47 protein-coding genes (1 of these 47 cut by a window edge) are annotated in these 49,884 nt (G+C 31.4%); 26 read left to right on the top strand and 21 right to left on the bottom strand.

All coding sequences use genetic code 11. The features are described 5' to 3' along the window. Positions 1–32: 32 nt before the first annotated feature. Positions 33–581: a PAS domain-containing protein gene (locus tag O9267_RS00535; protein WP_298175189.1), complete on the bottom strand. Its 549-nt coding sequence runs from the start codon at positions 579–581 to the stop codon at positions 33–35. 162 nt (positions 582–743) lie between these two features. On the opposite strand from O9267_RS00535, the gene typA reads away from it, so the two are divergent. Further along, positions 744–2,540 carry a translational GTPase TypA gene (typA, locus tag O9267_RS00530; RefSeq protein WP_298175188.1) on the top strand — a complete coding sequence of 599 codons (1,797 nt, stop codon included), beginning with the start codon at positions 744–746 and terminating at the stop codon, positions 2,538–2,540. Positions 2,541–2,678: 138 nt separating this feature from the next. Here the strand turns inward: typA and O9267_RS00525 are convergent, their stop codons facing one another. From O9267_RS00525 to O9267_RS00500, 6 genes are all read right to left on the bottom strand, one after another. Beyond that, positions 2,679–7,211: a T9SS type B sorting domain-containing protein gene (locus O9267_RS00525; protein ID WP_298175187.1), complete on the bottom strand. Its 4,533-nt coding sequence runs from the start codon at positions 7,209–7,211 to the stop codon at positions 2,679–2,681. 31 nt (positions 7,212–7,242) lie between these two features. Beyond that, positions 7,243–9,627, bottom strand: a complete 2,385-nt coding sequence (locus O9267_RS00520) for a T9SS type B sorting domain-containing protein (protein ID WP_298175186.1) — start codon at positions 9,625–9,627, stop codon at positions 7,243–7,245. A 31-nt stretch (positions 9,628–9,658) separates the two neighbouring features. Next, positions 9,659–11,983, bottom strand: a complete 2,325-nt coding sequence (locus O9267_RS00515) for a choice-of-anchor L domain-containing protein (RefSeq protein WP_298175185.1) — start codon at positions 11,981–11,983, stop codon at positions 9,659–9,661. 15 nt (positions 11,984–11,998) lie between these two features. Then, the gene (locus tag O9267_RS00510) at positions 11,999–12,835 is read right to left on the bottom strand and encodes an ABC transporter permease (RefSeq protein WP_298175184.1); all 837 of its coding nucleotides are present in this window, start codon (positions 12,833–12,835) and stop codon (positions 11,999–12,001) included. Positions 12,836–12,891: 56 nt separating this feature from the next. Then, positions 12,892–13,782: an ATP-binding cassette domain-containing protein gene (locus O9267_RS00505; protein ID WP_298175183.1), complete on the bottom strand. Its 891-nt coding sequence runs from the start codon at positions 13,780–13,782 to the stop codon at positions 12,892–12,894. Between the two features lie 107 nt (positions 13,783–13,889). Further along, a complete protein-coding gene (locus O9267_RS00500) occupies positions 13,890–14,726 on the bottom strand; it encodes a DUF2807 domain-containing protein (protein ID WP_298175182.1) in 837 nt (278 codons plus the stop codon). Positions 14,727–14,846: 120 nt separating this feature from the next. On the opposite strand from O9267_RS00500, the gene meaB reads away from it, so the two are divergent. The 9 genes from meaB to O9267_RS00455 all read left to right on the top strand — a co-directional run bounded on the left by meaB (position 14,847) and on the right by O9267_RS00455 (position 23,959). Continuing rightward, positions 14,847–15,932, top strand: coding sequence for a methylmalonyl Co-A mutase-associated GTPase MeaB (gene meaB / locus O9267_RS00495; RefSeq protein WP_298175181.1), 1,086 nt, complete (start codon positions 14,847–14,849; stop codon positions 15,930–15,932). A 66-nt stretch (positions 15,933–15,998) separates the two neighbouring features. Then, entirely contained in the window at positions 15,999–16,844 is an 846-nt protein-coding gene (locus O9267_RS00490; protein WP_298175180.1) for a S1-like domain-containing RNA-binding protein, read from the top strand. Positions 16,845–16,929: 85 nt separating this feature from the next. Continuing rightward, the gene (gene ygiD / locus O9267_RS00485) at positions 16,930–17,808 is read left to right on the top strand and encodes a 4,5-DOPA dioxygenase extradiol (RefSeq protein ID WP_298175179.1); all 879 of its coding nucleotides are present in this window, start codon (positions 16,930–16,932) and stop codon (positions 17,806–17,808) included. 71 nt (positions 17,809–17,879) lie between these two features. Next, complete coding sequence (locus tag O9267_RS00480; protein WP_298175178.1) at positions 17,880–18,713, top strand: 1,4-dihydroxy-2-naphthoyl-CoA synthase; 834 nt, start codon at positions 17,880–17,882, stop codon at positions 18,711–18,713. Positions 18,714–18,805: 92 nt separating this feature from the next. Further along, the gene (gene menA, locus O9267_RS00475; protein WP_298175177.1) at positions 18,806–19,759 is read left to right on the top strand and encodes a 1,4-dihydroxy-2-naphthoate octaprenyltransferase; all 954 of its coding nucleotides are present in this window, start codon (positions 18,806–18,808) and stop codon (positions 19,757–19,759) included. A gap of 49 nt (positions 19,760–19,808) precedes the next feature. After that, on the top strand, positions 19,809–20,486 hold the full coding sequence (locus O9267_RS00470) for a metal-dependent hydrolase (RefSeq protein WP_298175176.1): 678 nt from the start codon (positions 19,809–19,811) through the stop codon (positions 20,484–20,486). 226 nt (positions 20,487–20,712) lie between these two features. Continuing rightward, positions 20,713–21,927, top strand: a complete 1,215-nt coding sequence (locus tag O9267_RS00465; RefSeq protein ID WP_298175175.1) for a hypothetical protein — start codon at positions 20,713–20,715, stop codon at positions 21,925–21,927. A gap of 372 nt (positions 21,928–22,299) precedes the next feature. Further along, entirely contained in the window at positions 22,300–22,848 is a 549-nt protein-coding gene (locus O9267_RS00460) for a transposase (protein ID WP_298175174.1), read from the top strand. Between the two features lie 73 nt (positions 22,849–22,921). Then, entirely contained in the window at positions 22,922–23,959 is a 1,038-nt protein-coding gene (locus O9267_RS00455) for an o-succinylbenzoate synthase (protein WP_298175173.1), read from the top strand. A gap of 137 nt (positions 23,960–24,096) precedes the next feature. Here the strand turns inward: O9267_RS00455 and O9267_RS00450 are convergent, their stop codons facing one another. Beyond that, on the bottom strand, positions 24,097–25,554 hold the full coding sequence (locus O9267_RS00450; RefSeq protein ID WP_298175172.1) for a TonB-dependent receptor: 1,458 nt from the start codon (positions 25,552–25,554) through the stop codon (positions 24,097–24,099). A 92-nt stretch (positions 25,555–25,646) separates the two neighbouring features. Between O9267_RS00450 and O9267_RS00445 the strand changes: the two genes are divergently transcribed. The 14 genes from O9267_RS00445 (at position 25,647) to O9267_RS00380 (ending at position 38,740) form a co-directional block, all read left to right on the top strand. After that, positions 25,647–26,411: an MBL fold metallo-hydrolase gene (locus O9267_RS00445; RefSeq protein WP_298175171.1), complete on the top strand. Its 765-nt coding sequence runs from the start codon at positions 25,647–25,649 to the stop codon at positions 26,409–26,411. 15 nt (positions 26,412–26,426) lie between these two features. After that, a complete protein-coding gene (locus tag O9267_RS00440) occupies positions 26,427–26,915 on the top strand; it encodes a hypothetical protein (protein ID WP_298175170.1) in 489 nt (162 codons plus the stop codon). A gap of 115 nt (positions 26,916–27,030) precedes the next feature. Next, positions 27,031–27,576 (top strand): hypothetical protein, encoded by a 546-nt coding sequence (locus O9267_RS00435; RefSeq protein WP_298175169.1) that lies wholly within the window; start codon positions 27,031–27,033, stop codon positions 27,574–27,576. An 11-nt stretch (positions 27,577–27,587) separates the two neighbouring features. Beyond that, positions 27,588–28,049 (top strand): hypothetical protein, encoded by a 462-nt coding sequence (locus O9267_RS00430; RefSeq protein WP_298175168.1) that lies wholly within the window; start codon positions 27,588–27,590, stop codon positions 28,047–28,049. Positions 28,050–28,060: 11 nt separating this feature from the next. Beyond that, on the top strand, positions 28,061–28,579 hold the full coding sequence (locus tag O9267_RS00425) for a hypothetical protein (protein WP_298175167.1): 519 nt from the start codon (positions 28,061–28,063) through the stop codon (positions 28,577–28,579). Further along, on the top strand, positions 28,576–29,643 hold the full coding sequence (locus tag O9267_RS00420; RefSeq protein WP_298175166.1) for a hypothetical protein: 1,068 nt from the start codon (positions 28,576–28,578) through the stop codon (positions 29,641–29,643). Before O9267_RS00425 ends, O9267_RS00420 begins: the two co-directional genes overlap by 4 nt. A 6-nt stretch (positions 29,644–29,649) precedes the next feature. Then, positions 29,650–30,099 carry a hypothetical protein gene (locus tag O9267_RS00415; RefSeq protein ID WP_298175165.1) on the top strand — a complete coding sequence of 150 codons (450 nt, stop codon included), beginning with the start codon at positions 29,650–29,652 and terminating at the stop codon, positions 30,097–30,099. A gap of 8 nt (positions 30,100–30,107) precedes the next feature. Further along, positions 30,108–30,404 carry a hypothetical protein gene (locus tag O9267_RS00410; RefSeq protein WP_298175164.1) on the top strand — a complete coding sequence of 99 codons (297 nt, stop codon included), beginning with the start codon at positions 30,108–30,110 and terminating at the stop codon, positions 30,402–30,404. Between the two features lie 33 nt (positions 30,405–30,437). Beyond that, positions 30,438–32,240 carry a tetratricopeptide repeat protein gene (locus O9267_RS00405; RefSeq protein WP_298175163.1) on the top strand — a complete coding sequence of 601 codons (1,803 nt, stop codon included), beginning with the start codon at positions 30,438–30,440 and terminating at the stop codon, positions 32,238–32,240. Further along, on the top strand, positions 32,233–32,961 hold the full coding sequence (locus O9267_RS00400; protein WP_298175162.1) for a LytTR family DNA-binding domain-containing protein: 729 nt from the start codon (positions 32,233–32,235) through the stop codon (positions 32,959–32,961). The genes O9267_RS00405 and O9267_RS00400 overlap by 8 nt, the downstream gene beginning before the upstream one ends. A 97-nt stretch (positions 32,962–33,058) precedes the next feature. After that, positions 33,059–33,385, top strand: a complete 327-nt coding sequence (locus O9267_RS00395) for a DUF4870 domain-containing protein (RefSeq protein WP_298175161.1) — start codon at positions 33,059–33,061, stop codon at positions 33,383–33,385. 30 nt (positions 33,386–33,415) lie between these two features. After that, entirely contained in the window at positions 33,416–34,402 is a 987-nt protein-coding gene (locus O9267_RS00390; RefSeq protein ID WP_298175160.1) for a hypothetical protein, read from the top strand. Positions 34,403–34,435: 33 nt separating this feature from the next. Continuing rightward, a complete protein-coding gene (locus tag O9267_RS00385) occupies positions 34,436–38,230 on the top strand; it encodes a hypothetical protein (RefSeq protein ID WP_298175159.1) in 3,795 nt (1,264 codons plus the stop codon). 27 nt (positions 38,231–38,257) lie between these two features. Next, positions 38,258–38,740: a hypothetical protein gene (locus O9267_RS00380; RefSeq protein WP_298175158.1), complete on the top strand. Its 483-nt coding sequence runs from the start codon at positions 38,258–38,260 to the stop codon at positions 38,738–38,740. Between the two features lie 12 nt (positions 38,741–38,752). On the opposite strand, the gene O9267_RS00375 is transcribed toward O9267_RS00380, so the two are convergent. The 9 genes from O9267_RS00375 to O9267_RS00335 form a co-directional block, all read right to left on the bottom strand. Continuing rightward, on the bottom strand, positions 38,753–39,391 hold the full coding sequence (locus O9267_RS00375) for an alpha/beta fold hydrolase (protein ID WP_298175157.1): 639 nt from the start codon (positions 39,389–39,391) through the stop codon (positions 38,753–38,755). Positions 39,392–39,411: 20 nt separating this feature from the next. Continuing rightward, positions 39,412–39,735, bottom strand: coding sequence for a hypothetical protein (locus O9267_RS00370; RefSeq protein ID WP_298175156.1), 324 nt, complete (start codon positions 39,733–39,735; stop codon positions 39,412–39,414). Further along, positions 39,735–40,988 (bottom strand): dihydroorotase, encoded by a 1,254-nt coding sequence (locus O9267_RS00365; protein WP_298175155.1) that lies wholly within the window; start codon positions 40,986–40,988, stop codon positions 39,735–39,737. Before O9267_RS00365 ends, O9267_RS00370 begins: the two co-directional genes overlap by 1 nt. Positions 40,989–41,004: 16 nt before the next feature. Then, positions 41,005–42,945, bottom strand: coding sequence for a BatA and WFA domain-containing protein (locus tag O9267_RS00360; RefSeq protein WP_298175154.1), 1,941 nt, complete (start codon positions 42,943–42,945; stop codon positions 41,005–41,007). 3 nt (positions 42,946–42,948) lie between these two features. Continuing rightward, complete coding sequence (locus O9267_RS00355; RefSeq protein ID WP_298175153.1) at positions 42,949–43,230, bottom strand: type II toxin-antitoxin system RelE/ParE family toxin; 282 nt, start codon at positions 43,228–43,230, stop codon at positions 42,949–42,951. After that, positions 43,227–43,469, bottom strand: coding sequence for a hypothetical protein (locus tag O9267_RS00350; RefSeq protein WP_298175152.1), 243 nt, complete (start codon positions 43,467–43,469; stop codon positions 43,227–43,229). Before O9267_RS00350 ends, O9267_RS00355 begins: the two co-directional genes overlap by 4 nt. A gap of 44 nt (positions 43,470–43,513) precedes the next feature. Continuing rightward, on the bottom strand, positions 43,514–44,863 hold the full coding sequence (locus O9267_RS00345) for a DEAD/DEAH box helicase (protein WP_298175151.1): 1,350 nt from the start codon (positions 44,861–44,863) through the stop codon (positions 43,514–43,516). Between the two features lie 209 nt (positions 44,864–45,072). Beyond that, positions 45,073–45,837, bottom strand: coding sequence for a TIGR02757 family protein (locus tag O9267_RS00340; RefSeq protein ID WP_298175192.1), 765 nt, complete (start codon positions 45,835–45,837; stop codon positions 45,073–45,075). Between the two features lie 21 nt (positions 45,838–45,858). Continuing rightward, positions 45,859–46,521 carry an ABC transporter ATP-binding protein gene (locus tag O9267_RS00335; protein ID WP_298175150.1) on the bottom strand — a complete coding sequence of 221 codons (663 nt, stop codon included), beginning with the start codon at positions 46,519–46,521 and terminating at the stop codon, positions 45,859–45,861. 157 nt (positions 46,522–46,678) lie between these two features. On the opposite strand from O9267_RS00335, the gene folE reads away from it, so the two are divergent. Together folE and O9267_RS00325 are read left to right on the top strand one after the other, a co-directional pair. Then, on the top strand, positions 46,679–47,350 hold the full coding sequence (gene folE / locus O9267_RS00330; protein ID WP_298175149.1) for a GTP cyclohydrolase I FolE: 672 nt from the start codon (positions 46,679–46,681) through the stop codon (positions 47,348–47,350). A 51-nt stretch (positions 47,351–47,401) separates the two neighbouring features. After that, entirely contained in the window at positions 47,402–47,707 is a 306-nt protein-coding gene (locus O9267_RS00325) for a hypothetical protein (protein ID WP_298175148.1), read from the top strand. A gap of 48 nt (positions 47,708–47,755) precedes the next feature. Here O9267_RS00325 and O9267_RS00320 read toward each other — a convergent pair whose 3' ends face one another. The 4 genes from O9267_RS00320 to O9267_RS00305 all read right to left on the bottom strand — a co-directional run. Next, positions 47,756–48,082, bottom strand: a complete 327-nt coding sequence (locus O9267_RS00320) for a DUF6787 family protein (RefSeq protein ID WP_298175147.1) — start codon at positions 48,080–48,082, stop codon at positions 47,756–47,758. Between the two features lie 31 nt (positions 48,083–48,113). Next, on the bottom strand, positions 48,114–48,545 hold the full coding sequence (locus O9267_RS00315) for a DUF6146 family protein (RefSeq protein WP_298175146.1): 432 nt from the start codon (positions 48,543–48,545) through the stop codon (positions 48,114–48,116). 121 nt (positions 48,546–48,666) lie between these two features. Then, positions 48,667–49,227 carry a DUF937 domain-containing protein gene (locus tag O9267_RS00310; protein WP_298175145.1) on the bottom strand — a complete coding sequence of 187 codons (561 nt, stop codon included), beginning with the start codon at positions 49,225–49,227 and terminating at the stop codon, positions 48,667–48,669. A gap of 67 nt (positions 49,228–49,294) precedes the next feature. Continuing rightward, on the bottom strand, positions 49,295–49,884 hold the 3' portion of the coding sequence (locus O9267_RS00305) for a D-2-hydroxyacid dehydrogenase (protein WP_298175144.1). Its footprint extends 364 nt past the window's final position; only the last 590 of its 954 coding nucleotides appear in the window; its start codon lies off the right edge, out of view — the gene reads right to left on this strand; the stop codon is at positions 49,295–49,297.

Genomic DNA, 49,884 nt, shown 5'->3' with positions numbered 1-49,884 from the left:
CCTATTAATCTAATTGGAGTACCATTGGTATCTTAGACCAGAAATCCTCTGTCTAAAACATATTTATAGGTTCCATCAGCACACAAAAAGCGGTATTGTTCTTCCCATCGTTGTGTTTTGTTTTCAACATAAGTGTACATCTTTACTGAAATTTTCAGGCTGTCTTCAGGATGAATTTTATCGAACCACCATTTACACGTTTTTCCAAGTTCTTCTTTTTTGTAGCCAAATATACCTTGGATTCCTTTGTTCCAAATAAAAGTGTCGTCATCTAACTTCCAATCCCAAATAGTATCACTCGTTGCTTTAGCTACAATATTATACCTTTCGTTAGAAAGGCGCATTTCTTCATTGTTTTGTTTTATTTTTTCAAAGATTCTTTTGTTTCTGGCATTATTATTTAAAATTACGTTATATGCAACAACAGCTGATATAAATAGTATAATAAAATCTTTTAGTATATTGAAAAAATCATAATTTGGGCTTGACTTTAGATGGTTTAAGATGTTATGACCTATTAAAACCAGTAGTGTTGGAATGGAGACTAGAATTAAAGTATATTGTAATGCAGATTTTTTCATTACCCCAAATATAAAAATTATATTAATATACTAAAAATAACAAAACAAAATTAAGTGATTTATTTGTATTTGTAATAAAATGTAAACAAAAGTATAAGCTATCATTTTTTAGGTTTTTTATATCAAAAAAAAGTGTACTTTTGCACCCATTAAAAAACTCAGATGGAATCTATTAGAAACATTGCAATTATTGCTCACGTTGACCACGGTAAAACTACATTGGTTGACAAAATTATGTATCATTGTCAACTTTTTCGTGAAAACGAGAACACAGGCGACTTAATTCTTGACAACAATGACCTTGAACGTGAAAGAGGAATTACAATTACTTCTAAAAACGTTTCTGTTTCATACAAAGGGACAAAAATTAATATTATTGATACGCCTGGTCACGCCGATTTTGGTGGTGAGGTAGAACGTGTATTGAACATGGCTGATGGTGTTTGCCTTTTGGTTGATGCTTTTGAAGGACCAATGCCTCAAACTCGTTTCGTTCTTCAAAAAGCGATTGATTTAGGTTTGAAACCTTGTGTGGTTATCAATAAAGTTGATAAAGAAAACTGTACTCCAGAAGAAGTGCACGAAAAAGTTTTCGACTTAATGTTTGAATTAGGTGCAGAAGAATGGCAATTGGATTTTCCAACTGTTTATGGCTCGGCTAAAAATAACTGGATGTCTGACCATTGGGAAAACGTAACTGATAATGTGGAAGCATTGTTGGATATGGTTGTTGAAAATGTTCCTGCTCCTAAAGTTTCTGAAGGATCTCCTCAAATGTTAATCACATCTTTGGACTTTTCATCTTTTACTGGTCGTATCGCAATTGGTCGTCTTGAAAGAGGAATTCTTAAAGAAGGTATGCCTATTTCTTTAGTCAAAAGAGATGGATCTATAATGAAATCAAGAATTAAAGAGCTTCATACTTTTGAAGGTCTAGGTCGTAAAAAAGTACAAGAAGTTGTAGCAGGTGATATCTGTGCAATTGTTGGCGTTGAAGGCTTTGAAATTGGTGATACAATCGCTGATTTTGAAAACCCAGAAGCATTACAAACTATTGCTATTGATGAACCTACAATGAGTATGTTGTTTACCATTAACGATTCGCCTTTCTTTGGTAAAGAAGGTAAATTTGTAACATCAAGACACATTAGAGAACGTTTGACAAAAGAATTGGAGAAAAACTTAGCAATGAAATTGGGCGAAACTGATTCAGCTGATAAGTTTATGGTTTTTGGTCGTGGTGTATTGCACTTGTCTGTTCTTATTGAAACAATGCGAAGAGAAGGTTATGAATTACAAATTGGTCAGCCACAAGTTATTATCAAAGAAATTGATGGTAAAAAATGTGAACCAATTGAAGAGTTAACAATCGATTTGCCAGAGAGTCTTTCTGGAAGAGCGGTAGAATTTGTTACTCTTCGTAAAGGTGAAATGCTTTCTATGGAAACTAAAGGTGAACGTATGATTGTGAAATTTAATATTCCATCACGCGGAATTATTGGATTGCGTAATCAATTGCTTACTGCAACTGCTGGTGAAGCAATTATGGCACATCGTTTTATAGGATATGAGCCTTTCAAAGGTGAAATTTCAGGACGTAACAAAGGTTCATTGATCTCAATGGAAAAAGGAAAAGCTATTCCTTATTCTATCGATAAATTGCAAGATCGTGGTAAATTCTTTGTTGAGCCTAATGCAGAAATCTATGAAGGTCAAGTAATTGGAGAAAACTCTCGTGGCGATGATATGTGTGTAAACGTGACTAAGGAGAAAAAACAATCAAACGTTCGTTCTTCTGGAAATGACGAAAAAGCTAGAATTATTCCTCCAATTATTTTCTCATTAGAAGAAGCTTTAGAATATATTCAAAAAGATGAATATGTTGAGGTAACTCCAAAATCTATTCGTTTGAGAAAAATATTTTTAACAGAAACAGATAGAAAAAGATTTAAAGTATAAACTATTTTAAATTCTAAATAAAGTAAACCATTAACGAAAGTTGATGGTTTTTTTTTGAAGCTAATCCTGCTCTTCACTATATCTTGCTGTGCGAACAACGCCCAGCAAGGATGCCGTTACGATCAGGGCTAAAACACGTTATCGTTTTAAAGCAAAATGTCCTTTTACAATTCTGCCATTCTCAAATTCAATACTATACCAATAATCATCTGATGGAAGCAGCGAACCTTTAAAAGTACCATCCCAACCAACTCCATTTGGATGGATATGTTTTATTAATTTTCCAAAACGGTCAAATATTTTGATAGTTAAATCTGGATTTAAGTTTGAATTAAAATCTTTAATATTCCATGTATCGTTAAAACCATCACCATTTGGTGAAAAATAGTTTGGAAGCCCTAAAACATTTACTTGTATCGGACCAACTGTACCGCAATCATTCAAATCTTTAATATAAATATCATGTGTTCCCGAAAGAATGTTTTCAAATTGATTTGATTCTTGAAAATAATTTTCTGTATCAATGCTATATACATATTCTCCAATACCAGAAACATTTACCAAAACCGAATTGGTTTCGGCTAAATCTTTTATTGTAATATTATCTAAATGTGCAATATCAGATGAGTTTACAGATATTACCCTTTCACTTGAACAATTAAATAGTGAAGTGACAGTTACTGTATATTGACCTTCAACATTTACGCTTAAAGTAGCGTTAGTTTCGCCAATAATTTCAACATTATTTTTAAACCATTTATATGTATAATCACTAGTTGAACTTCCATCTAATATCGCTGAAGTTAGTGTGATGTATTCAAACGGTTTGTTTTTACAAACATAAGCTTCGTCAGTTAATTTAATTTCTGGAATTTTATTAGCATGCAACGTTATATACGGACTAAGTGCAAAACACTCGTTAGATAAAGTATTGTCCACTCTTACCCAAATTTCTTGCGTATTGGGAGAACTTGTATTTCTATAATTCGCAATATTATTGTAATTGGTTGGTTCTGGTGTGACTGTTTCAGCCAAAGGATTTATTTCGCTTAAAGCATCTGTTTGATTTTTGTAATACTTTATAGAATAAGAACTTGAACCTGTAATTTGTGCCAAAATTTGTGCAGTTGCATCACTAAAATCAAATTTCGTTATGCCATCATTATTTTCGCTTAGTCCTAAAATGGAATCATCACATTCATTATAATCTAAATGGAATGAACTCGGTATTTGAGATGAAGTTACAACAATATTTAATTGCCCAACATTAAAACAAGTATTGTTGTCAACTCTAACCCATACGGTATTTCCCAAACTATTGTTATAAGTAGTTGGATTTGAAATCAAAAGACTTGCGGTTCCATCAATAGCGCCTTGTTGTGTTTTGTAATAGGCAAAGGTTAATCCAGCTGCATTAGAAATAAAATCTTCTTTTTCGGTTAGATTTATAATTGAAATTCCATCTATTGTTGCATCATCTTCGCATTGAACAAGTGTTATCGGCGTTGTAATTGTTGGTAAAGGAATCAATGTAAATGTTGCTGCATTAGAAAACAAACCACATGAGTTACCATTTTTTTGAAGTTCAACACGATATTGATATCCGTCAATACTTGCTGGAATATATGAAATTGTTAGAGTATTTGTATTGCTACCAGAATAGGTGGTTGAGTTACTTACATTAGCCCATGTAGCTCCATTATCAGTCGAAAATTGCCATTGGTAACTAGTAACAGTATTGGTATCAATTGTAAATGAAGTCGATTTTAGTTCACATTCCGTTTTGTTTGCTGGCTGCATATTAATAGTTATTAAACCCGCTGTTGAATAATTACTGTTAGGAACTGTATATCCATTTGTAGTATTTGTGACAACACCATTTGTATTGACAATAACAGCTGAATTTCCTATATAATTATCTTTATTACCATCCGAAAAACCTGCTTCGATAACATCTGAACAACCATCACCATCTATATCACTATCAATATAATTGTTTAATGTATCAGAGTCTGAATTTGCTATTGAATAGGTTAGAACTCCACTATCAATACTAGTTTCTAGATTATTTGCAATTCCGTTGGTTCCAAATAGATTTCCGTCTATTATTCCATCGTTGTTTCCATCTATTGCATTGCTTCCAGATTCAACCAGGTCATAAATTCCGTCATTATCAGAATCTAAATCATAAAAATCATAAATTCCATCATTATCAGAATCACTTATTGTAATCGATTCAAAAACATCAATAATTCCATTTCCATTTGCGTCAACAGTTGAACTTGCATTAGAATTATTTCCTAAAAACTCTATCTTATCTTTAATTCCATCATTATCTGAATCATAATCTAATTGGTCAGGAATTCCATCATTATCATTATCTTTTGGAACACAAGTTGCAAACAATTTGAATGTTGCTTTGACATTGTCAGTATCTGATAAATTTTTGTGAGTTATACTTATCAAAGTAGATAAATTGGTATTAAAACTAAATGTTCCAGTTCCAGCTGCCAATGGAATATTGCTGTTAAGAATAAATCGTATTTCGAATGAAGAATAGCTTGTTACACCGCTTTCGTAAACTCCATCATAATTTTTATCGATCAATAATTGATTTGTTGGATTTAGAACGGTAATGGTTTTGTCTGATTCAACTTTTATAACAAACTCTGAACGTGAATCAATTAAATTTGTTGGGTTTGTAGCTGTTACATATTCTACTTTTAATGAAATTGGTTGTGTAAAATTATATTGGACAGTTGTGTAATTTCCTTTTCCTGGTTGAACACCAGTAATTATTGAATCACCATTGCCGTTATAAAAACTATTTGTATTACCATTTGAAGGAAATAATGTAATTTGTTTGGAATACGAATTAGAATAGCTTCCAGAATTAATGGGAACTATAGTTGGTTGTGGTTCGGTAAAATTGAAATTTAAATTCCCATACGATTCGTTGCAATTCGTAATTCCATCATTATCAATATCCAAATCAATATTGTCATTGAATCCATCATTGTCATAGTCACTTTCGCAATAACTTACAGGAATTATATCTGAAGTTACTGGTGTTCCACAAGAGTTATTTGTTGCTATAACATAGTAATTACCTGGTTGAGTACTTAATGGTACATAAGTGTTTGTATCAGTTCCTACAGGATTTCCATCATAATACCATTGATAATGATCAAAAGCTGATAACAAACTGACTTTTAATTCAATATTAGGAATACAACTTGATTGAGTAACATTTATTGGGCTAAAAACAATTTCAGGTTTAGAATTAAAACCAGAATAATAGCCACCAAAAGTTGCATTTCCGTTAGTTCCAAGTGAAGCAAGATATAATTCTCCACTAGAAAATACAGACACATTTCCTGTTAGACCAATTATCGTGTAGGTTTCATAGTTAGAATTTCCAGTAACTGCATTTGGACCTTGTACTGTATATCCAGCAGCACTTAGGGCGCTAAGAGAATAGTTTACTGAATTTATTACAACATTAATATTAGCCCCTGCTTTAGTTGTAATGGTAACTCTACCAGTAAAAGTTTTATTTCCAATTTTATTGATATCTGGAATATTATCAATTCCGTGAGGTGTTTTGCAGCTCAAGGGTGGAACAAAAAACATATTTTGATTTGCTAAATTAGTATCTCCAACGCTTTGAAATGCAAATACTTTTTTAGAAGTTCTAACATATAAATTTCCATCTGCATTAAATAAATTTCCATTCAAAGCTTTGTATTCACCTGCAAATTGAATTAAGAAGTCAGGAGTAGTTGTAAAATTATTGTTTAGAAAAATTTCTGTATTATCTTCGTCTGCAACTATCATAGGAACTTCAACTTGTGCTTGACCTGTACTTTTTATAAAAATGTATTCTTCTGGACCTGAATTTTGAGAAGAAACTAATTGATCTATACCATAATCGGAGTTTGAAACGGCATTAGAGCCAGTAGTTGAACCGCTATTTACTACAATATTTTTATCGGAACTTATTTTCATTCCAATCAAACCGTTTCTATTTGCATTAGTGGGACCTTCAACCGCAACACAAAAACTTTGTCCGCTATTTAGGGTTATACTAAATGGTAAATTTCCATTTAATGAATTTACTAATACGACACCTGTTTTTATATTACTAAAAGATATTGTTGTATTATTTTCTGTCGCTAGAACCGTCGCAAATGTTAAATAATTATCACTATATCCGTTTACTGTTGAATTAGTAAAAGCACCAACCCTAAAGTTTTTCCCTAATGCTTCAATACCTTTAGATGTAATTTGTCCAGCTTGATTTCCTAGTCCGCCATTTACTCTCACCGAAGTATAAATCAAGTCATCAGCTTCAACTATAAAACCTTTATTTGAAATTATTGTGTTGGCATCATTTTTATTGATAATAAATTGTGTTTGTGCTCCTGTGCCAATATTCATTATATACGGATTATCTCTAGATACAGTTCCAGTTATTGTAGCTGAACCAAACTGTATAATTTTAAAATTTATAGGAGTAGTGTTAGGACATGAAATGTATAAATATTGCTCTTCGGCAACAGAAAGTTGATTGTTTGAGCAGCTTATAGGCGGAATATAATGGGTCTTACTCAATTGAGCAAAACTTGAAAATGTTATAAGAAGTAAACAGAATTGCAGGACTTTTTTCATTTTATAAAAATAATAATAAATTTGAAATTTACTATCTTTTCAAACTAAAATGTCCTTTAATTTCCTTACCATTTGTTAATGTAAGAATAAACCAATAATCATCAGCTCGGAGTTCTTGGTTGTTTATCTTTCCAGTCCAACCTGTGTCATTTGCTGATAGGCTTTTGAGTAATTTTCCATATCTATCAAAAATTTCTAGTTTAGAATTTGGGTAAAGATGCATATTTTTAATTTCCCAAGTATCGTTAAATCCATCACCGTTTGGAGTAAAAAAAGTTGGATATGCAAGAACTATTGTTTCTGTTGTATAATCTCCACATCCATTTTTATCGTGAATTGTTATTTCATAATCTCCAGATGGTACATTAGTAAAATAATTACTGTCTTGAAAATGAATTCCGTCGATAGAAAATTCATAGTCTCCAATTCCTGAATAATTTATTAAAATAGTATTGTTTTCGCCATTAAAATCGTTAATAGCAATTGAACTAACAGAAGCGACTTCAGAAGCAGTGACATTAAATGTTTTGAATGCTTCACATCCTTGCGCATTGGTTACTTTTACTTTGTATTGACCAGAATTTGTAACCAGAATTTGATTTGAATTTAGCAAAGGATTTGATTCCCAAATGTAACTTGAATATATAGGAGGAACTATTAAAAAAGTTGGAGTTGCATTGCAAATTTGAACGATTGAGTCTTCTATTTCGGGAAGTTTATTTACTATTAGTTTGAGTTCACTAATTCCTTGACAATTAGTGCCATTATTTATTTTTACATAAACACTTGATAAATATGGGATAGTATTAGAATAACTATTGATATTCGTAATAGGGTTTATACCTAACAAAGCATCATTTTCTGATTCATGAAAAGTTGCAGTTTCGTTAGTTACTAGGTTCAGGTTTGCGTTATTCAAGTTAAAAGTTGCTAAACCATTTTTTGTTACTGAATCACATTTTTCTAACGGAGTTATTAGCCTGCCAGCATTTGTATTAACAGTAAGTGTTAATGTTTTAATACGATAACAGTTGGTTAAATTATCGATTACTTTAGCAAGTAACGTTTGCGGATTTGTGGTGTTAGTAAATGTCGCGTTTAAAGGATTATCATTTGCAAGTTCAGTTGCGTTTAAGTAATAAAATACGGAAAGATTTAGGTTAGAATTTAAAAATGAATTGGTAGCATCGGTTAAATTAAAAACTGAAATTCCATTGCTACTAACACCACTACATTGCGTTAATGTTTGATTGTTGCTAGTTGGTAATGCTTTTACTTTTAAATAGGCTTCTACTACAATTTCACAGCTACTACCATCTATTATCTTAATAAATATTGATTGCTGATTTGGAACTGTATTGCTAAAAGGCAGTGTTATTTGATTGCTATTAGTATCAGCATCATTTTGGCTTAAATAATATTTTATTGTTAATGTTGAAATATTTTGTCCTGCAAAAAAGGATGAAGTTAGATCATTTATGTTGAATGTTGCTTTTCCGTTGGTATCATCACCATCAGCATTAGTATCGCAAACAGAGAACTCTGAATTTGATAATACTATATTATAATTTGTTTCTATTAAAAAAGACGTAATTTCAAAACAGCCACTTGAGTTATCGGTTATTCTTGTGTATATAGTTTGTGGATTTGAAATATTTTCATAGTTAGTAGTATTAGGAATTGCATCTAAACCAATTATAGCATCGTTTGAACTTGTGTGATAAGTTACAGAAACATTGGTTTGTGAATTTACTATAATAGGAGTGTTTTGACTTAAATTGAAAGGTGTTGATTCATCAAAAGAACCATCGTTGTCGCATGTTTTAAGATTTAATGAAGTTCCACTAGGAATGTTAATTGTAGGTGGATTATTGAAAGTAGCTGTTCCTGTCCATTGAATAGAAAAGTTACTATAACCAACAGGTCTGTCTATTACTAGATAGTAAAATTCTCCGCTAGCCACGAGTAATGATTGAACATAATTATTGCCATCAGCACCAGGGCCTTCAAAAGTGTCGGATTCAGTATCAATCATACCGGTCAGATTGTCAGACGAACCAGCTGCTAGAGGATTTGTGGTTGAACATCTTATTGTATTTCCTAAACTATTGCAATTTGGATTTGGTCCAAAGAGATAGAAATCAAAATCTTCTTCTATGTCTGTACTTTCTGGCGTAAGTATAAAACTTAATGTCCCACCGTTATTAATTGCTAATTTTAGCCAAATGCTATTGTTTTCTCCAAAACCGCATGAATTCACACTTGTTAATTCTTCTATATTACCAAGCCCAGTTATAGTTAAACCGTTATATCCAGTATTACCACAAATTGTAATTGCGTTGACACAATCACTTTGAGCATTTGAAATTGAAACAAAGAAAAACAGAAAAATGCAAAGACGATAATGAAGTATCATTTTATAGGAATTTACAACAAATGTAATAAATTTATCTTTTCAAACTAAAATGTCCTTTAATTTCTTTTCCATTTGTTAATGTAAGAATAAACCAATAATCGTCAGCTCGGAGTTCTTGGTTGTTTATTTTTCCATTCCAACCAGTGTCATTTGCCGATAGGTTTTTGAGTAATTTCCCATATCTATCAAAAATTTCTAGCTTAGAGTTTGGATAGATTTGCATATTTTCAATTTTCCATGTATCATTGAAACCATCACCATTTGGAGTAAAAAAGTTCGGATAGGCCAAAACGATAACTTTCTTAATATTATCTCCACAGTTTTTTTTATCGTGAATAGTTATTTCATATTCACCAGATGGAACATTAGTAAAATAATTACTGTCTTGAAAATGCATTCCGTCAATAGAAAATTCATAGTCTCCAATTCCTGAATAATTAATTAATATGGTATTATCGTCTCCATTAAAATCATTAATTACGATTGAATTTACTGTAGCTATTTCAGATGCGGTAACATTAAAAGTCTTAGATGCTTTGCAACCTTGCGTATTGGTAATTACAACAGTGTAAGTTCCGGGTTTATCAACCGCAATTTGATTTGTTGTTTGTGGTAAAATAGTATTCCAAGAATAACCACTATATCCAGATGGAGCTATTAAATTTATTGGTATTCCCGAACAAATTCCTATTTTTTCTTCATCAAAAAGCGGTGATGTAAACGGGTTTATTTTTATGGTAACAGGAACAATCGAATAACAATCAGAACCATTTACAAGTTTAGCATAAATAACTTGTTGTAAAGCTGTTGTGTTTGTAAAAGGAACTGAAATTGGATTTATTTGAGTCAAAGCATCATTATAATTTAGATGATAGGTTACAGTCAAACTGCTTGGCAAGCCTACAGTAATATCAGTAGTAATGGTGTCAAAGTCGGATTGAATAAGTTGTGAGATTCCATCTTGTTCATTCAATGTATCACAAAAATCCTTTGTAATTGGATTTACAACAGCATTTGAAATCTGTAAAGTTATTGTTGCAAATGCTATACAACCATATTGATTTTTTACTCGAACATAAATAGTGTTTGTTGAAGTATTATTAAAAGCTATTGGATTTAAAATTTCATTTAGTTGATCTTTTGCGTCTTGCAAACTTTTATAATAATTTACTATAGTCAATTGCGAATCACCACCAGTTATAATTTGATTAGTTTTAGTTAAATCAAAAATGGATATTCCATCATTATTGTCATCACATTGAATGATTGTAGTGTTAATGAGAGTTGGAATAGGAGTGTATTCTATAACAACTTCATCAGTTGCTGTACAAGATGAATTTATGATTACTTCAACTTTGTAAGTTCCAGCTGAATTTACTTCGTAAGTAGGAATTGTAATAGGTAATCCTGTTATATTATCTAATAATTGTGTTCCGTTTTTGAACCATTTATAAGATGTAGCACCAGCAATAGTAGCATTTAGCTGAAAGGTTTCTCCAGCACAAAGCGGATTTGAACCAGAAATAAGTTTGTCATCACCTAAATTAACTCCTATATTAAAACTTCCACCTTTTAGAAAAATGGCTGAGTCGTATTTTTCATTACCTTGATCGGCAACAACTAATTTTATGTGATATAAAGTTCCTGGGTTAACATTGGCTACAGCTTTCATGATTGCAGTTTGACCATTGAAATTTGTCGGATGGTTTGAACCATTAAAACCTCCAAAGTATTGTTCGTTTGCTGGTGGACAAATTGTTCCTTGACCTCTGACTGTATTTACTTTTACAGGAATTGTTGTTCCTGGTATAATTGCAAGATTCTGATATGGATTAGTTGTATTGGCTTCTTTTAGCAAAAAAACAAAGCCGTCAGTAAAATTACATTGGTTTGATGATGGATTTGATAAATATTGCTCAGAAGAAAAAATGTAATCAAAACTTAAAATAGATGAAATTGGCATAAAATCAAATTCTAATACAGTTGCATTTATAGAATTATTGACGCCTAATGCAGTTTGCAAATCGTTGTCGCCTTGCCAGCTTGTAGGACCTTCACTTAGTATATTACTATTTGGTCCAATTGCCGATATTGCTCTGCCAGTACTTAAAATAACACCATCATAAAAAGGAAAACTACTTGTTGCTGCTGTAAAATAGCCATAACTATCGCCACCACTTTGATTGAGACTTGCCATAGATACATTTGAAATACTTGCACACGGATTATTAATCAGTATGTTTTCAACTAATTGAGTAGGCGTATAACTCTCATTAACAGTGATGTATTGACCAAAAGAATTTGTAGTCAAGTAAAAATAGACAATCGTAAAAAGTAAAATTCTAACTAATTTCATAGCATCGCAAAGATACTACAAATCTCTTTTTTGAAGTAATTTATAAGATAAAAACATAAAAATACTTATCCACACTAAAACGATTAAAATTGTTGAAAAATGAACAGAATAATCTTTGGTGTTTTCAACACCCATTTGAGTCCCAATAGCTTTAATCATTGATAATCTTGAACCTGGTTCAACTATTAAATTGGACATAGCTTCTAATGGAAAAAATTGCATAATATTTGAAGCGACATTACTATCTGGAAATATTTTGAAAGTCAAAATGCCATAAGCAATGCCTTCGATAATATTCCAAACAAATAAAAATCCTAATGCAAAAGCAGAACGTTTTACCAAAATTCCAAGAAATAAACAGAAAGAGAAAAAGCCAACCAATTTTATGAAAAACGCCAGAATGTATTCTAAATCAGAAAAAACAATTCCAATTTCGGTGTAAGATGAAAAGCTATAACCCAAAATTAAACTCATCACAAATACAAATACAGTCGAAACAAAAGCAAATAAAACAACGGTTAAAAATTTTGAAAGAATAAATTCTTTTTTACTCATTCCATCAATTAGATTTTGCTTTAAAGTTCCATAACTATATTCATTTGCCATCATTGAAACAATTACAATGGCTAAGAAAAACTTCAAAATTGCAGCAACATACGTATTAAAATGCCATATAAAAGGAAAGTTAAAAATGCCCATTTCAGCCACATCAAAATGGAAAACGCCCAAATCAAATTTGATAGAAGCAATTAAAGCGATAAAGGAAAGTAAAACAAAATAAGCTATCGTCAACACGCGACTGGCTTTGTTTTTCCATATTTTTTGTAATTCTATTGAGAGTAAACGTTTCATTTTTTTGAGATAAGAGATTAGAGACAAAGAGATGAGAGATTAAATCATTTTTTGATTTACAAAGTTAATTCCAAGAACTGTTCTTCGAGACTTCGTTTTCTTTTGACTAAATGATTTACAGCAATTCCTTTTTCAAATAAATAGCGATTCAAATCAGATGCTTCAATGGCAGTTTTGAAATAGGCAACTACTTTTCCATTTTCTTCAACCACTTTTTGAATAGATGGATGACTGTTTAAAGTTGATTTTAAAGCCTGAATGTCATTAGAATTTAATTCAAAAAAGTCTTCACTGTTGCTCATATCATCAACTCTTCCAGAGTATAATATTTTGCCTTTTCTCAAAACCAACACGTGACTACAAACTTTTTCAACTTCGTCTAACAAGTGTGAAGCCAATAAAATAGTAGTTCCTTGTGAAGCAATCAATCGAATAATATCTCTAATCTGATGAATTCCTTGCGGATCTAAACCGTTTGTTGGTTCATCGAGAATTAAAATTTCGGGATCATTAAGTAGGGCAGAAGCAATGGCTAATCGTTGTTTCATACCAAGTGAAAATGTGCTGAATTTGCTATTTTTTCTTTCAACAAGTCCAACCAATTCTAGTTTCTCGTCAACTTTGGCGTAATTGATATTTTTAATTTTACAAACCAATTCCAAATTTTCTTTGGCAGTCATGTACGGATAAAAATTCGGGCGTTCAATAATGGCACCAACTTTTTTTAGAGCATCATGAGTTTGCATTGTGCCGCCAAACCAACTGTATTCGCCAGAGGTTTTGTTGACAACATTTAGAACAATACCCAAAGTAGTAGATTTTCCCGAGCCATTTGGACCAAGAATTCCGTATACATTTCCTTTATGAATTTCGAGTGAAACATTATTTACAGCATGAACTTTGCCGTAATGTTTGTTCAGATTTTTGATTGATAAGATGGTTTCCAAAGTTTGATTGATTTTTATAAGTAGACGAAAAAAGAACTATTTTGTTACAAATAAAAAAATCCCCAACCATTTAGTTGAGGATTATATTATAAAAAAGTTTCTTTAGCTTACTTAGTAGGTTTTTTGTACAAAGTTGCATTATCAACAAATCGTTTCATTTCAATTTTTTGATCACCAAATAACTGAATTTCGGCTTTTCCGGATGCTTCTATACTAATTGTATTAATCGCATTTACACTTGTTCTCGTATAGCCTTCCATAGCTAAAGTTACGTGTTGTGCGGTTAATTTTTTAGCATCAACTTCAGAGTTGTTGTCTAAACGTAGTTTGAAATCAACTGCATCACCTTCAATAATTCCTTCCGCTTTTTGATACATATCGATAATCAATTCGTTTGAAGAAATTAACGCTTTCAAATTAGCATTCTTACTAAATGAAAGTGAACTTTTTTCGGTTTTAATATTTAACTCTGCTTTCGATTTATCAGTTGCATCAATGCTAAAAACTTTTGACTTAATGTTGCCAAAAAATTGACTTTCATCTGTTAATTTAAATTTTATGTCAGCCAAACTAATATCAGCAATAGCGGTTATTTTAGAATCATTTTTACCAACAACAGATTTTAAATTTTCGGTATAATTAATACGAACACTAAATTTTTTGTAACTAGATACTTTTTTTACACGCATTAATCGCAAAGTAGTTCCGTCAACGCTTATTCCCATTGCATCATGAATGTTGTCATCGGCTTCAATTTCAAGACTGCATTTATCACCTTTTACCAGGAAAACTTCTATATCATCTGAAATTTCAATGGCATCAAAATCTTCAACTTCTTTTTGTTCAAGAGTAACTATTTTGGAGCCTTTCAGCTTTTCATTTTTTTGAGAAAATACTAGTGTTGTAGAAAGTATAAGAGCAATAAGTAGTAACGTTTTTTTCATTTTATAATCAATTTATTGGCAAAGATACTTAATAATTTACTGTAAGTTAAATAGGTGTTTATTTTTTTTAGTTTCATTTTGAAAATAATTGTAATTTTACAAAATAGACGATTCTCATACATGAACCCAAAAAAACAATCGGCTCTTAACGAAAAAGCAGGCATTGCACAACCTGAAAATATCAGTACATCTTCTGTTGTGACCATTCAAAATTTCCGAAAAGTCAAACCTTCTTCAAATGATTTAATTGCCGGAATTGTAAATCATGATAAAGTTGCCTTAAGTCGTGCTATAACATTAGTCGAAAGTACCAACGCAAATCATTTTGAGCAAGCCAACGAAGTCATTAATGGATGTTTACCTTACGCAAATAAATCTATTCGTATCGGAATTACAGGTGTTCCAGGTGTTGGGAAAAGTACATTTATAGAAGCTTTTGGGACATTTCTAACGAGTATAGGAAAAAAAGTTGCCGTTTTAGCTATTGATCCAAGTAGTACCATTTCTCATGGAAGTATCTTAGGTGATAAAACCAGAATGGAAGAATTGGTAAAAAATAAAAATGCTTATATAAGACCAAGTGCATCAGGCGAAACATTAGGTGGCGTAGCTAGGAAAACCAGAGAAACCATAATTTTGTGCGAAGCCTGCGGATTCGATGTAATAATAATTGAAACGGTTGGTGTAGGACAAAGTGAAACTGCCGTTCACAGTATGGTCGATTTCTTTTTGTTATTAAAAATTTCGGGTGCTGGCGATGAATTACAAGGAATAAAACGCGGTATTATGGAAATGGCTGATGCTATTATTATCAACAAAGCGGATGGCGATAATATCAAAAAAGCAAATTTAGCAAAAGTTGAATTCAATCGAGCTTTGCATCTATTTCCAGCTAAAAATTCAGGTTGGCAACCAGTAGTTTCAACTTGTAGTGCTGTTACCAATGACGGAATTGAAAATGTGTGGCAAATTATTGAAGATTATTTGAAACTAACAAAAGAGAATCTTTATTTCGACAAAAAACGCCAAGATCAAAACCAATATTGGATGCTTGAAACCATAAATGAAAATCTGAAAAATCATTTTTACAATCATCCAGAAATTGCTAAACTGATTGAAGACAATAAAAAAGCGGTTCAAGAAAATGAAATTTCACCTTTCGATGCGGCTACAAGATTGTTGAATACCTATTTAAATAAAAGTTAGAACTAAAAACTTTCACTATAAAACCCGCAAATCTTTGTACCTTTGCATGATTAGATTAGAAAGATTATGCTCGAAATAGGAAAATACAATACGCTTACAATTTTAAGAGATACCAAAGTTGGTTTGTTCTTAGGAAACACAACTGATGATAAAGACGATGTTCTTTTACCCAATAAATATGTCCCAAAAGTTTTTGAAATTGGTGAAGAAATAGCGGTTTTCGTTTATCTTGACCATGAAGAGCGACCAGTGGCAACAACACTTCAACCTTATATTTTATTAAATGAATTTGCTCTTTTGCGAGTAAACTACGTAAACCAAGTAGGCGCTTTTATGGATTGGGGAATGGAAAAAGATATTCTAGTTCCGTTCAAAGAACAAGCGCGTCCAATGGAAAAAGGGAAACGTTATTTGGTATATCTTTATAAAGATGAAAAAACAAATCGTTTGGTAGCTTCAAGTAAAACCAATCAATTCTTGAGTAATGAAAATATTACGGTTGAAAAAGGAGAAGAAGTTGATTTAATCGTTTCTCATATTACCGAACTTGGTATAAATGTAATTATCAACGAAAAACACAAAGGATTACTTTACAAAGATGAGGTTTATGATGAATCTATCCGAACAGGTGATAGGGCTGTAGGATATATCAAAAATATTCGTCCTGATGGAAAAATTGATGTTTCGTTGCAAAAACAAGGTTACGAAAATGTGGAGCCAAATGCTGAAAAAATATTAGATGAACTCCGTGCAAGTCGTGGTTTCTTGAGATTGAATGATAATTCACATCCTGAAGACATTAAAACGGTCTTGAAAATGAGTAAAAAAACGTTCAAAAAAGCAATTGGTTCATTGTATAAAGACAAATTAATCGAAATTAAAGAAGACGGAATTTATTTAGTAAAAGAGTAAATAGTTAATAGCGATTACTATTCAGTATATATAGAAAAAAAATCTGTGAAAATCTGTGTTATCTGTGTCTATAAAAAATCATAATTTGGAAAGAAAAAATTTTATAAAATTAACATTAGGAGGATTAGCTGTGGCTTCATTACAACCATTATATAGTTGGACTAAAAATTTAAAAGAAGACGATCAAAAACTTCCAGTTTTATTCATAGGTCACGGTTCGCCAATGAACGGAATTGAAGACAACGAGTTTTCAAGAACTTGGACTAAATTCGGAAAGGAAATCCCAAAACCAAAAGCAGTTTTAGTCATTTCAGCACATTGGTTAACAAATGGAACACACATAACCGCAATGGATAACCCAAAAACCATTCACGATTTTGGTGGTTTTCCGCAAGAACTTTTCAATGTTCAATATCCTGCAAAAGGCGATCCAATTTTAGCAAAAACTACAAGCGAATTGATTACTTCTACAAACGTAGGACTCGATCATGATTGGGGATTAGACCACGGAACTTGGACAGTTGTTCGTCACATGTATCCAAATGCAGATATTCCTGTTTTACAATTGAGTATCGATTATAACAAACCAGCTCAATATCATTATGATTTGGCAAAACAATTAGCTTCACTCCGAAAAAAAGGTGTCTTGATTATAGGAAGCGGAAACATGGTGCACAATCTAGGAATGATTGCTTGGGATAAAATGCAAGAACCTGAATATGGCTACGATTGGGCTATTGAAATGAATTCGATTTTTAAAGATAAAATTGCAAATGGAGATCATAATGCTTTGATAAATTTTGAAAAATTAAATGCGGCAGCCAAATTAGCAATTCCAACGCCAGATCATTATTTTCCATTGTTATATAATATCGCTTTGCAAGATGATAACGATGAAATCCAATTTTTCAATGATAAACCTGTTGCTGGTTCATTAACAATGACGTCAGTAAAAATTGGATAACTTCCAATTGTTTTTTGAAAAAGAAACTAAAAAATCGTTTATTTTTACACTAAATTTAAGATACAAAAACCATGATTGATTGGAAAACCGTCAAAGAATTTGAAGATATAACCTATAAAAAATGCAATGGTGTTGCCCGAATAGCATTCAACAGACCTGATGTTCGCAATGCTTTTCGACCAAAAACAACATCCGAATTATTGCAAGCTTTTCACGATGCGCAAGAAGATACTTCTATTGGAGTTGTTTTGCTTTCTGCCGAAGGACCAAGTTCTAAAGATGGTATTTGGTCATTTTGTAGTGGCGGCGACCAAAAAGCGCGTGGTCATCAAGGTTATGTTGGCGAAGACGGTTATCACAGATTAAATATTTTAGATGTACAACGTCTAATTCGTTTTATGCCAAAAGCAGTGATTGCGGTTGTGCCAGGTTGGGCAGTTGGTGGCGGACATAGTTTACACGTAGTTTGCGATTTGACATTGGCAAGTAAAGAACACGCTATTTTCAAACAAACCGATGCTGATGTTACAAGTTTTGACGGTGGTTATGGCTCAGCTTATTTAGCTAAAATGGTGGGACAAAAGAAAGCCAGAGAAATTTTCTTCTTAGGTAGAAATTACTCTGCGCAAGAAGCTTTTGACATGGGAATGGTAAACGCTGTAATTCCGCATGATGAAATAGAAGCAACTGCTTATGAATGGGCACAAGAAATTTTGGCAAAATCACCAACATCTATAAAAATGCTTAAATTCGCTATGAACTTGACCGACGATGGAATGGTTGGGCAACAAGTTTTTGCAGGAGAAGCCACAAGATTAGCTTACATGACTGACGAAGCCAAAGAAGGAAGAAACGCTTTCTTAGAAAAAAGAAAACCCGATTTTGAAAAAAAATGGTTACCATAAATAGGTAATAGGAATTAGGTTGTTGGGTTTAGGAAATAGTAAACCCCACAGCCTAAAACCAACTACCCAAAACCTAAAACCTAAAAAAAAATATGAAACACTGGATAGAAGCCGCCCGAGTTAGAACCTTACCGTTATCTGTTTCTGGAATATTGGTAGGATGTTTTTATGCCATGTCGCAAGGTCATTTCAATTGGAAAATTGTGATTTTAGCACTTTCCACTACATTGGGTTTACAAATTCTTTCCAATTTTGCCAATGATTACGGCGATGGCGTCAACGGAACTGATAACGACGATAGAGTAGGGCCAAAACGCGCCATTCAAAGTGGTACGATTTCACCAGGAACTATGCGCTATGCTATTTTTGTAACTGCATTTTTGACATTAGTTTCGGCAATGTTACTTATTTATGCTTCTTTCAAAGGAAAATATTTTCTCTTCTCAATCATTTTCTTTGTATTAGGAATATTAGCAATCGCTTCTGCAATTCGGTATACAGTTGGTAAAAATCCTTATGGATACAGAGGTTTGGGCGATGTTTTCGTTTTCGTTTTCTTCGGACTCGTAAGCACATTCGGAATCTATTTCATGTTCACCAAAGAAGTCGATTGGTTATTATTTCTACCAGCAACAGCAGTTGGATTTTTAAGTGTTGGTGTTCTAAATCTAAACAATATGCGCGATCAAGTTTCTGATGCTAAGTCAAACAAAAACACTTTAGTTGTCAAATTTGGTGCTGCTTGGGCAAAGAAATACCACTATTTTCTAATATGTTCAGCAATGATTTTGTTAGTAGTTTTTGCCTACATAAACGATATGCGAGACGGAGTTTTCAATTTCGACCAATATTTCTTCTTGCCATTTTATTTTCCACTAGTTGCGCATCTTAAACGAGTTTACAACAACAGCGAACCAAGACTTTTGGATCCAGAATTAAAAAAACTAGCGCTTTCAACATTCTTTATCTGTGTTGTACTTTCTATGGGATTAATTTTCCTTTTTTCTGATATAGCACTTTATATAATTGAAAATATTTTAGAATAATTTATAGGTTTCAAGATAAAATCCCAAACTCCTAAATCCTAATTCAAAAATGAAAATAACATTCTACGGACACGCAAGTTTAGCAATCGAAGTCAGCGGAAAAACCATTTTAGTCGATCCATTTATTTCAGCTAATCCAAAAGCTAGTCATATCGATATCAATTCTTTGGCTGCAGATTATATTTTACTCACGCACGCACACCAAGACCACATTCTCGATGTTGAGGTTATTGCCAATCGAACCAATGCTGTAATAGTTTCTAACTACGAAGTGGCAACTCATTTTGGCAACAAAGATTTTCAATACCATCCTATGAATCACGGCGGAAGCTGGAAATTCGATTTCGGAAAAGTAAAATTAGTAAACGCTATTCATTCAAGTTCATTTCCCGATGGTTCTTATGGCGGCAATCCTTGCGGTTTTGTCATCGAAAGTGAACACAAAAACATCTATATCTCTGGCGACACGGCACTTACTATGGATATGAAACTCATTCCAATGCGCACCAAACTCGACTTGGCAATCCTTCCAATAGGCGACAATTTCACTATGGATACCGACGATGCCATTCTCGCATCCGATTTTGTTGAGTGCGATAAAATTCTTGGCGTACATTTTGATACATTCGGTTATATCGAAATCAATCACGACACCGCTATCAAGAAATTTTTTGATGCCGGAAAAGATTTGATGTTGCTCAAAATTGGCGAAAGTATTTATTTGTAGCCAATCCAGCTATTCGTTGCAATCTTTGCCGTTCGACTGTTTTTTTCTAAGCCTTACAACGAGCTTCCGTTGGTCGCTGTCGTAAGCCAAGAAAAAATACAGCCCAACAACAAAGGATTTCCACTACTATCTGGGCTAGGGCAATCGATTTCAAATAACGTTTAATCTTAAAAATAGAAACTTAATTAACTTAACTTTCTTAATGGTTTAAAAAAAGCAATATTACATGAACAAACCTATTATAGTATTCGCACTTCTTTTTTTAGTAAGCACTTTCTCAGTTTCAGCGCAATCCAAAAACGGTTTTTGGGATAAAGACAGAGCAACCACCAAAGAAATAGTCGTTTCAGCAAGAGATAGAATCGTTGTAAAAACCGAAGATTTACCACTAGGAACCACCGAAATAGTTTATAGAATCACACTTTTAAGCGAAAACCAAGAAATGGCTTCCAGTTTGGTATCGGTGCTAAAATCTATTCCAGATCCAAGCGGAATTAGTCAAGGTTCGGCTGGAGCTGTTTTTTTGCTTTCTAAAGTTTCAGGTTACGACAAATGCAAATATGCCATATTCTCATCTGAAAAAGCGAGTTCTGATTATGTAGGTTCTGGTGAAACTTCAAGAGCTTGTTTGTTCCAAAACAATCCTGTAAACAAAGACGCCAAACGCATTTCAATAGGAAAAACAACTTGCTTCAATGCCGACTCCGAAGCTCTTTGGTTTGCTTTCGAAAGCAAAAACTGGATTATGAACCAAAAAATTGTTTTAGAAGTCGTGCCTTGGGTTGATGCCAAACTAAGTCGAGGCTGGTCAAAAGAAAACAAAAAAACGGTAATCGATTTGTGTAAATCATCCGATTTTGCACAACTAATGGTCAACTCAGACGATTTTTGCCTTTGTGTTCTAGACAAGTTTGAAAAAGAAAATACATTCAAAGAATTTCAAGACATGCTAGCCATCGAAAAATCAAAAGATTTCAAAGATTACGGTAACACTTGCTTAACTGAAAAACCAAATAACAAAACCATCTTAAACGGCATAAGAAAAGACGCTGCAACGCATTTCAAAAACAAAAAATACAACGTTGCTATCGACTTGCTAACTATTGGCGTAATAGACAACGGCAATGCAAGCATTTTAGACTACAATTCGCTAGCAACTTACTATTTGTACTCCAAACAATACGAAAAAGCTTTAAAAGCCATCAATAAAGGAATTGAACTTGATGATTCCGAATTGCGTTTGCAATTAAATCTAGCGCATTATTTTATGCTAACCAACCAATTCGGCAAAGCCAAAACCTTGCACAAAAAATACCAATCGCAAAACATAACCGCCAAAACCGGTTGGAAAGCACAAGCCAAAACCGATATCCAAGAATTCAAAAAAGCAGGAATTCAATCTGATGATTTAGATAAAATTTTGGAAGTTTTAGGGAAGTAAGGTTTGTAACTGTAATATCGCTAGCGCGAGCTTCTAGCTCGTGCCAGTTAAGTTGTTCAAAGTTTGTTTATTAAAAACTAATGAGTTAATTTAGATTTTAGGAATCAGTGATTTAGTTTGTGGGCACGAGCTAGAAGCTCGCGCTAGCAGGAAAAATAGATTATTTACAAAGATTGAGTAATAAATTTTAAAACATGGGAAGATCTAGAGCAATATTTTTTGAATATAACGATGAGGAAATTCATTTTGATTTAGGCACTTTTGCACTGTGTAAGTATTATGCTGTACAGTTGGATGTGACAAAAGCAAAAAAAACCACGCTAGCGCGAGCTTCTAGCTCGTGCCCACAAAGAAAGTAAACTACAATAATTAATGAGTAGAAAATATAAATTTGGAGAAAAAGAAGGAGCCTATTTTGTATCATTTGCTACTGTAAATTGGATTGATGTTTTTACAAGAGATGATTATTTTTCTACAATAATAGAATCTTTGACTTATTGCCGTAAAGAAAAAGGAATGGAAATTTACGGTTATTGTATTATGCCAAGTCATGTTCATTTAATCTTTCATTCTTCATTTGGAGACCCTTCAGGATTAATGCGAGATTTTAAAGGATTTACTTCAAGAAAAATGCTTAAGGTTATTGAAGAAAATCCACAAGAAAGCAGAAAAGAATGGATGCTTTGGATGTTTGAAAGAGCAGGAAAGAAAAATAGCAACGTAAAAAACAAACAATTTTGGCAACAAAATAATAATCCAATTGAGATTTGGTCATTGAAAGTTTTTGAACAAAAACTAAATTACATACACTACAATCCAGTTGAAACAGGTTTTGTTACTGACCCAATTGATTGGAAATATAGTAGTGCAAGAAATTATGGAAATGACGACCACACAATTCTTGAGATTGATATGAATTAGAATTTATTTCTTTAATTTGTGGGCACGAGCTAGAAGCTCGCTCTAGCAAAACTGCCGTTTACCAAAACAAAATATGAAAGCAACTTACCAAAAATACATTCTCAATTTCAAAAATCCATCGGGCACTTCTCGCGGTATTTTGACTACCAAAGAAACTTGGTTTTTACTACTTGATGATGGTCAAAAAAAGGGAATAGGCGAGTGTGGTATTTTGCGTGGTTTGAGTCATGACGACCGACCTGATTATGAAGAAAAATTACAATGGACTTGTGCTAATATTCACTTAGGAAAAGACCAACTTTGGGAAGCACTTTTAGACTTTCCTTCAATTCAATTTGGAGTAGAAATGGCGTTCCAATCGTTGGCTTCATCAACTCCATTTTTGTTATTTCCTTCGGCGTTTACTGAGCATCAAAAAAGCATTCCAATAAACGGTTTGGTTTGGATGGGTGACGAAGCTTTTATGAAAGCTCAAATTGAAGAAAAACTAGCACAAGGATTCAACTGTATAAAACTAAAAATAGGAGCCATAGATTTTCAAAAAGAACTCGATTTATTGCACTATATTCGTCAAAATTTTGATGCTAATACAATAGAAATCCGTGTAGATGCAAACGGCGCTTTTGGTTCAAGTGATGCTTTTTATAAATTAAATCAATTGACTGGTTCAGAGCTACATAGTATAGAGCAACCTATAGAAAAAAATCAACATGACAGGATGTCAGAATTGTGTAAAACAACTCCAATTCCAATAGCTTTAGATGAAGAGCTAATTGGCGTTGTAAATTTTGAAGAAAAGGAAAAATTACTACTCAAAATCAAGCCACAATATATCATTTTAAAACCAAGTTTTGTAGGTGGTTTTCGTGGAACAAATGAGTGGATTTCATTAGCAGAAAAACACAAAATTGGTTGGTGGATTACTTCTGCATTAGAATCAAATGTTGGCTTAAATGCTATTTCGCAATGGACATTTTTAAAGCAAAATCCAATGCCACAAGGTTTAGGAACTGGCTCACTTTATATCAATAATTTCGATTGTCCGTTACAAGTTTCAAATGGACAATTATGGTACAATAATGAACTAAATTGGAACTGTGATTTGATTTGATTTTGAATATAAATCAACTACTAAATTTGATTTTTCAAACTGATTTTTTCTTCAAGTTTTCAAATAAAACTATTCAGTAACTTCTGCTAATTGCAAAAAAAATATCGCCCTTAGAGCGATACTTTTTAAAATTTATTTTAAGCTTTTTCTAAAACTTTATTTGGGTCGAAACCAAAAAGCTGATCTTTTTTAATCATTTCAGAAATTCCTTCGGGTAACATTTTTTCCCATCCTGAATCTCCATTTGTAATCATTTTTAAAACTTCTCTTGAAAAGATTTTTAGGTTTTCTTTATCAAAAACTTCTATATCTACAACTTTTCCATTGTAGGCAAAGAACTTGTATAATTCTTTCATTCTAGGATGCACTTTCAAGTTTTGAGAAGTAATCAAATCACCATTTTCATCCAACATCGGATATAAGAAAACTTTCAAATCGCGGTAGAATAATTTACCAAAAGCTTCCAAAATTCCACCACTTAAGTGACGGTAGTATTTTTCGTCAAATATATCAATTAGGTTGTTTACACCCATTGCTAATCCCATACGAGCTTTGGTATAATTTGCAAAATATTCAACAACTTTATAGTATTCTTGGAAGTTTGAAATCATTACCGTTTGCCCTAACGAACAAAGTAATTCGGCTCTATCCATAAAATCTCTTTCGTCAATTTCGCCTTCAGAACGAAGATTAGAAAGCGTTATTTCAAATACTACTAATGTATTGTCTTTTTCAACTTTGCTTTCTTCCAAAAACATTTTCAAAGATTTCTCGTACATGTCAATGTTCACATTGGTAACTGGACGATAACTTCCTCTAAGTGCTAAGATATTTTTTTTGTATAAAATGGCAGCAGGTAAGATGTTTTTTCCATCTGGACCAAACATTACGGCATCTGTCATTCCATTTTTGACCAATTGCAAACTCATTAATCGGTTATCAACATTAGCAAAACGTGGACCTGAAAAGTTGATAGTGTCGATTTCTAATTGATCTTTGTCTAAATGATCGTATAAATAACGTAGTAATTTTTTTGGATCATTGTATTTGTAATAAGCTCCGTAAATCAAGTTAACGCCAAGAATACCAAGGGTTTCTTGTTGTAATTTTGCATCAGTTTCTTTAAAACGTATGTGAATGATGATTTCGTTGTAATCTTCGTCTGGTTCAACTTGGTATCGTATTCCAACCCAACCATGACCTTTGAATTGTTTAGCAAAATCAATAGTTGCCACTGTATTTGCGTAACTAAAAAACACTTTGCTTGGATGTTTGTCTCTTTTTAAACGTTGCTCAACAAGATTTACTTCATGCGCAAGCATTTTTTTCAATCGACTTTCGGTCACATAACGACCGTCATCCTCAACTCCGTAGATGGCATCACTAAAGTCTTTGTCATAAGCCGACATCGCTTTTGCAATCGTTCCGGATGAACCACCAGCTCTGAAAAAATGTCTAACTGTTTCTTGTCCAGCACCAATTTCAGAAAAGGTTCCGTATATATTTTCGTTAAGATTTATTCGTAAAGCTTTGTCCTTTATTGCAGGAATTTGCTCTATGATTTTGTCTCCTTTTAATTTTATTTCTATTCCCATTTTTTTTGTATCACTAAAATGATGCCACAAAGTTAGCAAATTAGCCTTTTTAATAAAATTTATTAACTTATTTTTGCAAAAAAAGAATTCAATTGAAAATCTATTTTCTCGGAACTGGTACATCGCAAGGAATTCCCGTAATAGGAAGCCAGCATCCTGTATGCAAAAGTACTGATACTAAAGACAAAAGATTGCGAGTTTCTGTATGGATAACTTGGGATGATTTTTCGTGTATTATCGATTGCGGTCCCGATTTTAGACAGCAAATGTTGGTTTCTCAATGTCAAAAAGTGGATGCAATTTTGTTTACTCACGAGCATTCTGACCATACCGCTGGAATTGATGATATTCGTCCGTTTAATTTTAGGCAAGGAAATATTCCGATATATGGACACAAACGTGTTTTGGATAATTTAAAAAAACGCTTTGACTATGTTTTTGCCACCGAAAATCGTTATCCTGGAGCACCAAGAGTTGATGCTATTGAGGTTGTCAATAATCAAAATTTTGTTTTAGGAAATAAAATGATTGTTCCTGTAAATGTTTTTCATGGAAATCTTCAAGTTTTCGGGTATAGAATTGATGATTTTGCCTATTTGACAGATGTAAAAACGATAGAAACTTTTGAGATTGAAAAACTAAAAAACCTTAAAGTTCTTGTAATAAATGCGTTGCGTGACGAAGAACATCATTCGCATTTTAATTTGCAAGAAGCATTAGATTTTATAACTTTGGTTCAACCTGAAAAAGCTTATTTAACACATATAAGTCATTATTTTGGATTTCATGAAGATGTGCAAAAACGACTTCCTGAAAATGTGTTTTTGGCTTATGATAATTTAGAGATACTATTATAAATTTAATTTAAAAAAATGAAAAAATCACTTTTATTGTACTTGTTTATTTTGGCTGTTTTGATGAATATTTTTACGTACATGTATTTTAGCAAACAAGCAACTTTTGAAAAAGAGCGTGTTGAAAAAATGAAAATCAAATTAGATTCTGTTGCTGCTAAAGTAGCTGACGCTGATTACTTTTCTCTTGCATACAACGAAAATGCACAAAATTATTTTGACAATGATAATGTAAAAAAACCGATGGATTATGCTAAAATAATTCCATTAGTGACAGAAAAGCTGATGGATTTAAATGAAGATTCAAAAGGAAATCCTTATATAGGTCAAGATAAAATTGGTGCTAATAAGTTTATTATCAATAAAGTAAAGTTGCTAAATCATCGTTGGATTATTGCTGATTATAGCGATGGTGAATATTGGGGCGAAGTTTTGATAAAGTATTTTATCGATGATAACGAACAAGTAAGTTTTGAAACAGTGAATTCAATTTTATATCAAAAATAAATGCGATAATATAATTTAGTTGTGCGTTAATAAATTTTTATAACAACTATCCAACATATTAGATAACTTTGAAATGCAGATTGATTCTGCATTTTTTTTTATAAATTTTTAAAAAATGGAAAAGATTACTTCTAAAATAATTGGCGATTTAGCTCAAGATTCATTTGATGATTGGTGGAAAAGTAAACCAGTATTTATTCCGTATTTCAATAAAAATTTAGAAATCATTTTTATCGATTTTGCTCCAAATGAAGATGTTAATTTCATTGAAGAAGCTGATGTTGCTCTTTCAAATTTTCTTAATTTATCTGAAAATAATAGAAATGAAATTTCAGTGTTAGTTCATAAAAATTGCACTGATTTTCTTGATATGGTCGAATATGATGAATTTGACGAACCATTACATCAAATAAAAGATAGTAATGAGATTTGGAATTTTGTGCAACCCAAACAAATCTATATTTCAAGACGTCATCGAAGAGATAAAGATGTTTATATTCAAGTTTCTTGCAGTTGCGATTGGGAACAAGAACATGGTTTGCAATTGATTTTTCGTCAAGGAAAAAAAATTACTAGAATAAGTGATGAAGACGGTCATCTTACCGAAGCCGATGCTTATGATAAACTTGATAGTGAAGATGAATTATTATCAAAATTTTAATATGTCTTTCAATGAAAGTAACAAGAACTGTATTAAGTAGCAATGAAAAAAAACAATTAAAAAGAGCATTTTATTTTCGTATTATTTTTTTAGGTTTTATCGGATTGCCTTTGGCTTCAATTTTAGTGATTCTTTTTTTGGAAGAAAATTTTATGATTTTGGCAATAGTCTTTTTGGTAATTTTATTCCTGTTGTATAAATATGTTTTTTCATTTTATATACAATCCAAGAAAAACCTTTATGCAACACATAAATTAGTGGTTGAAACTAAAGTTTTAAGTATTGAAAAACAGCTTCTTACTAAAGGTTTTAGGTTTTTTGTAATTACTGAATTTATTAAAATTGATAGTTGGAATTGTACTTTACACAATACTAAACTAACATTTGATAAACTGTATAATGGTATGTTGCTTGAATTGCATTTAATAGAAAACAATGCTGTTGATTTATTAGAAATGAAAGAGATAAATTGAAATATAATCTAATGAAAAAATTAATTTTATTTTTACTTTTCTATCAATTTTCGTCTGCACAAGTTCAAGATTCAATTACTGTTGTAAAGCGAGACTTGCATCATTATAGTGAGTCGGTTTCTAACAGTTTGAGGTTTGGATTTGGAGTTCAAAAATCGTTTCAAACAGAAATTGGATATGCAAGAATGACTAATATCGTTGGTTGTACTGGTTTTTTATCGAAAGCGTATTATACTTCGTTTGAATATTCGCCAGAAACTAAAAATAGCAATGATGTTTTCGCTTTTAAAGCTGGTTGGGAAGCTAATCTTTCAATTCTCGCTGTCGCTTTGGAAGCAAAATATGTAACTGATTTTGATGTTGCAAAAGATTTTGTAATTGTTCCTAAAATTGGTTTTGGAATTGGTTATGTCAATTTAATGTATGGTTATGCAATTTCGACAAATCATCATCCGTTTTCATCTATTGGAAAGCATCAATTTTCATTGATTGCAAATTTGCCTTTGATAACAAAAAAAGTAGATAAATGAGAAAAAGTACCATTCTTTTGTTCCTTATTTTTAATTGTAGTTTTGCTCAAGAAAGTGAAATTTGGTATAGCTTTTATAATGCTGATTCAACTTTGGTTGGTTTTAAAGATGTTGCTGAAAATGTAAAAATTGAACCTAAATTCGGAGTGATTTCTAACGCTTACAAATTCGACAAAATCATGGCGGTTTCTGAACCAACGGAAAAGTCAACTAAATATTATTATCTAACAAAAACTGGAAAAAAAGTTGGAATTGATAGTTTGTACATTTTTGACAATGGTTTTGATTGTGAAAATGAAGGTTTTATAAGATTTAAAGACAATAAAAATGATAAAGTTGGGCTTTTTGATGCTAACGGAAAGATAGTAATTCCAGCTGTTTATAGCGCAATTTCTAAAGTTCAAAACGGAAAGTTGTTTACGCTTTGTAATGCTACTAAAATACAAGATGGAGAACACTTTTTTTGGAAAGATGGAACGCAATCGCTTATTGATACTCAAAATAATACGCTTATTGACAATTTTAGACTTGATGAAAATATTAATTTGTATTCAATCAAAATTGAAGATAACTTGATTGAAAAAGAAGTAATTCGCGATTATTTTAAAGGTAAAAATGGAAAAACATATTCTTTTATTAATTATGAAAAAGAATTCAAATTTTGGTTAGAAACTGTTTTTAAAAATGATTTAAATTCTGAAAAAATAACGTATTATTCATTTGAAAAAATCTCTTATTGGGATGATGATAAAGGTTGGATTTTGACAAAGAATAATGAAATGCCAACTGATGTTATGACTAAGATAATAAAAAAGTTAAATGCTATAAATGACAATTCTAAAGTTTACAGGATTTTTAATGAAAGTCTAAATCCATATATATACGAAACACCTGAATTTGATGTTTTTTTTAATAATTGTGTCGAAGCAATTCCCGAAAAATATCCTGTTATGAATGTTGTAATTGATGGCAGAAAAAGATATAAATATGTTCAAGATCAGTTTGAATTTTTGCGAACAGAAGATGGATACAAATTAGTTGGAGTTTCAATAAGAAGTAATTAATTAAGTATGAGAAAAATCATTTGTTTGATTTTATTGGGAATCGGTTTTAACTCATTTTCGCAAGAAATTTTAATACCAATTGGTTATGTTTATAATCAAAAGCACAATCTTCATTTGGGCTTGGATGTACAACTTACTAAAGAAACTTTTTTTATAGTTGGAATAAGTAGCAACACTACTTTCAATAATGGAAAGTTAAAATCGTTGCCAGAAGTTCATGCAAGTATTATCCCTTTTTCAAGTGAAAATAATAACTTGTTTCTGAGCTGTTTTATGACTGAAATTGCTTCTACAAAAGAGTATTTTAATCCAAATTTGGGCTTTAGTATTGCTAATATTATCAAGTTAAAAGCAGGTTATAATTTTTTGTACAAATCTCAATATCAAGATGCAAAAGGAATTACTTTTGGTCTTGTTTTTTCACTTGGTTCAATGAAGAATTTTAAGATAATGTAATTTTAATAATGAAAAAATCAATTGGTTCACATATTCTAAAACGACTTGGAATTTTTCTATCCGTTTGTGTAGTTTTTTCGATTTTATTTAAAAAAATATATGAACCTTACAATCATACTTCAATTGTTGGAAGTGATAGCGATTGGTTGTTAATCATTTTCAACTTCATTTTCATCGTGATTTTCTTTTTCTTTTTGTTAATTGAAGCTTTCAAATTTAATTCTGAAGAAGAGAAATACCGATATGCCAACTTGGGAATGCTACTGTTTTTGGTACTTTTTGTTATTGTTGTATTCAATTCTTAATACATTTTATACATTTGTTATAAATTATAAATTTTGAGAAATAAACTTTTTATATTTTGCATTATCAGTTTGGTTTTTGCTTCTGCATTTGCCCAAACGACTGAAAGTTCCATAAAGTTTGAAAGTAGAATTTCAAAATTATCTGTTCAAAATCCCAATGAAGCAATAAAACAGATCGATTCGTTGCTTCAATACGCCGATTTGAATGATACATTAATGGGTATTTTGTATTATCGAAAAGGACACTCTTACCAAAATATCAATAACTTCGAAGCTTCATTACCTCAATATGATAAGGCTTTAGGTTTTTTTAAAAGCACAAAAAACAATCTAAAAATCATCGACCTTTTAGCTTCGCAAGCATCATCTAATGCTATTTTGGGAAACCGAAGAAAAGCAATTGTTTTGGCTTTTGAATCATTAGATTTGGCAAAAAAAATCAAGAATGACGATTTAATTGCCTCAAGTTATTCAACAGTTGCCCATGTTTATTATACTTTAGAAGACTGGGATAATGTTTATAAATACCTAACATTAGCTTACAAACTTGAAAAGAAAAACAACAATATTGCCGGATTGGCTTCAACTTATAACAATTTGGCAAGTGTTTATCAAAACAGAGGTCAATATGAAAAAGCCTTATATTATTACAACTTTGCTTTAGAAAATAGTTTCAAAATGAAGAATAACATTTACGTTATGAATTCTTATGAAAACATTGCGCAAGTTTATACCGAAACAAAACAGTACGATAAAGCATTAGAATATTTAAATAAACTAAAAAAAATTTGCGATTCACTCAAGATTCCAAATTCTACTGTTAACATAAGTATTTCGCGTGTCTATCAACTTAGGAAAGATTATAAAAACGAAAAAATTGAACTTATTACGGCAAAGACAATTGAGGAAAAGGGAAAAAACTTTCCAGCTCAAAAAAGAATCGCCAAAAAACTTTTGGAAAATGCTATCAATACCAAAGATTTTCAAAGCGCAATAAAATATAAGAATGAAATAGATTCATTAGACGTGCAAATCGCAATAAAAGATAGAGAAGATACCAAAGTCGTTATTGAAAATCAAAAGAAAATTTTGCTAAAAGAAAAAGAATTAGAGATTTCTAAAGAGCGAAATAGAAATATAATTATTACGTCGGTAATTTTGTTTTTCTTGTTCTTTTTCGGATTGTTGTTTTTGGCACAACGTACTAAAAATAAAGCTTTAAAAGAAAATCAGCAACGATTAGTTTTAGAGCAAAAAGTATTACAATCGCAAATGAATCCGCATTTTATTTTCAATGTGCTTTCGGCAATTCAAAATAGTTTGTTGGATAATAATCCAATTAAATCGGCGGGTTATTTAGCTAATTTTGCTAAGTTAATCCGTCAGAATTTTAATTTTATTCAAAAGGAAAAAATTTCACTTGCAGACGATTTGGACGCTTTAGATAATTACATCAAAACGCAACAATTTCGTTTCAATAATTCGTTTGATTATAAAATTGATGTTGATGAAGAAATTGATACTGAAACAGTTTTTATTCCGCCAATGTTACTTCAACCTTTTGTTGAGAACGCAATAGAACATGGTTTAAAATCAATAGATTACAAAGGTTTTCTTGAAGTAAAAATTCAAGAAATTGAAAATAAGATTCATTTCACAATTACAGATAATGGTGTTGGATATTTTCCAAATAATGATGCCAAAGAAGATCATGCCATAGCCATTTTCAAAAAGCGATTGGCGTTAATGGGAAACAATGACGAAAGCAGTTTTGAAATCAATAACAATCCAAATGCAAGCGGAACGCAAGTTAAATTTTGTATAAAAAATGATTAAAGCAATTTTAATAGAAGACGAAGTAAATGCTGCATCGGCACTTAAGAAAATGCTCAAAATTATTGCGCCTGAAATTGCAATTATAGACGAAGCAACAAATGTAAAAGAAGCTGTTCAGATTATAAATGCGTCTCAATTTGATTTGTTATTTCTTGATATTCAGCTCAAAGATGGCAATGCTTTTGAACTTTTAGACCAATGTTCAAATTTGAATTTTTCGATTTTGTTTACAACTGCTTACAATGAATATGCTATTAAAGCTATCAAATACAGCGCGTTAGATTATTTATTGAAACCAATAAATCCCGAAGAATTAGAACAATCTTTAGAAAAAGTAAAAGAAACCATAAGGAAAAAAACGGATTACGAATTGATGTTAAAAAACTTCAATGATAATCATAAAAGCGAAGAAAAAAATATTGTTTTACACACGCATACGCAAACGTACATCGTTGCCGAAAAAAACATAATTGCATTGCAAGCAGATGGCGCTTACACTAGATTTATAACTACAAAAGGTGAAATTTTAGTATCAAGAAATCTTAAGTATTATCAGGATGTTTTGAATGCAACTATTTTTCTTAGACCACACAAATCTTATATTGTCAACAAAAATTACATTCAATCTATTTCGGATAATTTTATTAAAATTAATGATGTAATTTCAATTCCAATTTCTGTTCGAAAACACCAGGAAATTAACCAATTGTTAAAACAATAAAACGTTTATCAAATCAATCTTTACGCTTATTAATAATAGCATTCTTCATCTTTTTTTGTTCTTTATATTTGATTAACTAATTTAAAATCAAATTAAAATGAGTAACAAAATAGCTTCTATTATTTCGTATATTACCATTATTGGATGGTTAATAGCTTACTTTGGTACACAAAACCAATCTCGAAATGAACTTTTAAAACTGCATCTCAAACAAAGTTTTGGACTTGCCATTCTTGGTCTTCTATCTGGAATTGCTGTAAATGTTATCTCGTCAATTGTTCCTTTTTTATCTTTTTTAAGCTTTTTAAACCTGGCTTTTTTAGCATTTATGGTAATTGGAATTCTTAATGCTAATAGCGAAAAGATGGAAAAATTGCCAGTAATTGGCAATCTTTTTGATGGGAAACTTGATTTTATAAAATAAAAAAGCACTTTCGAATTCGAATAAAGCCCTATGAATCAATCGATATCTAGCATAGCTGAAAAGAAAATATCAATTCTTGAAAAAAGAATTTTAAAAGCTAAAGTAAGCAAAAAATTAGATTTATCCGATTTGAGTTTGACTTCTATTCCAACAGAAGTTTTAGATTTAACTCATATTGAATCAATAGCTTTGACCAATAATTTAGGTTTGATTTTAGGAAATGAATTAGCAAAATTTTCCAATTTAAGGTTTCTTAAAATTGATTATTTAGGCTTGACAAAAGTTCCAGAGATTGTAACTCAAATTTCGTCGCTTGAATCGTTAGATATTTCTGGAAACTGTATTTCTGAATTGCCTGAAACGTTTTCTAATTTAAAAAATCTAAAGCGTTTTAAATTATATAACTGTGATTTTGAGGTATTTCCAAAAGTTTTATACCAACTTGAAAAGCTAGAAGATTTGAATTTAGCATTTCAAGAAAAACAAAATGCGATTCATATAAATCAAGCTTTGAGAAATCTGAAAAAATTAAATTTGAATGCCAATTATGGTTCGACAGTATCTGTAAAATTACCCAAACTAATTGTTCTAAATTTAGATAATTGCGGACTTAAAAGTTTTGAAAGCATTTGTATTCATAAAAAACTAAAATCGGTTTCAATTAGGTTAAATAAAAATTTAAATTTTATTCCAAATCAAATTGTTGAATTACAAAAACTGCAAGCAATTCATTTTTATTTAAGTGATGATTTTCAGGGAATTGATAAGTTAAATGAATTGCCAAAACTTAAGCGAATTCATGTTCAGTTTTTATCTACAAATCCTAAGAAGCTTAAAGATATTTTAAAAATAATTTCCTTCACTGATTTATATTTAGAAGGAAGTTTTGAAAATAGAAAGTTGTGGAAGAAGATTTTAAAGAAACCTAATTTAGAGGTTTTGTACAGAATATCAAATTATTATGATGAAAAAATAAATATACAAAGAGCTCGAAATGAAATTGGAATTAAGATTTAAAAAATGTAAAAACTAAACCTTTTCTCTTTAATCATGAACGAAAATCAAAAAATAACATTCAAAGATTTTAATTTCAAGTTACAAGTTATTGACTTTTTCATTGGAAAAAATATTTTTGATACTGAACTAGATGAATTAGTAAAAAAGTACAATAATATTGAAACCGATTTCTCATACAAGCCAATTCCTGAAATTGTAAAATTTTGTGAAGAACTTGAGTTTACACCCGAAATGCTTGCTTCTATAACGCATTTTAATCCAGATGGTGGCGATGAAATTTACCTAAAAATTATTGCAAATTGGGATGGTGAAGACGATATATTTGATATAAAATCGTTAGAAGATGTTCAATATTTGCCCAATTTCAATTCGTTTGATCCAGTTGCATTAATTGATCCTTCGATAGATTTGTCACCATTGCTTTCATGCGAAAAATTAGAGCAAATTACCGTTTTTGATTCAAGATTTAATGATGCAATTCCTTTTTTAGAAAAAGGTGTAACTGTAAATCTTTGGGGAAAGTCGATTGTTTCAATTTGTTTTGTAAGCTATGAAGATATCAAAATTCTTATTCCAGATGATTCAAATCTTGTAAAATATGGAAATCTTGAAAGCGATAGTTCGTTTCTGCTAATTGATGGAGATTACGAAACCGTAAACATCGACTTAGATGCACCGTTTATTTCTTTTGAAAATCGAAATCAGTATTATTCGGCTTATCTAAAACAAGAAAGCACACTTGCGATTGTTATAAATGGCAATTTTACAGCCAAAAATATTTATAATCACAACACTGATGGCGCAATGGGTTTGATTGTTTTAGGAAATCTAAAAGCAGACAACATGTTGGTTGGAGGTCAAGAGATTTATGTTGAAAAAAATCTTCAAGTCAAAGAGCTTTTTTGGGGCGATTACAATCATGGAGATTTGACTGTTAAAGGTGAAATCAAAGTTAATTATTTTCTGCAAACCGACGAATATCATTACCCTGAAACTATTTCTGATGAAGGTCAGAACGGCGATGTTCTAATAAACCATCTTTTTTTAGATTCGATGTTGACAGAAAATCCGATGGAATTTTTGGATCAATTTTTTGTAGATGAAATAATTAGAGATGCAGAGGAAGATGAAGATGATTGGTATACTTGGTTGCAATTTCTTGATAGAAGTAAAGCCATTGAGTTATTAATTGATAATAAGCCAATTGTGTACGAATCGCCAAAGGAAATTGTAAAAGAAGAAATTCCAAAACTATTTTTTGATGCTTCATTTTCTAACGAAGAAGTTTTGCAAAATCAAGTTCCCAATTTCGATAAACTAATTGATTTAATTCCTGAACATGATCCTGAACAAATTTTCAAAACTTCATTAGTTGACGATTCTTTTCCTTGTCAAGTTTTTATATCGCGACCACATCTTAGCCAATCTGGTTCAAATGTTGATGCTGCCATAATTGTATACGGAAATGATGGTTCTGAATTCTTTTTTTGGAAACGTCAAATGAATCCGTTGAAACGATTAGTTGGTAAAAATCCACCATTAATAGCGTATTATAAAAATGTCGATTTGAATGTTTTTTCACCTATTTCTATTTTTCAAAGACCAGATTTGGTTAGAATAATGCAATTACTTTGGATAGAAATTCTTGAAAGAGCAGAAAAAGGTATTTATTATGCTAATGAATTTCAAAAAGTTGTAAAACCAGATGAGATTCTAAACATGATTCAGTTGCCCATTGTGCAAGAATTATATTATGATTGGTTTGATGGTGATAAAAATGCATTTTGGCGCGGTTCGTTCAATTTTTGTTTTAGAAGACCAGAAACGCTTGACGAAAAAAGAGCTATGTTAAGAATTGGAGTTGAAAACAAAAACAGCGAAGTTTTTGACATGCTATCGTATGATTTCAGAATTGACTTGAACGAAAATCCAACAATGGTCAAGCTTCAATATAAGAATACACAAAACGATGATGTAAAAATTGATCGATATAGTGAATATGGCGTAAATGTCTCATTGTTTGATAGTCATTTGATAAAAGAAGCTATCAAATGGTATAAAATTGCACTAAAAAGTGTACCAGCTGAAAATTTGGATTATCTAATAAAAAAGGAGCGAGACGAAAGGGAAAAGCAAATAGAAATGGAAAATTCAGAAAAATTACGTCATAAAAAATTTGTAAAACCTTATGACAAAATGATAGTTGATGGCATTGAATTTCAAGTGTTGGATATTCATGAAGCACATCAACTTATCGGTGAATTAACTGATTTAGGAGGTAATTTACTTTACGATGTTTACGACGATACTTGGCGTTTTCCAAATTATGAAAATAATCCCTTTTTTCTTTATACCAGCATTGAAGTTGAAGTTGAAAAATTAGAATTGGTTTACAGCACAAATGAGAATCCTGATATTTTTGTTTTAGGATTTATTTTTGGTAAAAAATTGGAATCAAAAAGCTATGTTTTGGCATTTGACACAGATAACTCACCTGCATTGATAGCACTTTCAGATGTTAAAGCTCAAAATATTCACTTGTTCGGAAACATTCATTATGTGGCTGGCGACATGACTTGCGAAGTCGTTATGGGCGAATATAATCACGGCCTTTTGTATGTAAAAGGAAACTTAACAGCTCATTTTGCATACGCCGATGATATGTCGATGTATTTTGCCAAAGCAGATAATTTATATGCTAGTTATGGTGATACAATTTATACATTAATTCCTGTAATTATTGATGGTGAAAACAAGTTTTTCCAAGAGTATTTGCCAAATTCTTGTTCGCCTTCCGAAATTCTAAAAGAGGGTTTTGAAAGTGGCGAGTTTATCACCACTTCAATGTTAGACTTGGAGAAAGTAAAAAAATATAACAAAGATGATGTTGATGCGGCTTTTGAAGCAGTTTTTGATAATTACAGCGAGGATAAACTTGTTCTTGGCGATAACGAAGCACATTATCATGCCATGCAATATGAAACAAATGGTGAAAGGTATAATTACATTTTCAAAATGCAATTGGCTGGTTTTAATTACAGAGTAGGAGTTATCCAAAATATTGCTGATAAATCCTATATGTTTTCGATAGAATATTATACAGATGATAAATTTACATTAGAAAAATATTTTTGGGAATTGCCTTTAGATGGTGATTCGCTTATCAGCAGAATTGCATTATTTGCATTATTTGAAAGTGTAGAACATTTGCTAGAAAATGATGACCAAAATTCTGATGAAACTTACAACCATATTTCAAATGAAGAGTTTAGAAATCAGTTTGGTTCTTATAAAATTCCGGATAGTTTAGAAAAGTTATTGTTTTTTTCAAATGAAGTTGATTTTGATACTTTTTCAGATGGTTTTTATCTTAATGAATACAACAAAACTGGCTTAAAAACATACAGTGATAATCCTGATTTTTACAATTCTTTTATTGAATTTGCTAAAGCTAATGGTTCAGGAAGCAGTTATGCTTTATGGTTGATTGATGATGATTTAGATAACTGCCCAATTGTTGTTTTTGGCGATGAAGGCGGAATTTTTGTAGTAGCCGAAAATATGGTACAACTTATTCATTTACTAACTTTTGACACCGAAATTTCAATTTATAGAAATGCTTATTTTTATAGAGATGAAAATGATGATGATTATGAAGAAAGCGATACACATTATGAATTTGTTGATTGGGTAGAAAGTAATTTTGGTTTGCAAAAAATTGAATCTAACGAGCAAGCAGATGTAATAACCGAAAAAGCTAGTGCAAGTTATCAAGCAAAATTAAATGACTTTTTAACCAAATTTGATATAGATAATAACTGGGATTAATAATTTCACCAGAAAAAATTATTTTAAATGAAATCAATTACAAACGTACTAGCAATTTTAGTAATAATAATTACAAGTTGCAATTCAAAAAAAACTGAAGCAGAAGTAAAACAAACGGATAGCATTGCAACAAAAGAAGTTATGAAACCAACTGAAACTGCTTTTGAAACTTTGGATTCAGCTACTAATGAACTAGTTGAAGAAAATAAACAACTAGAAGAAGAACTTGCTGAATTTGAAGACAAAAATAAAGAAATTCTTGGAAATTGGTTTACGCCACATGCTGCCGCAATAAAAATCAGCTTTTTTACTAATGGCTGGTTTGAATTTGATAATTACAATTCAGAATTAGACGAAAGCGAAGTAGTTTCTGGAAGATATGAGTTTGAAAATGAAAAAGTTACTTTGCTTTTTGAAGATAAAAGAGCAAACCAAGTTTTTAACTTTTCCAAAGATGAAACGGCTTCGTACTTAAAAGCTAAAGGATATTATTTCGTTAAAGAAAATTAATGCTAAACGATTCTAATTCTCCAACCAATTTTTAAAATCATAAAAATTTTGTGGTGAAACGCCGTGACCAATAGGATATTCTTTGTAAACAACTGGAATTCCTATTTCTGTTAGTGCTGGAGCAACTTTTCTAGCCCAATCTACTGGAATTACTTGGTCAACAGTTCCGTGAGAAGCGAATATTTTTAAATTTGAAAAATCATTTTTCTCAAAATTTTCTGTTGCCATTTCAGTATTCAAATAACCGCTCATAGCCACAACACGTTGAATTTTTTCTGGATAAGATAACGCCACGGCGTAACTCAAAATCGAACCTTGGCTAAAACCAATTAAACTTACATTTTGCGCATCAATTGGATATTTTGCAATCAATTCATCAATGAAATTTGCAATCAAATCACGAGATTGCTTAGCTTGATTTATATCAGAAAATTTATTTTCATCAGCATCAAAGTTGATAGCATACCAAGCATAACTTCCGTACATCATATCATAAGGTGCGCGAGCTGAAACAACATAATAAGTATCAGGAAGTTCACTCGCAAACGAAAATAAATCTTCTTCATTGCTACCATAACCATGTAGCAACAGCAACAACGGATTTTTTTCTAATTTAATTTTCGGTTCTCTAATAATATAATGTAAACTCATAATTTAGTTTTTTTGTCTTTCTAAGATTTTAACCATTTTTGAAAAAAAACTCCCAAAAGCGGAATTGGTCTCATTTCACCTTTTATAGCAGTAAAAATACCGTAAGTCCATAATATTGAAACAAATAACCACATTGATGACGAAATCATTATGTTATCAAAATTACTTATTATCAATCCTAGTGAAACAAATAAAATAGATAATCCTAATGATTGACGAATATGAAATGCTGCAAATGGATTTTTCGGTTCAGCATTCATCGACATAGCTATTAAAACGCCTACAATTAAAATATAACTAGTTATGGCTGCTGATTTTCCAGCATCAATTGTTTGTTTGTCCATTAGGCTAAAATTAATTGTTTGTTATTGACAATTCCATAAACTTTTCCTTTCATCGGTTGTCCAATAAAAGCGGAATTTTTTGATTTTGAAAGAATGTTTTCTTTTGTAAAAATTGATTCTGTTGAAGGATTGAAAAGTGTGATTGTTGCTATAGAACCTTCTTTTATACTTTGATTTTCAATTCCGAATAAGCTTTTTCCTGAAGTTAATTTGGAAACCACAACTTCAAGCGGAAGCACTGTTAGCAAACTTCCGAAAGCACTTTCAAGTCCGATTGTGCCATTTTTAGCCAAATCAAATTCCATTTTTTTGTGTTCAATGTCAATAGGATTGTGATCAGAAGTTATCATGTCGATTGTACCATCCAAAACACCTTCAAGTAATGCTTTTCTATCTGCTTCATTTCGCAAAGGTGGCGAAACTTTATAACGTGTATCAAATCCGTCTAATTTTTCATCTGTCATTACCAAATGGTGCACGGCAACACTACAAGTTACTTTCAAACCTTTGGCTTTTGCTTCTTTTATCAAAGTAACTGATTTTGCTGTTGAAATGGTTGGAATATGTAGCTTTCCACCAGTATATTCAAGTATAAAAAGATTTCTGGCCACCAATAATTCTTCAGCCAAATTCGGAATTCCTTTTAATCCTAATCTTGTTGAAACTATTCCTTCATTGGCAACACCATTTCCTTTGATATTGGCATCTTGCGAAAAAGCTATAACCAATCCGTCAAAATCTTGTGTGTATTGTAAAGCTATTTTTAGCAAATTGGAATTGTCTAGATTCTTTCCATAATCGCCAAAAGCAACTGATCCAGCGTTTTTCATATCGTAAAGTTCTGCCAAATCTTTTCCTTCACTATTTTTGGTCAAAGCGCCAATCGGATATATATCGGTTGCTTTATTTTGCGCTTTTGATTTTACAAAATTTACTTGCGATTGGTTATCAATAATCGGGTAGGAGTTGGGTTGTAATGCTATTGCTGTAAACCCATTTTTGGCAGCCACATTCAAACCATTTTCTATAGTTTCTCGGTCTTCAAATCCGGGTTCACCTAGACTTACACTACTATCAAACCAACCTTGTGAAACATGAAGATTATCTAATTTTAGTTCTTCAAAATTGTTTTCGTTTGAAAGTTTGGCACCAATTTTAGTCAAAATTCCATTTTCAATTTGCAAATCGACCGTTTGGTTATGAAAAGAACTTTGTGAGTCGATAATCTTGGCTTCTCTAATAATTAGTTTCATAGTTTTAATTTTTAGTCTATTTCACAAATTTTTGAATTAGTATTTCCAACACCAGAAAAAGCAAGGTTAAGAAAACAAACCATTTCCATATTGAAGTATCTTGGCGATCAAACTTTAATGTGTCAAAAACAGATTCGATTGATTCCACTATTTTGTAATTAGAAAGAGCATCAATGTTAGATTTATCAATGTTTCCTTCAGTTCTTGAATAGTTAAAACTTATGTTCTTGATTAATTTATTTTGATTAAAAACGCCATAATTTCCAGCTTCTTTTGGCAAATCGTTAAACGTCATTTTGGCTTTATTATTCAAAATTTGTTGTACCGGAATGAATATTTCGCCTGTCGTTTTCGAAGTGCTTTTTACTTCTAAAATCTCATCTTTTGCCAATTCGACATCAACTATAAACGGATTGTTTTCACCAATTTTCATCGAAACTACACCCGTTTTTTGGTCATTTTGTGCCATGTTGTAAAAAGTTGGTACAATTAACGGTGAATTCTGAAAGTTGGAATTTGTTTTATTAATAGCTGCTGCAAAAACATAAACGGTCGAAATTCCATTAGACTTTGCAGTCAAAAATGAAGATTGGTCTTGGTAACTCAAAATCGCTGGTGTTGCACTTGAAATGGTAAAAGCACTTTTTGTGTTTGGATATTGAAAATTATCAATTTTTTTATCGAAAACCGATTGAAATAACGGATGATTAAAATGAATTTTGGTTACCATTTTTTCAGATGTAGAAACCGCCCCAAACTGCATATTTGCAATGTTTGAAAGAAAACTATTCAAATTTGGTAGCGAACTTTCTGTTGCTGGAATGATTACCAAATTTCCGCCTTTTTCAACAAATGATTTTAAAGTTGTTTGTAAGGCTTGTGGAATTTCTTTTAGCTCATTCAACACAATGGCATCTTGTTTTTCAAGGCTGTTGTAATCTAAATTTTCTATTGGAAAGTTTTTATATTCAAATTCATCACTTGTATAAATTCTACTTAAAAAATTGCTTTTCTCTGTTTCACCAATGCTAATTACATTTTTCTTTTCTGGTTTTGAAATACTGAAATACAATTGATTATCATAATCCAAACCATTATCAGAAATAGAAAAATAGCCATTAAAATCTTCTTTCGGAATCGTAAAATTCATTGTTTTACTTTTCGATTCTAATTTAACCAATGTTTTAGCAACCAATTTTTCTTTGTTGTACAAACCAATCGGAATTTCTTTCAAATCATCACCATAAGTAGTTAATTTGACACCAATTTCATAAAAATTATCCAGCGTTTGATTGATAAAAACACTATCAATTGAAATATTATTTTTCTGTTCTGCTTTTGGAACTACAAACAAAGTATTCAAATCTTTATTGATGCTACTCAATTGTTTACCTTCTAATCCAACTGCATCTGTTATAATCACAACATCTTTACCAAAGGCTGATTTTCTGGCTTTTACTTGATTGAGAACACTTTCCAGATTGAAGGCAGTTGCACTGTATTTTAAATTCTGTAATTCTTTTTGAATCGATTTTATATCGGTATTCCAAAAATTTTCCGAATTGGTAAGTAAAGAAAGACTCTGATTTTCAGGAGCATGCTCTAGTAAATCTTCAACAGCACGTTTTAGTAATTCGCCTTTTTGACCTTTGGCTTGCATACTGTATGAATTATCGAGAATGATATAAAGTTCGTTGGAAGCGTTTTTGCTGTCTTTTGCTGTAAAAAATGGTTGTGCAAAAGCAATGATGACAGATGCCAGCAATAATAAACGTGTCGCAAGAAGCAACCATTTTTTTAGTTTAGAACTTTTTCTGGTTTGAATAGAAAGTTCTTTTAGAATTTTAACATTGGTAAAATATTCTTTTTTGAAACGACGTAATTGAAATAAGTGAACCAGAATTGGAATAACCAATAAAAATAAGAAGTAGAGAATTTCTGGGTGTTTAAATTGCATTTTTTAATCTAAATTTTTGATTTTTTCTGGATTTTGTTTAGTGTGAAAAACTGAATAAATACGAATTGTTTCTTTGTCAACACAATAAATTATTTTGAATTTGCCTTCAATTAAATACCTAAAATCCTCATTTCTAAAATTTAATAATTCTTCCTTTTGTCCAATAAAAGGAAATTCTTTTAAAGCTTTTGTTCGTATTATAATATTTGAAATTGTATTTTGAGAATAGCTTTCTCTAATTTTTTTCAATTGTTTTGTAGCAAAAATTGACCAAACTATTTTCATTTCCAAGAATCAATAAGTGTATCAACTTCTTCTTCAGTTAAAGTTTCGTCGTTTAAATGTTGCTTATGTGAAATATCAATTGTTTTAGTAAATTCTTCTAAAGACATTGGTGTTTCAGTCTTTTTAGAAGTTTTATTAAAACTAATATTGATTACTTTTTCTAATTTATCAATAATCTTTACATCATTAATTTTTAGAAATTCTTCAATAAAATGTAATTTTTTCGCCTCTAAATCCATATTTATAAACAATTAAAATTAAACAGTGAAACAAATATAGTGTTTTATTTTTTCTTTGCTCTTTTTTTATTTTGTTCGCGCAACATATTTCGGTTGACAGAACCCGATGTTTTTTTCTTTGTTTTCGATGGTCCGCCGAGATTTACTTTGGTGTTTTTCTTGGCTTTTTCATGAAAAGCGCCTTCACCTTCTAATTTTGGTTTTTTGAGTAAAAATTTGATTTTTTCTTTGTCTTTTTCTGGACCAATCAAATGAGTAGAAATTTCAACTTCTTTAGGAAAAACTTCTGGATTCAACTCACGATTCATCAATAATTCAATCTCAATTTTAACTTCTTCCTCACGGTTTGTGTAAAAACTTATAGCAGTTCCATTGGCATCGGCACGACCAGTTCTACCAATTCTGTGCATGTATAATTCTGGTTCTTCGGGCATTTCAAAGTTGATAACGTGTGTAATATTTGAAATATCCAAACCACGAGCCATAACGTCTGTTGTGATTAAACCACGCAAATTTCCTTTTTGAAAACTAGCCATCGTATTTAATCTGTAATTTTGAGATTTATTAGAGTGAATGATACCAAATTGCCCTTCAAATTCAGCTTCAATTCGCTCATGAAGCATGTCGGAAATCTTTTTGTTATTGACAAAAACCAAAATACGACTCATAGATTCATCATTCTGCAACAAATGTTTCAGTAAATTGATTTTGGTATTAAAATTTTGAACTTTATAAACTAATTGAGTAATATTTTCTAACGGTGTTCCAGATGCTGCAAGAGTTACTTCTTCAGGAAAATCGAAATAATCATTCAAAACTTGATCTACTTCATCTGTCATGGTTGCCGAAAACAAAATGTTTTGACGTTTGGTTTTCATCATCGACAAAATCGAAGTGATTTGTGGTCTGAAACCCAAATTTAGCATTTCATCAAATTCGTCAATAACCAATTTTTGTGTTTCGTCAAATCGTATGTAAGCATCTAAAGCTAAATCCATTACGCGTCCTGGAGTTCCAACCAAAATATCTATTCCGTCAAAAACGGCTTTCTTTTGCGTGTTGATGTTTACGCCACCATAAATTCCGAGTGTTTTAACCGACATGTATTTGGTTAATTTCTCAACTTCTTCGACTACTTGCACCACTAATTCACGTGTTGGAACTAGAATTACAATTTTAGGTGTATTGGTTGGTGTAAACTTGTAAAGTTTCAGCAATGGTAGCAAGTAGGCAAAGGTTTTTCCTGTTCCTGTTTGTGCAATTCCCATCATATCGCGACCTGACATTATCACGGCAAACGATTTTTCCTGAATAGGAGTAGGAGTTGTAAAACCCAATTCGTCTATTGCTTTTTGTACGGATTTTGGAAGATTGAATTGCTCAAAAGTGCTCATTTGCTTGAATTTTGTGCAAAGATAGGGTTTTTAAAATTGATTTTCTAGTGAGAAGTTTTTCACGGTTTTGTTGGTTTACACGAATTTCACGAATTTGCACGAAAATGCATCTTTGTTAATTTCACAAATTGTAATTATTAATGAATTTGTGTAATTTTAAATTGTATTTTAAATTCGTGAAAATTGGTGAAATTCGTGTAAAAAACAATCTAAAACTTTTCAAAAACACCAAGACCAAATAACGCAAAATCGTATTTTACAGGATCATTTTTGTCTTGTAATCGCAAATTAGTATCGAGTTCCGACAAGGCTTTTGCATCGTTTTGTTTTCTTGAAAGAAGTTCTAATTTTCTTGCAACATTTCCTGAATGAACATCAAGTGGACAAGATAATTGTGAAGGCGAAATGCTTTTCCAAATGCCAAAATCAACGCCTTTTTTGTCTTGACGAACCATCCAACGGAGAAACATATTGATTCGCTTTGCAGCCGAATTATTCAGAGGATCAGAAATATGCTTTTGTGTTCGATTTTGATGTTCAACTTCAAAGAAAATTTGTTTGAAATTTGATATGCTTTTTTGCATCGAATCCTTTTCGGCATAATTGGAAAAAACAGCTTCCAAACCGTTGTGGTTATTGTAAATATTTTTTAGACAAAGAATAAACGTTTTAAAATCGCCACCATTAAAAGTTCTGTGTACAAAATTATCGAGTTTTTCAAGTTGGTATTCTTGATGATTTAGTACAAAATCGTAAGGTGAATTGCCCATCAAATCCATCATCTTTTTGGCGTTATTGATAATCATTTTGCGATTTCCCCAAGCAATTGTTGCTGCCAGAAAACCTGCAATTTCAATATCTTCTTTCAAAGAAAAAGCATGTGGAATTTGAATTGGATCTGATTCTATAAAAGTTGGATTGTTGTAAAGTTCCACTTTCTCATCAAGAAAAGATTTGAGGTCGCTTTTGTTCAAATTAATCATTATAAAGGATTACTAAACACTAATTTTACCATCAACCATCACTAATTTTCTATCCGCCATATTGGCTAATTCTTCGTTGTGAGTTACAATTACAAAGGTTTGACCAAATTCGTCACGAAGTTGAAAAAACAGTTTATGTAAATTTTCAGCAGAAGCAGTATCTAAATTTCCCGAGGGTTCATCGGCAAAAATCACGGCAGGTTTGTTTATCAATGCTCTTGCAACCGCTACACGTTGTTGTTCGCCACCAGAAAGTTCGTTTGGTTTGTGCGAAATTCTATGCGATAAACCAAGATATTCCAGAAGTCGTTTGGCTTCTTTTTCGGTTTCAGATTTTTCTTTTCCTAAGATATAAGCTGGAATACAAACATTTTCTAAAGCTGTAAATTCAGGTAATAATTGATGAAATTGAAAAATGAATCCCAAATGTTGATTTCTAAATTTTGAAATGGCTTTGTCATTCATTTTCAAAACTTCTTCATTATTTATTGTTAGTGAAGTTCCGTTTTCAATTTTTGGTTTGTCTAATGTTCCAAGTATTTGAAGCAAAGTTGTTTTTCCGGCACCAGAAGCACCTACAATTGATACAATTTCACCTTTTTTTATATGTAAATCAACACCTTTTAATACGTGTAAACTATTGTAATACTTGTGAATATTATAGGCTTTTATCATCTTTTTATTTTTCACAAAGAAACAAAGTATTTCCTAAATTGTTTGTAGGTATAAGAAATATTTATCGTTGCATAAATAATAAATAAACGTTAAATAAAATTATTTGTTTAAAGTTTTTGTAAATTTGTTCAACAAAATAATTTAATCTCATTTAGCCATGAACACATTAATTGAAAAAGAAATTTACGAATTGATTGGCGATAATCATCAAATGACATCGGCTGATACACCATTGCGTCCAGATGCATTTGATAAATCGGATGCTGACAAAATGCAAACCATCGAAAAGCATTTCCATATAATTATGGAAGAAATGGGATTAGATATGACTGATGACAGTTTACAAGGAACTCCACATCGAGTAGCTAAAATGTTTATTCAAGAAATTTTTTCTGGTTTGAACCCTGCAAATAAGCCAAAAATTTCGGTTTTTGACAATAGCTATAACTATGATAAAATGTTGGTTGAAGCCAATATTAGTTTTAACTCAACCTGTGAACATCATTTTTTACCAATAGTTGGAAAAGCTCATATTGGTTATGTTTCTAGCGGAAAAGTTATAGGATTGTCTAAATTGAATAGAATTGTAGATTATTATTCTCGTCGCCCTCAAGTGCAAGAGCGTTTGATTATGCAAATATACAACGAGTTAAAAACAGTTCTGGAAACAGATAATGTAATTGTTGTTATGGAAGCAACCCATTTATGTGTATCAAGTCGCGGAATTAAAGATGAATCTAGTTATACTTCGACTATTCAATACGGTGGAATTTTTAATGAAAAAGAAAATAGAAACGATTTTTTCAATATGATAAATCAGCCAAAATAGTTTGGCATTTGTTTTGTATAGATTTATTCAAATTTTTAAATTGAATAAAAAATGACAAAAGAATTGCAAGTTGAAACAATACCTCAAGTTAAATCGCATAAAATGGCGAAGTTAGTTGTCGGAATTTTGTTTGACTTAATAGGAATGATTTCCTATGTTTTTCCTGGATTTGCTGAAATTATAGATGTTATTTGGGCACCAATTTCGGGACTTTTACTGGCCAAAATGTACAAAGGAAATACAGGTAAAATTGCGGGTATTTTTGGATTCTTAGAAGAACTTGTTCCTTTTACCGATGTAATTCCAACATTCACAATTACTTGGATTTATACTTATGTTATCAAAAAAGAAGACTAAAATTTAGTTATTATCTATTAAATGCCAATCTGAAAAGGGTTGGCATTTTTATTTTTTGGAAAATGAATCGAAATAATCGGCAATAAAACCAAGTTTCATACTTCGTAGCATTTTCTTTTCAAATGCCCAAAAGAAGTTAAATTGTCCAAAAAGAAATCCGAATGTTACTAAAAGAACTTGGTAAAAAGGAAGAATTATTATTATATATAACGGAAAGTATAACCAAATTGAAATTGTTTCTTTTGTAATTCCAAATAATGCTAAAATTGGTTTTGCTATTAATGCAGAAGTAGAACCTGTAACGGCAAAAACGACGAAAATAATCAGCATTTGCCAATTTGAAGTGATATTCCAGCGTTCTTTAAAATTTCCCATTAGTATAAAAAGTCCAACAAATTTAATTCATTTAGTAACGCGGAACAAATCCTGAAAGCTGTTGTTTGTTAGTTAATTGAAAATAAATAAAATAATTGTAAATCAAATAATTTACTTCGTAGCCATAATGAATTGAAGAATCGTAGTTAATCTGCATTTCGTACAAATTTGTATTGTAGCGTTGTGGTTGCAAAACACGATTATTCCATTCGTTTACATATATTTGATTTCGACCTTCAAGATAACTTTCTCCGTAAAATCCACGAGGTTTTGCTTGTGTTACTAACCATGTTGAAAATCCTGGGTCAATTATAATGACTTCATATTCTAGTTCGTCATTGGCAATACGAATTGTATCAGAAACTTTTGAGGAATCATTTTCTGTTTTTTGGATTGTTTTAGAGGTTGTAGAACATCCAATAATAATGAGAAAAAGGACTAAAATTGAAAGTAGATTTTTCATCCGTTTTATTTTTTATAAAATTACTGAAAAATTATTGAATCAACTTAAATTTAATTTGCTTTTAACAAAAAAATCATCCCTGTAAAGAGATGATTTTAGTTGAATTATAAATAGTTATAAATTATTTTCCTCCAAAAAGTTTACCTAATATGCCACCAAGTCCACCAGATTTTTTAGTAACAGCAGAAATTGCATCACTCATTCCAACTTGTCCGTCGCCATCTTGGTCTAAACCAAACATGCCACCGTATTTAGAAACAGCATCCATCAATCCGCCACCGTTTCCACCAGAAATGGCACCAACTAAATCGGTTACATTAAAACCTGGTTGATTTGGATCTTTTGCTTTGTTAACTAATCCGTTTAAAACCTGTGGAATTAATCCACCAGCAACACCACCAGCAGCTTCAGGTGATAGTCCAAATTTTGAACCAAGGTTTCCTGTAACTTTTCCAGCTAATTCTTTAACTACTGGGTTATTCATATCAATTGGAGTTTTTCCTGAAAGCATTCCTGCTAAATCGCCAATATTTCCTCCAGCAACCATATCTTTTAAACCAGAAAGGATTGAACCTCCAGCTTCTTCCATTACGGCTTCATTTTGTTCATTTGGCACAGCAGGATTATTCACCACTGCTTCACCACCAAATTGTTTTACTAAGTCTGTCAATTGTTCGAACATTGTTTTGTTTTTTAATTTGTTATTAATCAAATGTATAAAATTTTGATTTATCTAAGTTGTTATATAATTATTTTTTTAATAAACCGATAATCTGCTCTGCAAGTTCTGTGCCAATTCTGTCTTGTGCTTCTAAAGTAGCCGCTCCGATATGCGGTGTCAATGAAATTCTTGGATGCATCAGAATTTGAATTTCAGGTGTTGGTTCGTTTTCAAAAACATCTAAACCAGCAAATAAAATTTTATCATTTTCTAAAGCTTCTATTAAAGCAACTTCATTAATAACGCCACCACGAGCACAATTTACAATTCCAACGTTATCTTTTAGCAATGCAATTTCTTCTTTATCAATTACATAACCTTCTTGGGCAGGAACGTGTAAAGTAATAAAGTCGGAATGTTTGAATAAATCTTCAAGTGGTTCAGTAATAATATCTACATTTATGAATTGTCCTGTGTAAAAATCAACTCTGATTTCAGCTTTACTAACAAACTTATCGGCAGCAATTACTTTCATTCCAAGTCCAAGAGCCATTTTTGCTACCGCTTGGCCAATTCTTCCAAAACCGATAATTCCTAAAGTTTTACCACGAAGTTCGATACCATTTGCGTAAGCTTTTTTCAAACCTTCAAAATTAGTATCACCTTCTAAAGGCATGT

It is taken from the genome of Flavobacterium sp. (assembly GCF_027531705.1).
Classification (GTDB): Bacteria; Bacteroidota; Bacteroidia; order Flavobacteriales; family Flavobacteriaceae; genus Flavobacterium.
This window is presented reverse-complemented; position numbering and strand designations above follow the sequence as displayed.

Excerpts from the sequence above, each read along its gene's own strand:
- O9267_RS00535 (WP_298175189.1), bottom strand. The coding sequence starts at position 581 with ATGAAAAAATCTGCATTACAATATACTTTAATTCTAGTCTCCATTCCA.
- typA (WP_298175188.1), top strand. The coding sequence starts at position 744 with ATGGAATCTATTAGAAACATTGCAATTATTGCTCACGTTGACCACGGT.
- O9267_RS00525 (WP_298175187.1), bottom strand. The coding sequence starts at position 7,211 with ATGAAAAAAGTCCTGCAATTCTGTTTACTTCTTATAACATTTTCAAGT.
- O9267_RS00520 (WP_298175186.1), bottom strand. The coding sequence starts at position 9,627 with ATGATACTTCATTATCGTCTTTGCATTTTTCTGTTTTTCTTTGTTTCA.
- O9267_RS00515 (WP_298175185.1), bottom strand. The coding sequence starts at position 11,983 with ATGAAATTAGTTAGAATTTTACTTTTTACGATTGTCTATTTTTACTTG.
- O9267_RS00510 (WP_298175184.1), bottom strand. The coding sequence starts at position 12,835 with ATGAAACGTTTACTCTCAATAGAATTACAAAAAATATGGAAAAACAAA.
- O9267_RS00500 (WP_298175182.1), bottom strand. The coding sequence starts at position 14,726 with ATGAAAAAAACGTTACTACTTATTGCTCTTATACTTTCTACAACACTA.
- meaB (WP_298175181.1), top strand. The coding sequence starts at position 14,847 with ATGAACCCAAAAAAACAATCGGCTCTTAACGAAAAAGCAGGCATTGCA.
- O9267_RS00490 (WP_298175180.1), top strand. The coding sequence starts at position 15,999 with ATGCTCGAAATAGGAAAATACAATACGCTTACAATTTTAAGAGATACC.
- O9267_RS00480 (WP_298175178.1), top strand. The coding sequence starts at position 17,880 with ATGATTGATTGGAAAACCGTCAAAGAATTTGAAGATATAACCTATAAA.
- menA (WP_298175177.1), top strand. The coding sequence starts at position 18,806 with ATGAAACACTGGATAGAAGCCGCCCGAGTTAGAACCTTACCGTTATCT.
- O9267_RS00470 (WP_298175176.1), top strand. The coding sequence starts at position 19,809 with ATGAAAATAACATTCTACGGACACGCAAGTTTAGCAATCGAAGTCAGC.
- O9267_RS00465 (WP_298175175.1), top strand. The coding sequence starts at position 20,713 with ATGAACAAACCTATTATAGTATTCGCACTTCTTTTTTTAGTAAGCACT.
- O9267_RS00460 (WP_298175174.1), top strand. The coding sequence starts at position 22,300 with ATGAGTAGAAAATATAAATTTGGAGAAAAAGAAGGAGCCTATTTTGTA.
- O9267_RS00455 (WP_298175173.1), top strand. The coding sequence starts at position 22,922 with ATGAAAGCAACTTACCAAAAATACATTCTCAATTTCAAAAATCCATCG.
- O9267_RS00450 (WP_298175172.1), bottom strand. The coding sequence starts at position 25,554 with ATGGGAATAGAAATAAAATTAAAAGGAGACAAAATCATAGAGCAAATT.
- O9267_RS00440 (WP_298175170.1), top strand. The coding sequence starts at position 26,427 with ATGAAAAAATCACTTTTATTGTACTTGTTTATTTTGGCTGTTTTGATG.
- O9267_RS00435 (WP_298175169.1), top strand. The coding sequence starts at position 27,031 with ATGGAAAAGATTACTTCTAAAATAATTGGCGATTTAGCTCAAGATTCA.
- O9267_RS00430 (WP_298175168.1), top strand. The coding sequence starts at position 27,588 with ATGAAAGTAACAAGAACTGTATTAAGTAGCAATGAAAAAAAACAATTA.
- O9267_RS00425 (WP_298175167.1), top strand. The coding sequence starts at position 28,061 with ATGAAAAAATTAATTTTATTTTTACTTTTCTATCAATTTTCGTCTGCA.
- O9267_RS00420 (WP_298175166.1), top strand. The coding sequence starts at position 28,576 with ATGAGAAAAAGTACCATTCTTTTGTTCCTTATTTTTAATTGTAGTTTT.
- O9267_RS00415 (WP_298175165.1), top strand. The coding sequence starts at position 29,650 with ATGAGAAAAATCATTTGTTTGATTTTATTGGGAATCGGTTTTAACTCA.
- O9267_RS00410 (WP_298175164.1), top strand. The coding sequence starts at position 30,108 with ATGAAAAAATCAATTGGTTCACATATTCTAAAACGACTTGGAATTTTT.
- O9267_RS00400 (WP_298175162.1), top strand. The coding sequence starts at position 32,233 with ATGATTAAAGCAATTTTAATAGAAGACGAAGTAAATGCTGCATCGGCA.
- O9267_RS00395 (WP_298175161.1), top strand. The coding sequence starts at position 33,059 with ATGAGTAACAAAATAGCTTCTATTATTTCGTATATTACCATTATTGGA.
- O9267_RS00390 (WP_298175160.1), top strand. The coding sequence starts at position 33,416 with ATGAATCAATCGATATCTAGCATAGCTGAAAAGAAAATATCAATTCTT.
- O9267_RS00385 (WP_298175159.1), top strand. The coding sequence starts at position 34,436 with ATGAACGAAAATCAAAAAATAACATTCAAAGATTTTAATTTCAAGTTA.
- O9267_RS00380 (WP_298175158.1), top strand. The coding sequence starts at position 38,258 with ATGAAATCAATTACAAACGTACTAGCAATTTTAGTAATAATAATTACA.
- O9267_RS00375 (WP_298175157.1), bottom strand. The coding sequence starts at position 39,391 with ATGAGTTTACATTATATTATTAGAGAACCGAAAATTAAATTAGAAAAA.
- O9267_RS00370 (WP_298175156.1), bottom strand. The coding sequence starts at position 39,735 with ATGGACAAACAAACAATTGATGCTGGAAAATCAGCAGCCATAACTAGT.
- O9267_RS00365 (WP_298175155.1), bottom strand. The coding sequence starts at position 40,988 with ATGAAACTAATTATTAGAGAAGCCAAGATTATCGACTCACAAAGTTCT.
- O9267_RS00360 (WP_298175154.1), bottom strand. The coding sequence starts at position 42,945 with ATGCAATTTAAACACCCAGAAATTCTCTACTTCTTATTTTTATTGGTT.
- O9267_RS00355 (WP_298175153.1), bottom strand. The coding sequence starts at position 43,230 with ATGAAAATAGTTTGGTCAATTTTTGCTACAAAACAATTGAAAAAAATT.
- O9267_RS00350 (WP_298175152.1), bottom strand. The coding sequence starts at position 43,469 with ATGGATTTAGAGGCGAAAAAATTACATTTTATTGAAGAATTTCTAAAA.
- O9267_RS00345 (WP_298175151.1), bottom strand. The coding sequence starts at position 44,863 with ATGAGCACTTTTGAGCAATTCAATCTTCCAAAATCCGTACAAAAAGCA.
- O9267_RS00335 (WP_298175150.1), bottom strand. The coding sequence starts at position 46,521 with ATGATAAAAGCCTATAATATTCACAAGTATTACAATAGTTTACACGTA.
- folE (WP_298175149.1), top strand. The coding sequence starts at position 46,679 with ATGAACACATTAATTGAAAAAGAAATTTACGAATTGATTGGCGATAAT.
- O9267_RS00325 (WP_298175148.1), top strand. The coding sequence starts at position 47,402 with ATGACAAAAGAATTGCAAGTTGAAACAATACCTCAAGTTAAATCGCAT.
- O9267_RS00320 (WP_298175147.1), bottom strand. The coding sequence starts at position 48,082 with ATGGGAAATTTTAAAGAACGCTGGAATATCACTTCAAATTGGCAAATG.
- O9267_RS00315 (WP_298175146.1), bottom strand. The coding sequence starts at position 48,545 with ATGAAAAATCTACTTTCAATTTTAGTCCTTTTTCTCATTATTATTGGA.
- O9267_RS00310 (WP_298175145.1), bottom strand. The coding sequence starts at position 49,227 with ATGTTCGAACAATTGACAGACTTAGTAAAACAATTTGGTGGTGAAGCA.